Here is a 56,475-nt window from a genome sequence, read left to right on the forward strand (position 1 = left end):
AGCCGCGCAGGCGAAATGGAATGAGTACAAATCGTACGTCAGCTACGAGGGCGCACTGGCGCTGATCTCCGGCTGGACAGGGATCGACTTCGGCCAGTTTAAACCGGACCAAATCTTCACTTACTCGCAGACCAACGCCATTCAGTCGGTGGTCGAAGCGTTCTCAACGGCCGATCCCAACCGTCAGTGGACGGTAGAAGCGATGGCGGAGTGGGTCGGTATTGGTGGCTTCGGCCCGTTAATGGTGGGCAGTGCGCAAACCGTCGCCGATGAACTGCAATCGTGGGTGGAAGAGACTGACGTGGACGGCTTCAACCTGGCGTATGCCGTGACGCACGAAACCTTTACCGATGTGGTGGAACTGTTGATCCCGGAACTGCAAAAGCGCGGCGTCTTCAAGAAAGAGTACCGCCCCGGCACTCTGCGCGAAAAACTGTTCGCCGGGGATGCTCGTTTGCAGGCGCCACACCCTGGCGCGAGCTATCGCATTCATGCGGGGCAGTCCGTTGAGGCGGGAGAAAAAGTCGCATGATTGAAATCGAAAATCTTTCAAAGGGTTACCGTAGCGCAAGCGGCAACGTGACGCCGGTTTTGAAAGGGATTTCGTTGCAGGTGCAGGCGGGTTCGATCACGGCAGTGGTCGGCCCGAGCGGAGCAGGAAAATCGACGCTGGCGAAGTGCATCAGCCTGCTGGAGCGACCCGATAGCGGCAGCATCCGGGTTAACGGTAACGATCTTTCGCTGCTTTCAGGCGATGCCCTGCGCCGTGAACGTCGCGCGATTGGCACCGTTTTCCAGTCCTCGGCGTTGCTCGGGCGTAAAACGGCCTGGCAGAACATTGCCCTGCCGCTGGAATACCTCGGCGTGGTGGAGCGGGATATTCACGCTCGCGTGGGTGAACTGCTCGAAAGCGTCGGGCTGAGCCATAAAGCGCAGGCTTATCCGACGCAGCTTTCCGGCGGCCAGCGTCAGCGTATTGGCATCGCCCGCGCGCTGGCGTTACGTCCGTCAGTTTTGCTGGCGGACGAAGCCACTTCCGGGCTGGATCCGCAGGCGACAGATTCGGTGCTGAAACTGCTGCGCCAGTTACGTGATGACTATCGGCTGGCCTTTGTGTTGATCACCCACGAAATGGACGTTGTGCGAACCACGGCGGATGCGGTCGCGGAGATTCGCGAGGGCGAGATTGTGCAGGCAGGGGCGCTGAAGACGCTGCTGGCACAGCCGGATTCCGGCCTCGGGCAACAACTGATGCCGCTGGCGCCGGCCTCCACGCTTTCCGATGTGTTACTGCGTGTGAGCTATCGCACCGACGGTAGCGTACGCACGGACTGGATCAGCCAGTTAAGCCAGCAGCACGGTCTGCGTGTCGATGTGCTGGGCGGTCATGTTGAGCAAATTAATGGCTTGCTCAGCGGCAGAATGCAGATAGGTATCAGCTTTACCTATGAACGGATGTCAGTTCCTCGGCTGATCGCGCAGTTAGCGCATCTCGGCGTGGTCGCGCAGGTTCTGGACGCGCCGCGAGCGTTGAAGGAGGCCGTATGAAACCCACCACTGTCAGCCAGGATACGCCGTGGAGTGAGATTCATACGCTGCTGCTGCCCGCACTGGGGGAAACGGCACTGATGGTCTCTATCGTGATGCTGTTTGTCGTCACGCTGGGGGGCGTGGGCGGCGTTGTCCTGTTCAATACCTCTGCGCGCGGGTTGTTCCCTCGTCCGGCCCTGCATCGTGTACTCAACAGTATTGCCAACGTCGGGCGATCGTTGCCGTTCCTGGTACTTATGGCCGCCATCATTCCGTTCACCTGGTGGCTAACGGGAACCACCATCGGCATTCCTGCGGCGGTGGTGCCGATGATTGTCGCCGGGATCCCGTTCTTCGCGCGGCTGGTGGAGAACGCATTGCGCGAACTGCCTGCAGACGTGACGGCGGTCGGGTTGGTTTGCGGCGGCTCCGCCTGGCAAATCATTACCAAAGCGCAACTGAGCGAAGCCCTACCAGCGCTGGTAGCGGCGGTGACCCTCAACATCATCTCGATGATTGAGTATTCAGCAATAGCGGGCACCATCGGGGCGGGGGGAATCGGTTATCTCGCGGTGGTGTACGGCTATCAGCGTTTCGACAACCACATCATGATTGCCACCATTGTGGTGCTGATTGTGGCTATTCAGCTTATCCAGTTTTTGGGCGACCGCCTGGTTACCCGACTTCGACACACACAGGGGAGCGTCTGATGACGACAGAACCGTTTGAACTGCGTAAAGCCCGGCGCTGGCCGTGGCTGGTGGCGCTGGCCATCTTACTCATTGCGATTGCCGCGTTCGCCTGGTGGCGTACACAAGGTCCCGCTCAGGTGGTGTTTGGCACCACGCTGAAAATTCATTATGAACCGGCGATGGCGGGTGAACAGCGCATTATTGAATATATCGGTGAGCATATCGCGCCAGACTATGGATTGACGCTGGAAGCCGTGGGCGTGCAGGACCCGGTGCAGGCGGATCGCGCGGTGGCAGATGGCACCTATGCGGGCACCATTTATCAACATCAGTGGTGGCTCAAGCAGGTTGTCGATGCCAACGGTTTTGCGCTGAGCACTACCGTGCCGGTCTTCCAGTGGGCGTTTGGTATTTACTCCGACCGCTATCCCTCTATCGATAAGCTGCCGAAAGGCGCAACCATTGTGGTGCCGGACGACGGTGCAAATCAGGGGCAGGCCCTGTGGCTGTTAGCGCGTATCGGGCTAATTAAACTCGACCCGGTGGTTGAACCACGGACTGCGAAACTGAAAAACATCGTCGAAAACCCGCATCAGTATCAGTTTAAGGAACTGGACTTGCTCACCATGCCGCGCGCGCTGAACTCGGTGGATGCGGCGATTGGCTATGTCTCGCAGTTTGATGCCGGGAAAATTCCGCGCGAGAAGGGCATTCTTTTCCCGCCCGCACCGCGTACCTTCGCTTCACAACTGGTGATAGGTACGCCGTATCTGAACCAGGAGAATATCGAAAAACTGAAACAGGCATTTGCGGACCCCCGGATCCAAACCTGGCTTAAGACCACGGACGATCCGTTAGTCAAAGGTGTGCTGGTGCCCGTTTCCGCAGAATAACGATTCTTAGCCGGTCAGCCGACCGGCCTTTTCAGGCAAGGTAAAATTATGAGTTCAATCCCGGTAGAAAATGCGGGCGGGGTTTCTGCGCCCGTCGGTTCGGTGAGTGATGTCGCGAAGCTGATTAATCACCACGGCGAACAGGCAAAATATGCGCGCATGATTGTCTTTTTAGCGCTTGGTGGCGTCTTTCTGGATGCTTACGATCTCACCACGCTTTCTTACGGTATCGATGATGTGGTGAAGGAGTTTCAGCTGACGCCACTGCTCACCGGCCTGGTGACGTCGTCAATTATGGTTGGCACCATTTTCGGCAATCTTATTGGCGGCTGGCTGACCGACAAATATGGCCGCTATTCGGTCTTTATGGCGGATATGCTGTTCTTTGTGGTGTCGGCGATTGCCGCCGGACTGGCACCTAATGTGTGGGTGTTGATTGGCGCGCGTTTCCTGATGGGGATTGGCGTTGGCATCGACCTGCCGGTGGCAATGTCCTATCTCGCTGAATTTTCGAAGTTTGCCGGAAAAGGTAACAAAGCCGCGCGCCTCGCCGCCTGGTGCCCGATGTGGTATGCGGCCTCCACCGTCTGCTTTTTAATTATCTTCGCGCTGTACTTCCTGCTACCCACCCAGCATCTCGACTGGCTGTGGCGAGCCTCGCTGCTGTTTGGTGCGGTGCCTGCGCTGTTGATTATTGCCGTGCGCAGCAAGTTTATGAACGAGTCGCCGCTGTGGGCGGCTAATCAGGGCGATTTACAGGGCGCGGCGCGTATTCTGCGCGAATCCTATGGTATCGCCGCCCATGAAGCGCCGGGCATAAACGTCGCGCCGCCGCCGAAAGTGAGCTACCGCGTACTGTTCGAGAAACCGTATCGCGAGCGCACGATTGTTTCCGGGGTGATGAATATCTGTATCGCGTTTGAATACACCGCGATTGCTTTCTTCCTGCCGACCATTCTGGCGCAGTTCCTCGGCGCGGGCGTGTTTGAAACCATCGCTGCCTCGCTTGGGCTGAATGCGCTGTTCGCGTTTACCGGCGGCCTGCTCGGAATGCATCTGGCGTGGAAATATCCCTCCCGACACGTGGCGATTGCCGGGTTTGCTCTGCAATTTGTCGCGCTGATCGTGCTGGCGCTGGTGGGGCAACCGCAGGCGGCGCTGGGCGTGGCGATTGCGGTGGGGATGCTCGGCCTGTGGCTGTTTGCCGAAGGCTTTGGCCCCGGTGCGCAACTGATGATTTACCCGGCGCTCTCTTACCCGACGCATATTCGTGCGACGGGCGTCGGTTTCAGCCGCGCGCTTTCCGGTGTGGGCAGCGCGCTGGCCCTGTTTATTTTGCCGCTGCTACAGGCCTCACTCGGTACCAACATGTTCTGGGTGGTGTCGCTTGCTGCGCTGATCCCGATTTTCTTCCTGCTGGCGGTGCGCCATGAGCCTACCCGCCACGATATTGACGACCAATAAGGAGTCTTTGATGACCTTACTTTCAACCGGAACCGATTATGACGTGCTGGCGGCGCGCTTCCGCCCGATATTTGAACGCATCGCCACCGAGACGGTCGCGCGGGAACTTAACCGTACGCTGCCGTACGAACCGATTCGCTGGCTGAAGGAAGCCGGTTTCGGCACGGTACGCATCCCGCAGGAAAAGGGCGGCTTTGGCGCCTCGCTGCCGCAGCTTTTCGCGCTGTTCAGCGAACTGGCGCAGGCGGATTCTAACCTCCCGCAGGCGCTGCGCGGGCACTTTGCTTTTGTCGAAGACCAGCTCAACCGCCCCGAAAGCGAACTGCGCGATCGCTGGTTCCGCCGCTTTCTTGATGGCGATATTGTCGGCAATGGCTGGACGGAAACAGGCGAGGTTAAACTGGGTGATGTCATCACCAAAGTGACGCCGACAGAGAACGGCTGGCGGCTGACAGGCGAGAAATTTTACAGCACTGGCACGCTGTTCGCCGACTGGATAGATGTCTTCGGGCGGCGCAGCGATACCGGCGGCGATATCATTGCCCTGGTCAGCACGCATCAGCCGGAGGTTGAGCGTGACGATGACTGGGATGGTTTTGGTCAGCGCCTGACGGGCAGCGGCACCACCCGTTTTCGCGATGCGTTTGTCGAACAGGAACACGTAACGGATTTTGCTGAGCGATTCCGCTATCAAACGGCGTTTTATCAGCACGTGCTGCTCGCCACACTTGCCGGAGTTGGCAGGGCCATTGAACGCGATGCCGCTGAGGGCGTGAAAAATCGCCGTCGCGTTTATAGCCACGGCAACGCGCCCGCCGCCCGCGATGACGCGCAGGTGTTGCAGGTGGTCGGGCAAATCAGCAGTTGGGTCTACGCGGTAGAGGCCACAGTCGAACGCGCCGCGCAGGCGATGCAGGCAGCGTATGAAGTGCACGCCGATACTGACCCGTCGGTAGTCACGCGCGCCAACGAACTGGCAGAAGTGGCTTCCGCCAAGGCGCAGGTGGTAGCGAGCGAACTGATCCCGCGTGCAGCAACAGAGTTATTTAACGCCCTCGGTGCATCGGACACGCGCACTGCAAAAGCGCTGGATCGCCACTGGCGCAATGCGCGAACGCTGGCATCACATAATCCGGTTATCTACAAGAGCCGCAGCGTTGGAAACTGGCGGGTGAACGGCGTGCCGCCGGTATTTTTGTGGCAGATTGGTAACGGAAGTTAAAGACGTAGGCCCGGTGAGCGCAGCGCCACCGGGCGATTGTGCGCGCTTTTTGCCGGATGGCGGCTATGCCTTATCCGGCCTACGAATGATGTAGGCCCGGTAAGCGCAGCGCCACCGGGCAGTTGTGTGCGCTTTTTGCCGGATGGCGACTGTGCCTTATCCGGCCTACAAATGACTGTAGGCCCGGTAAGCGCAGCGCCACCGGGCATTACTGCGCACTGACATCCTCTACCAACCAGTCATGAAAAACCTTTACTTCAGCACGCATCCTGGCACTTTCCGGTGTGACAATATAATAAGCCCACGCCAGGGGCCAACGGCGGTGCGGGTGAAGCTGAACCAACTGGCCCGTGGCAATTAGCTGTTCGACCAGCGCGTGGCGCACAATGGCCACGCCGCGCCCACTCAGTGCGGCAAGAATGACCGCAGATGTTGAATTGATATGCAGCCCATTTTCGGCGGTATCTGGCGCGCCCACAGCCGAAAGCACGGTATACCAAGCGGGGAAGTTGGCGCCGGGATGCGGCGTGTCATCATGAATCAGTCTTTGTGACGCGAGCCACTTTTCACAGGCGATCTTCTCCGGTGATACCAGGCCCGGGCTGCACACCAGCACGGCTTCTTCATCCATCAGCCAGGTTTTATGGACGCCTTTCCAGTCGCCGAGCCCGCAGCGAATGCCGACATCCGCCTCGCCATGCGCAACATCCATGACTCGCTCGGTAACGTCGAGACGCAGATCGATGGTGTTATGCAGTTCTGAAAAACGATTCAATCGTTCCATCAGCCAGTTCATCACCAGCACCTGCGAGGCGGTGATCACCACAACCGAACGCGCGCGTCGACCACGAAGTTTATTGAGGCCCGACTCCAGTTTATCCAGCCCAAGGGTAATGTCAGCCAGCGCGTCGCGGGCCTCATCAACCAGCGTCAGTCGCTCTTTACCCGTGCGAGTGCGATGCAGCAGGGGATGCCCAACCCACTCCTCAAGCGCACGAACCAGTTGCCCTACGGCGGCTGGCGTGACGCCCAGCTCGCGAGCCGCACCGGTAAAACTGCCATGCCGCGCGGTGGCTTCAAACGCGTGCAGCCATTTCAATCGATTGAGCGAGCGCATTTCTATCTCCTGAATACAAATTGCAACTCAGTATACACCAGGAGAAAGATTTTCTTTCTTGTAATGAAATTTCTTCTGATTCGTCAAGCCATGAATAGAGTGGCAATCTGGCTTCACTCGATGAGAACACAGCATCTCGTCACCGAAAAAAATCTTTCTCAGAGGTAAGTCATGAACGCATCTTTTGCAGGTAAAAAACTGTTAGTGGTCGGCGGTACCAGCGGTATGGGCTTTGAAACGGCAAAACGTATTCTGCGACAGGGTGGCAGCGTGGTGCTGGTGGGAAACCGTCAGGACAAAGCCGAGCAGGCACATCAGGCGCTCTCAGCGCTGGGGCCGGTTTCGGTTATCGTCGCGAATCTGATGACGGATACGGGTATGAAGCAGGTACTGGACTCTATCAACGCAGAGCATAAAGATATCAGCCTGCTGGTCAATGCGGCGGGTGTGTTCTTCCCGAAAGCGTTTACCGAGCATGATGAATCTGATTACGACATGTACATGAACCTGAATCGCGCGACGTTCTTTATCACCCGCGACGTGGTGCGCAACATGGTTGCGGCAGGTATCAAAGGCGCAATCGTCAATATTGGTTCGATGTGGGCACAGCAGGCTATTGGTGCAACACCGTCTTCGGCTTACTCGATGGCGAAGGCTGGGCTGCATGCGCTGACGAAAAACCTGGCAATTGAGCTGGGTGGTCACGGTATCCGCGTGAACGCCGTCTCTCCGGCTGTGGTCCATACACCGATTTATGAAGGATTCATCGCGAAAGAAGAGGTGGATGGCGTGATGTCCAGCTTTGACAGTTTCCATCCGATTGGCCGCGTCGGCACGCCGGGTGGCGTGGCTGAAACAGTGGCCTTCCTGCTGTCGGACAAAACCTACTGGGTGACTGGCGCTATCTGGGATGTGGATGGCGGGGTGATGGCGGGACGTAACTAGTTAATCATTCATGTAATCGTGAGGCTGAGGACAAACGCAACATTGTCTGATGCGCTACGCGTATCAGTCCTACAAGATTTCTGCAATCTATTGAATGTGCGGTATTTTGTAGGCCGGATAAGGCGTTGACGCCGCATCCGCCAGGAACAAAACACACGTTGAAAGTAATCTGAAATGCTCGCCTTGTGCGAGCATTTTCTTTTTGGTGTGTCGCCTTTACGAATTCCGAATTATGCGGCTACCGTCTTTGATAGCGTACAGCGCGACAGGTTGGCTCGCTAGAATGAGACGGTGCAGAATTCGTGAATCACGCTTCAAGGTATGACGGTAGTGTGGCTCGAGGTTTTTTGCAGAGAGGAATGTTAGCCAGGATAAAATAACAATAAACGATGATTTGTTGGGGCAGTTGTGCTTTGCTAAATATGTCGAAATAAAAAGGACTCCACTATCATATTTTATGTCCGAGAATACAGTGGAACTGTATAGTCAATTATTAAAACATGAAAATCGATCTTTTCCTGAAGAGTTTTCTGTAATAACTACTATTTACTCTGGTGAGGGGTGTCAGGCACCCTATCGAGAAATTCTTAAAATCAATGACGAGTTAATAGTTATCGAAAAAGGATACATGTTATTCTTCACTGAGGTAACGTCGGAATCTGATGCTAATAATACAACGTCGAAATCAGATGTTTTTGCGACTTATTGTGATGATCTCAACCCTGGAAAAGAATTTGATGGCTCTTCTGAGTACATGTGCAAATTTGAAAGTATGGGGCTTGAACAGGCATACAAAAAAATCACATCGATTTCTTATGTCGGTCGGAATTTCTTTAAGCATGAACTACCTGTTGCTGATGTAAAATATAGCATCAAAGAAAAAACGGTCACTTACCATCGAACGGAAAATACGCTCAATATTTTGGTAGACTCCGAGAATGAATCGTTCAACTATGTATTTACTGTGCACCATTCAGGTACGACTGTAAAAATCACTGATGAAACACAATACTAGCGTGTGAGTAATGTTGTGAACCTTGTTATTTTAGGCAGCATATTATCAACATCAGTAGTTTCTGAAACATCCTATGAATACTCCTTCACTAGAATAGGGAAAGAATTTTTTAAATTGACTCGTATGTGTTTTACAGACTAACTAATGCTGAGGTATGGAATGCGAAGCAAAATAAAATACGGTGCATTTATTACTGGGTGCTGTTTGTATTGTTTCGGTGTACACGGTCAACCGATCAATATTACGACAGATGAAGTAAAAAATATGAGCCTAAAAGAATGCCTGGATATCAACTATCGCAAGCTCGGCTTGTATGATGGAAACGGTCCTGGGGTAAAGGATAAGTCCTACTTACTGAAATGGTATGCTATCGATAATGATTCGACTAAAAAATCGAAAGAGTTGAAAAATTTTATCAGACGTGAGGCCGGTGGTTATTACCGGGCTAAGCCACCTTTGAAGGAGATTAATAATGTTAACATGGTTTTTGAACTATGTATGCACTTCTATAAATCTGATAAGCTTAATCGTTTCATTGTGGGTAATATTATGAAGTAAGTGCCTTTGGTTGACGAAGTGAAACACTGGATTAATATCAATAGACGCAAAAAAATGAATAAAAATATACAATGGTTACTGGGCGTGAGTCTTATCTCCTATACAGGTTTATGTGTTGCAGATATACAAATTATCAAAATCAATAGATCACAATATATTGATGCTGTTCAAAATTCTCCAGGTGACGCTGAGCTCTGTAGCAAGTGGACGTTAAGCGATGCACAAGTTAAAGAAATATTTTCAATGAGTGACCGTTATGAAAATCAAAGTGATATTATGGGAGGCTACTGGCTTTGGTTTCCATGCACTATATCAGGCGAATTAATTCACAATAAGAAGAAATGGCATTTTTCCATTAATGCAGCAGCAACCTCGGAATGGTCACGTGGAAAAGAAACAAGATACTTTGGCTGTGCGAAAGAAGAATGTGATGATATGTTTATCATCCCATATATGAAACGAGACTATATAGGTGGCGGCGGGAAACTCATTTGGTAATGCGATAAGGATGCTCTCTTTACGTTTCCCAAAGATAGCATTTTTATTGAAATTAATCCGAAAACTCTCAACTATGATAATCGAAAAAGTCCACGCTACCCCTTTAATGAGAACAGTGATATTGGACTACTGTCATTATAAATGCTAATGCATAACTTATTGATGTTCGAGTGTTTTATTCAATAAAAACCACTGCAAAACCAAGTAAGGAATGCAGCAAACTTATCTCAGCGATTTCGCTATAAATATTTTTAAGAGTACTTATGAAATGCAAAAAAAGAGGGCAAGCACATGGTATCACTCAGGCTTTATCAAGGTATTTCCCTGGTCTAGAAATATGCGATAATCTTCAGTCAGTTTCTGCGGGGATGGGGGTTTTCACCAAACTGGCTTAACTTGCTTGATAATAATTGCGTGGATGAATCAGGTGGTTACGAAAACCTCTTTAAAAATATTCAGGGGGCACAGATTCATAAATATAACGGAGGAGTGATAATCTCTGCGTCTGAATATCCATAATTATGTGAGAGTGGTGAGTTGTTAACTATTTAAAAAGATTATCGCGTTTCCTCACAAATATTGAGGCCGATTCGCAGTAGACATTTGTTTGATTTCTAAGGTGTTAATACTGAACACTCATTGGAATGGCGTAGCCGCATGGACTGATCAAATGCATTTTTTTTGTGATCCTCGTTATAAAGCATTTGTCAATTAGAATAATTAATATAGGATTTCATTATATGTGGAAAATTATAGTTCTGACATTATTCTTGTATGTAATAAATCCGGGATTTAGTAACGCTGAAAGTATTGTATGGAAAGATGAATGTATTGGATATTATCAATTACATCTGCCTGATGATATTGAAGTGGGCCTTTACCCGGTTGAAAGGATCTATACTGAAAATACTATTGGGATAGATGCCATATTTGGTTATTATTATAGACTGCGAAATATGGGTAAGAATGTTTCAGGAAGATATTCTGGGTTTTATTATGAAAACTACAGATTAATGGTATCAAAAGATGATCTTATAAGCTTGAATGAATATAAAATAAAATTAGAAGAAAAACTTTTAAGACACTCACATAATTATATAGTAAAAAACTATCCACCTAATTCTTTTTTTGTCTCATATGAAAAAACGCATTCTTTAATCTTTAGAACCAGGTAATTATTCACCGATATGGACTGACTGATTAAGATACCTATGAGCGGTACAGACCTTTATTACTTAAGTCAGAGAAAAAATGAAAATAAAAAGCGTTATATTTCCCATTTTATTTTTATGTTCACGGCATGTATTATCGACTCCATTACCCGAATCTTCTGGTTTCGGAATTTTCAGAGATAAACCTGTATCATATTTTCATGTAACCACAAAGGAACCATACAGCAGTCAGTACGGAGAATCTTTAAATTATTTGTTGTTGTTATATGAAAAGAATTATCTAAAAAATAACTTCTGTATGCTCGGCCTTGATTGGGCAAACGGAGAGCATAATACGATAGTATTTTGGGATGAGGGACAGTTACTTTTCACATGGACTTTGGAATATACCGATAAGAGTTATTATCATAAGTCACTGGCTTTGGGCGAGTCAATTTCATTGAAAGAGGATGTCATTCCATTATCTGAAATATTAGAAAAACCATATGATGTTATGCAGGTATATTCACAGGAAGATATTGATATGCTTAGAAATGAATGCGACTCACATGGTGAAATGGTGACAATACATGCTTTTTCACAGCCTAAAAAATGTGATGATGGCAGTGAGATTGAATACGTCTATGATGCAAAAAATGAACATCTTTGTGATGCTATACAACTGAGAGATTATCATGATTAAGTTACGCTTTACTTTTGCGGGCTTACTGTCTTTACTTATTAAAAGATAAAGAGAGAAACGCTCTTTATGCGATTATTAATAATGGTCATTTTATTGGCGCTTATGCCCATTAATTACCTGTCCGCAACAATCAAAAACCTCCAAACCTGCGCCATCTCAGAAGAAAAAGAAATAACCCTGTTGTCACTACAAACCAGCGATGGTGATACGCCTTACCTCGCTTTTGATAACATCATTACTTCTGCATTTTTGGATGGCAGTGTCAGAACCGGGGAGCTGGTACTGGCGCAATGCGTTAATCACACGCTTATTTTTGCACTGAGTAATGGCCCACCGTATCTCAGCGGTTGTCTGGTGACTGGGGTAAAAGAATCTGACGCTCAAAAAAACGTACCGCAAGGTTTTTGCTTCGCGGAAAGGAATGCGCCAGAAGCTGTCTGGTTTGGCAAAAATCATACGTTGTTGATCATCAGGAACGTCGAGGGAAAGGGAGAATGGCAGGGCAAATATATTCTCTACGATAGCCGAAAGGATGAAGCGTGGGCCACGGATTCGCTGCCCAATAATGCCGGTTATGAGATCTTTCCATTAAATGCCCGATAACAAGTTGTACCGGGCATTCAGTCAAAAAGGATTACCCCTGCGTCTCTTCCCAGTCTGCCAGCGTATACAGCGTTGCGCCCGCCGCCGCCATCTCCATAAACGCCTGGTTGCTGTCCTGCGGCTGAATATTCACGCCGCGGCAGCCGTCGGTTATCACATTCACGCGATACCCGAGTTCCAGCGCATCCAGCACAGTGAACTTCACGCAGTAGTCGGTTGCCAGACCGAGCACAATCAGCTCGTTGATTTCATGATGACGCAACCACGCATCCAGCGCCGTTTTCTGGCGATGACCGTTATCGAAGAATGCGCTGTAGCTGTCGATATTGACGCTTTCGCCTTTATGAAACACTGCATCAATCGATTTTTGCGCCAGCAGCGGGTGCAGTTCGGCACCTTCGCTGTGTTGCACGCAGTGATCGGGCCAGAAGGTCTGTGGCAGGCCGTCGAGTTGACCTTGCGTGTAGGGCTCTACGCCGTGCTGGCTGGCAAAGCTACCGTGATTGGCCGGATGCCAGTCCTGGCTCGCCACCACGGCTTCGCCGCGCGATTTGCACCAGGTAATCAGCGTATTGGCGACATCAATCGTGCTATCGCCTTCGGCAACAGCCAGCGCGCCGCCGGCGCAGAAATCATTTTGCAGATCAACCAGTAACAGTGCTCGTGCTTTCATGAAGGCTCCTTAGTCGTCTGGCGTCAGCTCACCGCGCAGGTTTTGCTGCATGGCGCTACGGATGGCGTCGGCGTCAAGGTTCTGGCTTAACAGATAGTGCAGTTTGGTCAGCGTGGCTTCGACGGTCATATCCGCACCGCCAATCACACCTGCGTGGGCGAGGGCATTGCCGGTAGCGTAGCCGCCCATGTTGACCTTGCCGGACATGCACTGCGTGAGGTTAATCACCACGATGCCGCGTTGGCTAGCTTCGGTCAGCTCTTTTAAAAACTCGCTGTTTTGTGGCGCATTGCCGACGCCGTAAGAGCGCAGAATCAGCGCTTTCACCGGCTGGCGCAGGAAGTTACGCACCACGTCAGCGGAAATACCCGGGTAGATGGTCACCACGCCAATCGGCTGAGGCGTAATCGGATGGACGATCAATTCGCCCGAGGTGCTCGGCGCGGGCGGTGTACCCAGGCGGCGGATATGAATTCCCGCCTCCAGCAGCGGCGCCAGGTTCGGTGATGCGAAGGCATCAAAACCGTCGGCGTGCGCTTTGGTGGTGCGGTTGCCGCGATAGAGGCGGTTATTGAAGAACAGTGAGACTTCGTTGATCGGGTAGTTCGCCGCCACGTATAAGGCATTCAGCAGATTAATCTGTCCATCCGAACGCAGCTCGGCGAGCGGGATTTGTGACCCTGTCACAATTACAGGTTTACCCAGATTCTCCAGCATGAACGACAGCGCCGAGGCGGTGAAGGCCATGGTGTCCGTACCGTGAAGGATCACAAAACCATCATAATCGTCGTAGTGCGCTTTGATATCATCGGCAATGTGCTGCCAGTCTTCTGGCGTCATATCCGAAGAATCCATCAGCGGCTGATATTCATGGATAGTGAAATCCGGCATCTCCTGACGATGGAATTCTGGCATCAGCGCCAGCTGACGTTGCAGATGACCAGAGACAGGAATATAACCGTGTTCGGAACGCTGCATCCCGATGGTACCGCCGGTATAGGCGACGTAAATGGATTTTTTTTGCATGGTGTCGTTTGAGTAAGCGAAAGAAAATCCCCTCCGAAGAGGGGATTGCGATTAACGTATATTGGCGCAGGTCAGGCAAAACGCATAGCGATTTTGCGGGTCATTGAAGGCAGCCAGCTTGTCCGTTTCGGCTTTCACCTCTTTGGCGGCTGAGGCCAGCGGCGCAGGCAGATACGCCTGCAATGCCTGCGGCAGCGAGGCGCGCACCGAGCCGGAAACGCTATCCATCACCATATCGAAGAACGTGGGTTCAGACTGATAGTAGTCGATGTGCCACGCTTTGAGTTTCGCCAGTTCTGCGGCTTTGGCGACCGCGTCATCGAAATCGCCGAGGCTGTCGACCAGACCATTGGCTTTCGCATCCTGGCCGGTCCACACGTGGCCCTGGGCGATTTTATCAATCTGCTCCGGCGTGCTGTGGCGCGACTGCGCAACCAGGGTGATAAAGCGTTTATAGCCGTTCTCAATGGTCAGTTGCATCATCTGCTGCACTTCAGGCGGCAGCGTTTTGGTCATTGACACATCTGCCAGCGGAGACGTGGCGACGCCATCCGTGTGCACGCCGATGGAATCCAGCGAGTTTTCCACGGTATTGATCACGCCAAAGATACCGATAGAACCGGTCAGCGTGCTCGGGTTTGCCACGATGTAGCTTGCCGGGGTGGAGATCCAGTAACCGCCTGAAGCCGCCATACCGCCCATCGACACTACAACCGGTTTACCCGCGTCTTTCGCCGCTGCAAGTTCCGCGCGGATCACTTCCGAGGCGCTGACGCTGCCGCCAGGGCTGTTGACGCGCAGCACAATCGCTTTCACTTTCGGATCAAGACGCGCATCGCGGATTTGCGCGGCAGTGGTATCACCACCGACGTTCCCCGGCGTTTCTTCACCGTCCATAATCGCGCCATTGGCAAAGATGACGGCGATGCTGGAACCCGTATCTGCCGGGGTTTTCAGCGCATAGTCGTAAATGCTGACTGCACGGTAGTTTTTGTCCGCTTTGCTCCAGCCAAACTCTTTGCTGAGCGCTTTCTCGATTTCTGCGCTGCTGCCCAGTGAATCGACCAGTTTGCTATCAAGCGCATATTTCGCCGTATCGCCGTCCACTTTGGTCAGGCCATCAAGCATCGCCTGCGCGCCAGGGAAGACCTGCTGCGCGGTGATTTTGCGGTTTGCCGCCACCGTATTCAGGTAGTTCTGCCACAGCTCGCCAATCCAGCGGCTGTCAGCATCACGCGCGGCGGGGGACATATCATCGCGAATAAACGGCTCCACGGCGGATTTATAGGTGCCGACGCGGAATACATGCGTAGAAACTTTCAGCTTCTCAAGCAGGGATTTGTAATAGAGGCCGTTGGTGGCAAAGCCGTGCAGGTCAACAACGCCCTGCGGCGAGAGCCAGATTTTATTGGCAAAGCTTGCGAGGTAATACTGACCCTGGCTGTAGCTGTCGCCCACGGCATAAACCGGTTTGCCGCTGTCGCGGAACTCACGTAGCGCTTTGCCGATATACTGCATCGAGGGCTGATCGCCCCCGGCGAAGTTCTTGAGATCCAGCACGATACCGGTGATATTGCGGTCATCTTTCGCCTGGCGGATAGCCTGAACGATATCGAACAGCGAGTTTTCCTGTAAACGATCGGAGCTTGAGCCAAACAATTGACGACCAATCACCCCCAGCTTACTGCTGGCTGAAGGCTTATCGACAATTACGCCGCTGATGTCCATCAACAGCGCGCCACGCGTGTTGTTGCTTTCAGGCGTGCTGCTAAGCTGCATCCAGATCCCCACGCCAACCAGCACAAGGAAAATAAAGAACAGGTTCAGCACCAGTTCGCGGGCAAAATTGAGTAATCGCCACGTCCATTTAAAGAATCCGGCGATAAAACGCCATAGGGTTCGCATGTTTTCTCCCTGATAAAGACAGTAAACGGTCCACCGAAAGCGGTGAAACATCTGGCTATCCTAATTACAGCGTCGCCTGTTGTCAGCAGGAATCGCCATCGGCGCTGTAACAAATTCTCTGCGCATGTTAATTTTGTGAAAAATAACATGACAGGAGCGAATCAATGGACGCACTTGAATTACTGGTAAATCGCCGTAGCGCTTCCCGCCTGGCTGACCCTGCGCCAGCCGGTGAGCAACTGGAAAATATCCTGCGAGCCGGGATGCGCGCCCCGGATCACGGCACCCTACAGCCGTGGCAGTTTTTTATCATCGAGGGAGAAGGCCGCGAACGTTTCGGTCAGTTGCTGGAAAAAGGCGCAATTGACGCGGGCAGCGATGAGAAAGCGATTGATAAAGCACGTAATGCGCCATTCCGTGCGCCGCTGATTATTGCGGTGGTCGCGAAATGTCAGCCACATCATAAAGTGCCCAAATGGGAACAGGAGATGTCAGCGGGTTGCGCGGTGATGGCGATGCAGATGGCGGCGGTTGCGCAGGGGTTTAACGGTATCTGGCGCAGCGGCGCATTAACCGATAGCCCGGTCGTGCGTGAAGGGCTTCAGTGTGGGGAACACGATAAAATCGTCGGTTTTCTCTATTTAGGCACGCCACAACTCAAGGCGTCGACAACGGTCTCGGTGCCGGATACGACACCGTTTGTAGTACGTTTCTGAAAAAGCTTATCGCCCGGCGGTAAGCGCCACCGGGCTTTTTCATTAAGATTTATGTTGTTTGGCGAATTCGTCTTTCGCTTTTTGCAGCTGCTGCTGGAACGCCGGGTTGGTGTGCAGCGTGGCAACAACGGCGGAACCGACAATACGCGCCGCATCAACATCGCTCTGCCAGTGGTAACCACAAATCACACGGCTTTCACCCAGCTCATACCCACGTTTTAAAATTTCATTTTGACGATCCGGGTTAATCTCTGCCAGCACCAGCGCGGTGGCCCAGCCGATAGAAGTATGGCCAGACGGATAAGAACCGTTTTTCGACAGCTTATCCTGCTCGGTGGTGTTACAGGTTGGGACGCCATAGAAGGCGAACGGACGAATGCGCATGTATTTATCTTTCGCGCCACGGGTTGCCAGGTCGCCCGCATCTTCAATCATGTTGGTCAGCAGTTTGTGCAACTGCGGCGCATCTTTTTCGGTGATAGGCGATCCGAACGCGCCGGAGAAGGCATTCGCCACGCCGCCGCCGCTCAGGTTTGCATCTTCCACCGCCAACTTACCGCGTTCAGTATTGCGCAGCAGGCGGCCTTGTTCATACATCGCCTGATCGTTGAGGAATGCGATGCTCCCTACGGCTGGCGGAGGCGGCAGCAGAGCGAGGCTATCAATGGCTTGCGCATTTTTCAGATAATAGAGGTCTGGTTTGGTAGTCGCGTCGTTCCCGGCCGGAGCAAGAGCAAAAGCGCTGGACGTAAAAAGCGTAGCCAGGCAAAGGGCGATAATGCGTTTTTTCATTGATATTTCCTTTTGATTTTTATCCTGATATGCAGGTTTTGACACTCATATATTCATGCCACTAATTAGTAGAAAGAAAAACGCAGTAAGAAAAATTGCCCTGTGTCGCAAAACGGACAATTGCTTGCGAAGTGAGCAGTAGTGAGCGATTTCGGAGTGTCGGACTTACCTCGCCGCCATTTGGGCGCTACCATAGTGGGATTGGCAAAATCAGGAGATGTCCATGAGCGAGCAAGCCATTCGTTTAACACAGTACAGCCACGGAGCCGGTTGCGGTTGTAAAATTTCCCCAAAAGTGCTGGAAACCATCCTGCACAGTGAGCAGGCGAAGTTTGTCGACCCGAACCTGCTTGTCGGCAATGAAACCCGTGATGACGCGGCCGTATACGACCTCGGCAATGGCACATCGATAATCAGTACCACCGATTTCTTTATGCCGATCGTTGATAATCCATTTGATTTTGGCCGTATCGCGGCCACCAACGCCATCAGTGATATCTTCGCGATGGGCGGCAAACCGATTATGGCGATTGCTATCCTCGGCTGGCCCATCAACACGCTGGCCCCGGAAATCGCGCGCGACGTGATTGACGGTGGGCGCTTTGCCTGCCAGCAAGCCGGAATCGCCCTGGCAGGCGGTCACTCCATTGATGCGCCAGAGCCTATCTTTGGGCTGGCGGTCACGGGCGTCGTGCCGACCGAGCGCGTGAAGAAAAACAGCACCGCGCAGGCGGGCTGCAAACTGTTCCTCACCAAACCGCTGGGGATTGGCGTACTCACTACCGCGGAGAAAAAATCGCTGCTGAAACCAGAACATCAGGGGCTGGCGACGGAAGTCATGTGCCAGATGAACCTGGCTGGCGCGGCTTTCGCTAATATTGACGGCGTCAAAGCGATGACGGATGTCACCGGCTTTGGTCTGCTGGGACACCTCAGTGAAATGTGTCAGGGCGCCGGTGTGCAGGCGCAGGTGAACTTTGCCGACGTGCCGAAATTGCCGGGCGTGGAAGAGTACATCGCGCAGGGTGCTGTGCCTGGCGGTACCGGGCGTAACTTTGCCAGCTATGGTCATTTGATGGGGGCAATGCCGGAAGAATGGCGTTCGCTGCTGTGCGACCCGCAAACCTCTGGTGGCCTGCTGTTGGCGGTCACGCCGGATGCCGAGCAAGAGGTACAGGCTGCGGCGGCAGAGTATGGCATTACCTTAACGTCGATTGGTGGTCTGGTCGAGGCCCGCGCGGGTCGCCCGATGATTGAGATCCGCTAAACTGATGCGCCTGTTTATTGCGGAAAAACCGAGCCTGGCGCGGGCCATTGCCGATGTATTGCCGAAACCCCATCGAAAGGGCGACGGGTATATCGAATGTGGCAACGGTCAGGTGGTGACCTGGTGTATTGGCCATCTACTCGAACAGGCGCAGCCGGACGCGTATGACAGCCGTTATGCGCGCTGGAATTTGCAGGATTTACCGATAGTCCCGGAGAAGTGGCAACTTCAGCCGCGTCCGTCGGTGACAAAGCAACTCAATGTCATTAAGCGTTTTTTGCACGAAGCCAGTGAAGTCATTCACGCAGGAGACCCCGACCGAGAAGGGCAACTGCTGGTGGATGAAGTGCTGGACTATCTTTCGCTGGCGCCCGAAAAGCGCCAGCAGGTGCAACGCTGTTTAATCAACGACCTGAACCCGCAGGCGGTGGAGCGGGCAATTACGCGCCTGCGCGCCAATAGCGACTTCATTCCACTCTGCGTTTCCGCGCTGGCTCGCGCCCGTGCCGACTGGCTTTACGGCATCAATATGACTCGCGCCTACACCATTTTAGGGCGTAACGCCGGGTATAACGGTGTGCTCTCCGTTGGCCGCGTACAAACGCCCGTGCTGGGGCTGGTAGTGCGTCGTGATGAAGAGATTGAAAACTTTGTCGCCAAAGATTTCTTCGAAGTGAAAGCGCATATTGTCACGCCGAAAGACGAACGCTTCACCGCCGTCTGGCAGCCGAGCGAAGCCTGCGAGCCGTATCAGGACGAAGAGGGGCGATTGCTGCACCGCGCGCTGGCCGATCATGTGGTCAAACGCATTGAAGGCCAGCCGGCGATTGTCACCGCCTATAACGATAAACGGGAATCAGAATCGGCGCCGCTGCCGTTTTCGCTTTCTGCCTTGCAAATTGAAGCCGCAAAACGTTATGGCCTGAGCGCGCAGAACGTGCTCGATATTTGTCAGAAACTTTACGAAACCCACAAACTGATTACCTATCCGCGTTCTGATAGCCGCTATTTGCCGGAAGAGCATTTCGCCGGGCGGCATGCGGTGCTGAATGCGATTGGCGTTCACGCGCCCGATCTCTTGCCGCAATCGGTGGTGAATCCGGACACGCGCAACCGCTGCTGGGATGATAAAAAGGTTGATGCGCACCACGCCATTATCCCTACTGCGCGGTCGAGCAACGTCAACCTCACCGAAAACGAATCGAAGATCTACACCCTGGTGGCGCGTCAATATCTGATGCAGTTCTGCCCGGACGCGGTTTTCCGTAAGTGTCAGATAGATCTTGATATTGCTAATGGCAAATTTATCGCTAAAGCGCGTTTTCTTGCTGAAGCAGGCTGGCGCACACTGCTTGGCAGCAAAGAACGCGATGAAGAAAACGACGGTACGCCGTTGCCGGTAGTCGCCAAAAGCGATGAACTGCTGTGCGAAAAAGGTGAAGTGGTGGAACGGCAAACCCAGCCGCCGCGCCACTTCACCGACGCAACGCTGCTTTCTGCTATGACCGGTATCGCGCGTTTTGTGCAGGACAAAGATCTGAAAAAGATCCTCCGCGCAACGGATGGGCTCGGCACCGAAGCGACGCGCGCAGGAATTATCGAACTGCTGTTTAAACGCGGCTTCCTGACTAAAAAAGGGCGCTATATTCACTCGACTGACGCGGGTAAAGCGCTGTTCCACTCGCTGCCAGAAATGGCGACACGGCCGGATATGACCGCGCACTGGGAGTCAATTCTGACGCAAATCAGCGAAAAACAGTGTCGCTATCAGGACTTTATGCAGCCGCTGGTGGGCACGCTATATCAACTGATTGATCAGGCACGCAGCACGCCGGTCAGACGTTTCCGTGGCATTGTCGCACCGGGCAGTGGAAGTGGCGATAAGAAAAAGAGTGCCCCGCGTAAACGTAGCGCGAAAAAAAGCCCGCCATCGGATGAAGCGGGCAGTGGGGCGATAGCGTAAGTTCAGGCAGCATACAGGTTCACAAGTCAAATTCTGAAATATCCAGCGGGTTTAGAGAATCCGTTGGATATTTTTTTTGCCGGGATAAAATTGTCTCCTTCAGTGCGTACGTTTACAGGGAATGTTATGAAAAAAGAGTTATTACAAAATCATCCTGGCAGTGAGAAGTTTTACTTTAACGGCTGGGAAATATTTAATATTAATCTTGATCAGGTGATTAAAGAAAACAAAGCTATGCTGCTTTGTAAGTGGGGGTTTTATATAACCTGTGTTCTGGCTGCAATGATAGCCTTTGCTGGTGTCACTGCAAATGCTTTAACGAGTAAGGGGCAAATTTCCACGGGATGCGCTTTTCTTTATCTTCTGTTAATGACAGGGCTGATTATTCGTGCTGGCTTCAGAGCAAAAAAAGAACAGTTACACTATTATCAGGCTAAAGGGATTGAGCCGCTTAGCGAAGAGAAATTGCAAGCGTTGCAATTGATTGCACCTTATCGTTTTTATCATAAGCAGTGGTCCGAAACGCTGGAGTGCTGGCCGCGAAAGCCTGAATCAGGAAAAGATAACTTTCATTATCAGGTAGTTCGCTTTGACTCCATCGATATTATTGGTGCAAGACGTCAGTCTTTAGAGGAAGACTGGGGAATCGAAGACAGTGAGAGTTACATTGCTTTAATGGAGCATTTTCTGTCTGGCGACCATGGGGCTAATACGTTTAAAGCTCATATGGAGGAGGATCCCGAACAGGTTATCACTCTGTTGAATAAATTTGCTGTTTTCCCACGAGACTATATTTCCGATTGTGCTATTCGCCGTTTTGATAAATCCTCTGCCCGGCTTATATGGGCGGCTGAATTCTCGTGGATGATCTCGTTATCCTGCACCGCTTATCAAAATGGTACTATTGAAGAAGAACTGGCATGGCATTACATCATGATTGCTTCGCGAAAGGCGCACGAGTTGTTCGAAAGTGAAGAGGATTACCACAAAAATAGCGTGATGGGATTTCTTTACTGGCATGCTTGCTGCTATCGCAGAAAGTTAACGGATGCTGAGCTTGAAGCATGTTATCGCTATGATAAGCAGTTTTGGGAGCATTACAGTAAAAAGTGTCGTTGGCCGATAAGAAATGTCCCCTGGGGCACATCCTCAACCTGACCTCTTTGGCGGGGGCGCTGCACTTGCCCGGCCTACAAAGAGTGCAGTTTCAATGAATTGCACCCGTCCGTAGGCCTGATAAGCGCAGCGCCATCAGGCATTTTCACCGGATTCTTGCCGGGGGCGCTGCGCTTGCACGCCTCTGCTTAAATCACACCCTGTGACAGCATCGCGTCGGCAACTTTAACGAAGCCTGCAATGTTGGCGCCGCGCACATAGTTGGTTTGCTTGCTTTCGCCGCCGTGCTCAACGCAGGCATGGTGAATATCCAGCATGATGTGATGCAGACGCGCATCGACTTTCTCGGCTTTCCAGCCCATACGCGCGGCGTTTTGCGCCATCTCCAGGCCGGAGGTGGCGACACCGCCCGCGTTCGCCGCTTTACCCGGTGCGAATAGTACGCCCGCGTCGAGGAACAGTTCGGTGGCTTCGATGGTGGTTGGCATATTCGCACCTTCGGCTACGGCTTTGACGCCGTTAGCAACCAGCACGCGAGCGGCATCGGTATCCAGCTCATTCTGCGTGGCGCACGGCAGGGCAATATCAACCGGCACAGACCACGGCTGCTGGCCTTCCAGATAGACCAGACCAAATTCACGCGCGTAATCGGCCACGCGACCGTCACGGCTGGCTTTGATTTCAATCAGACGCGCCAGTTTTTCTTTGGTAAAGCCGCTTTCGTCCACCACGGTACCGCTGGAGTCAGATGCGGTGACCACGCGAGCACCAAATTCCATTGCTTTTTCAATCGCGTATTGCGCCACGTTACCGGAGCCGGAAACGGAAACGCGCATGCCTTCAAAGCTCAGGCCGTGACGCTTGAGCATCGCTTCGGTGAAGTAAACCAGACCGTAACCGGTAGCTTCCGGACGAATCAGGCTGCCGCCGAACGAAAGACCTTTCCCGGTAAACACGCAGGCGGTGTTGTTGGAGAGTTTTTTCATCATGCCAGCCATGAAGCCGACTTCTCGCCCACCCACGCCGATATCGCCCGCCGGGACGTCGGTGTCTGCGCCAAGATGACGATAGAGTTCAGTCATCAGCGCCTGACAGAAGCGCATGACTTCGCCTTCGCTTTTGCCTTTCGGGTCAAAATCGCTGCCGCCTTTGCCGCCACCCATCGGTAGCGTAGTCAGGGCGTTTTTAAAGGTTTGCTCGAAGCCGAGGAATTTCAGAATCGACAGGTTCACGGAAGGGTGGAAACGCATCCCGCCCTTGAACGGCCCAATCGCCGAACTGAACTGTACGCGCCATGCGCGGTTCACCTGTACCTGATTGCGATCGTCCACCCATACTACGCGGAACTGGATCACGCGCTCAGGTTCAACCAGCCTTTCGAGCAGCGAGAGGCGACGATATTGCGGGTTCTGTTCCAGAAATGGCCATAGGGTGGTCATGACTTCGCGTACGGCCTGAGAGAATTCTGTCTGGTGTGGGTCGCGTTGCTGAACGTGGGCAAGGAAGTTTTCCAGAGAGCCAACCTGATCCATAAGTATAAGTTCCTCTTATAGTTAATGATGTATGTGCTTGTTGTGATTTATGTTTTAACGTCGTGATGTTTTTTGACTATATCATTACGTTGCTAACTTTTGACAAGCAAAATTGAGCCCGAAAGGAAAATTAATACGCAGCGGTGGGTCATAATAAAAACCGATAGACGTTTACCCTTAAGGAAGTGAGCAAATGGGTCGATATAAAGAGATACGAAAGCAGATAACAGGAGCTCGAGGATGAAAACGCAATGGCTGGCAGGAGTATTGATTGTAATGGTGGGGGCGGCGTTCGCGCGCCCGCAGGTCGAGGTCAACGTGCCGCCGGAAGTTTTCAGTACCCGGGGGCAGCAGGTAGAAAACTGTAGCCAGTGCTGTGTCTATCAAAATGAATATTATTCTGAAGGCGCGGTGATTAATACGGACGGCGGTTTGCTACAGTGTCAGCGCGATGAGAAAACCCTCAGCACCAACCCGCTTATCTGGCATCGCGTAAAGCCATAAATGCTTCGAGCAGAGGAATATCGGCAGGCGCAAGCGCATAATCGAATGCCTCTTCCGGGAGGCACCACGCCAGCGCAGTATGCTCCAGGGCCACAATCTCACCCTCGTAAACCGGAACGTGCCAGGCATGCAGATGAATGATACGCCCGGAGACTTCTCGTTGATGGCTGGCGATATAACGGGTTGGTTGCGCGTGAATACCGAACTCTTCACGTAACTCGCGGGTCAGCGCTTCCGGCTGACTCTCGCCTTGCTCGACTTTTCCCCCGGCAAACTCCCACATGCCTGCCTGGTCGGCGTGAGGCGGACGTTGGGCAAGTAAAATTTGCCCGTTTTGTTCAATAATGGCAGCAACGACATCGATGGTTTTCAGCATAGCGGTCAAAGATTCTGTAAATGTATTACCATAATATCCTTGCCCTGAAGTTTGCTAAAGCGTTGTTACAGGAAAAAACATGCTCGACCGTTATCTCCACCCGCGTCTCAAGCCCTTGCTCAATCGCGTTGCTGAAATCGTCGATCGTCCTCAGATTACCCCAGATGGCATCACGCTGGTGGGGTTTGCTGTTGGCGTGCTGGCCTTGCCGTTTCTGGCGCTGGGATGGTATGGCGCGGCATTAATGGCGATTGTGGTTAATCGCCTGTGTGATGGGCTGGATGGTGCGCTTGCAAGGCGGCGGGGTCTAACGGATGCCGGCGGGTTCCTTGATATTGCCCTCGACTTTCTCTTTTACGCGCTGGTGCCGTTTGGCTTTGTCCTTGCGGACCCGTTGAACAATGCTATTGCCGGCGCGTGGCTACTGTTTGCGTTTATCGGTACTGGCAGTAGCTTTCTTGCGTTTGCCGCACTGGCAGCGAAACACAATATCGATAACCCCGGCTACGCGCACAAATCGTTTTACTATATCGGTGGCCTGACGGAAGGCAGTGAAACTATCGCGTTATTTGTGCTTTGTTGCCTCTTCCCGGCGTACTTTTCCTGGCTGGCGTGGATATTTGGCGCGCTGTGCTGGCTGACGACGTTTAATCGGGTGTGGGGAGGGTATGTGACGCTGAGGGCATGTCAGCGTCACGAAGAGAAACCTTAAAGCGAGCTATCGGGTTTGCGATCGCCTGTTGCGACCGGGTTTTTCGGGTTAGCGCTCCATTCGTACCAGCCGCCGTCATAGACCGCGACGTTTTGCCAGCCCATGGCGCGGGCGTACATAAAGGTCTCAGACGCGCGCCATCCGGTGCCGCAGTAAAATGCAACGTGCTGTTCAGGCCGGATATTCCAGCGTTTCCACATTTCCGTAATATCATCCGCGCTGCGCATGGTGCCGTCCGGGTTATGGAAATCTTCCATATGCGTGGAGTCGCTGCCCGCATGGCCCCAGCGTGCGCCGGCAATATCGCCTTTTGGCTTAATGTAGCTATAACCGCTGGTGGTGCCGATAAATTCTGGCCAGGAGCGAATGCTGACCAGCGAGGCGTCCTGGCGATTCAGCAGGCCACGCGCTTGTTCCATATCCAGCATTAACTGTGGCTGAGCGGGAATGGCGACGCCGAAATCTGGCGCGGATTTTTCTTTAGGCGCGGTACCGCGTTCAACAGGCAGCCCTGAATCAGACCAGGTTTTCCAGCCGCCATCGAGCAGCCGGACATCTTTTACCCCGGCGTAAAGCATAATCTGTGCAACACGTGCGGCGGCATAGACGTCACGTCCGTAGAGGATCACCGTGGTGTCGTGGCGGATGCCGTGTTTCGCCAGCATCGCTTTCAGCTGTTCGTCAGAGACTTTATTCCACAGCGGCTCGCTTTCGACTTCGTTGGTGTCGATATAGCCTGCGCCAGGAATGTGACTAAGTAAGTAAAGTTTCGGCGCGCCCCAACCGGCTTCAAAGACTTTCCAGTCACCCGTCGGTGTCGCCTCGACAGATTTGTTTTTCTGGAGGTCGTGAAGCCACTGTGGGTACACCAGTTGTTCAAAGTGGGGGAGTTTCTGCAGACGATTTTGCTGTTGCAGGGCGTCGCTTAAACGGACAATTTGCGTGTAGCCGATTTTTTCTAAACGTGCCGCGACGGCCTCGTTATCTTTATCGTTGCCGTACAGAGCAATGGCGGTCTCTTTTTGCAGTTTATGCTGCTGCGCCCATGCCGCAAGCTGCTCATCGGTCATTGATGATAGCCATCTGGCCGATAGGTTGAGCGCCAGGGGTTCATGCCCCTGAGGGCCATTGACTGTCTGAGGCCAGCCGTTATAGAACGCGCTCAGGCGCGTATCGATAGCGACGCCGTTCTGTTGTAACAGATGAGAGAAACTCAATGTTCTCGCCATATCAGTGGCAAAAACCGAGGTGGAGAGTCCAAGCGCGAGGGCCAGCAAAGACAGTTGAGAAACACGTTTCATCGAATCGTCCGACAAAGAAAAAAAGGTACGCCATTCTGAACGCCAGGCCTCATAAATACTTTGCGTTAACGCAGTATTGTAGCGCATCAACAGTTTGTAGAGTGAAATATCACGTCGTTAAACTGTTTCATGCCAGCGCATCATATCCATGCATGAAGCATTTTCCGGCACATCCGCCTGGTCATGGGTAACCAGAATTGTCGGTATGTTTTGTTCGATAAGCGTGTCAAATACCCACTGGCGGAAAGCAACACGCAAGGTGCTGTCGAGCCGGCTGAAGGGCTCATCGAGCAGGAGTGCATTGGGCTGCGCCAGCAAGGCACGCAGTAAGGCGACGCGTGCGCGCTGGCCTCCGGAAAGGGTTGCCGGATCACGCGTATAGAAATCGTGCAGCCCGGCCTGCGCCAGCGCGTGGTGAACGGCATCTTTACGCTGGCCTCCACGCACCGCGGCAGGAAGCGCAAGTTGCAGATTGTGGCCCACGCTCAAGTGATCAAACAGCAGCGCATCCTGAAACAAGATACCGATGCGACGTTGCTCAGTTGGAAACTTGTCAATGCGCGAGTTATTGAGCCATAGCTCACCGCGGGCCTGAAATGTGCAAGGCAGCGCACCGATCATCCACGAGAACAGGGTCGATTTTCCGCAGCCAGATGGGCCCATTAGCGTGACAATTTCGCCCGGACGAACGGTAAAGGAGACATCGCGCAGCAGCGGTTGTTGACCCTGCATCAGCGTGACATTGTTTAACTGCAACATTAGCGTAGACCTCGTCGATAATGGCCAATGAGTTGGGCCATGAGAGCCATTAGCGAGAAAAAACACACGGGCAATATCAACTGCCAGAGACCCTGAGCGGCAAGTTGCGCCGACGCGCCGCCGCTGGAAAGTGCCACCGCTTCTGTCGTAAGCGTCGGCACTCGACCCGCGCCCAACCACTGGGTGGGTAAATATTGCGCGATACTGACTGAAAAACCGATCGCCAGCGCAGAGAGCAAGGGTTTGATTATCAACGGGCATTTGATTTGCGCAAAAATGCGTACCTGGTGCCAGCCGAGGGTGCGGGCAATCAACACCAGCCGCGGGTCGATGCGCTGCCACGCCGGGCGCAGCACAAACAGCATCCACGGGATAACCCACAAAAGATGCCCCCACAACACGGTGATGAACTCGCCATCCATCCAGCCATATAATGCCATCTCATACTGGCCCGCTGCTAATGGCAGGGCGGGCAGTATCAGCGGCAACCACAGACAGCGTGTCAGCGCTGAGGGCCCCCATTCCAGCCACAGCAGGCAGAGTATTGCGCCCAATAATGCCGCCAGCAGGGCCAGCCAGAAACTGTTGCTGAATGTCAGTGCATCTGGCAGTGCGGCGTGGGCCAGTAGCAATAATGTCAACGCGCACGCCACGCCGCTCAGGGGGATAAGCAGGCTGGCAACCTTCCCGAATAGCGGCGAAGCGTGCGGGCGACGACGCCCATGCAGGCCAGGACAAAAGCGTCGTGCGGTAACCCATAACAGGCAGGCGGTGAGCGCCAGTACTGCCAAAATCGCCAGCAGCATCACACAGGCCAGTTGGCCTTTGATTTGCGTGCTTTCGTCACCCTGATTTAACCATTGCCAGGCCAGCACGGCTAGCGTCGGTGGGTTTCCCGGCCCAAGAATAATCGCCACATCGACAACAGAGAGGGTCCATGCGGTGGTCGCCAGAAGGGCGATACCCAGCGCCGGCAGCAGAACCGGGAGTATCAGATAACGCAGGCACTGCCCGCGACCATAGCCAAGACTGCGCAGTACAAGAAGTTGTTCACTCAGCCGCTTTTCACCCAATACCGCCCAGCTTACCCACAGCAGAAACGCGCTCTCTTTCACTGCCAGAACGAGCCCCAGCCCAATACCATAACGGTCCGGGATGGCGTGCAAATGGGGGAGAATACGGTAAATAACGCCCCCCTCAGCAAACAGCAACAGTGCGCCAGTGGCGAAGGCGACGTGCGGCAGCGCCAGCAGTAACGGTAAACGGGCAGTCAGTCGCTGCCAGCCAGCAGAAGGCCAGAGCGCGGCAATAATGAGCAGCGTCAAAGCGAGCGCGCCGCCCACCGCAATGAGCGATGAAATAAGCGTGGCGCTGAGCGCCTGACTGAATTGCGGGTCCTCAAACAGCAGACGCCAGTTCTCAGGTATCAATGCCGGACGCAGAAAGCCTGCCGCAGAAAACAGCGGCAGATAGACAAGTAGCATTGCGGTACAGCATAACGCGCTTAATGTGTACCGTAGCGGCGTAGCCATTCCTGCTCCAGCGCGTTTACCCAGGCGGCATGAGGTTCTGCCAGAACGGGCGGCAGATCGGTGGGCTCACGGGCGGAGAGTTCATCTCGCTGCGCGGCGGGTAGCTTTTTCGGGTCCAGAACGCTGGGATCGCCCCATATCGCCGGGTCAGCTTTCCGACGCTGTGCCTCCGGCGACAGCAGGAAGTTAGCGACCACCTGCGCCGCCGCACTGGCGCGTGAATTAGCTGGAATGGTTACAAAATGAACGTTTCCAAGCATGCCATCCTGAAATCCAAAACTGTAACTGTCGTCAGGCAGCACATGTGTAGCGACTTTTTGCTGAGCATGCAGGGGATTAAACGTCAGCGACAACCGTAAAGTACCGTTTGCCAGCATGCTATCCATGCGCGCAGGAGACGGCGGGAAGTCGCGCCCCTCACGCCACAGTAGGGGATGAAGCGCATCAAGATAGCGCCAGAGAGGAGCGGTAACCTGCGCGAAGGTCTTTTCGTGCGGCGGGCGCTTCAGCGCTTCGGGATGCGGTGTAAGGTTTATCAGAAACTGCTCAAGCAGCGCTGTGCCGGTAAAATCAGGTGGGCGAGGGTAGGTGATTGTCCCGGGATGCTGTCGGGCATAATCCAGCAACGCCTGCGGGGTTTGCGGCGGCTGTGGTGTCTGCGTGCGACGTGCGATAAACGTCAGTTGCGCGCTGCCCCACGGCGACTCCGCCCCTTCAACGGGCACAGAAAAATCCTCGCGCACTGGTTTTTGTGTATCGACATACTGCCAGTTAGGCAACTGTTCAGCCCAGCCGGTGCGCAGCAGGCCATCTTCTTTTAGGGTGCGAAAGTTTTCCCCGTTGACCCATAGCAGATCCACTGAACCGCCAGAGGTGCGCCCAGCTTTGGCTTCGGTCTGAATGCGTTTGACCGTATCCGCCGCATCGGCAATGTGCACGATGCGCAGGTTTATCGCGTAATTGCGTTTAACCTCGTCACGCACCCAGTCCAGGTAATTGTTGACCGCGCTATCTCCGCCCCAGGCATTGAACCAGACAGTTTGCCCTTTAGCGTGTTGCTCAATTTCCTGCCAACGTGCGTCCTGGGCTATCGCCAGTTGTGAACAGAACAGCAACGCACTCAGGCACGCTATCCCTTTACGCATAACGCGCATAATGACCTCTCAGAATCGCGAATCATGATTTTGACGTTGTGTTATTTTCATCCGGCAAGCGGCAAAGCCCTTGCGCAGGAATGTCCATTGACGAATTAAACCGTGCAGAGAGGTTTTGCAAACCAATCAGCGCGGTGAGCTCTGTCAGAGCTTGTGCATCAAAATGTGCAGATAATTTTGCTCTCAGATCGTCATCGACCTGCGGCGGCGTCAGGCTGGCCGCTTCTGCATAGGCCAGCGCCAGCTTTTCTGTCTCGCTGAATAGCGTACTGTTCCGCCATTCGGACACGGCCAGCAATTTCTCCATACTGCCCGTATGCTGCGCAATTTTCATATTGGTAATATCCACACAAAACGCGCAGTGACACAGTTGTGCAATACGGGCACTTACCAGCGCGCGCAGAAGCGGATCCACAGGCGATCGCTTACGCTCGAGATAACCGACAAACAGGGATACCAAATAAAAAATAAAGGGAATGCGTCCCCACCAGTAAATAGGGTTGAGCACCTGGCCATAATGGCGTCGGTGCAACCAGGCCTGAGGACGTAAAATAAGCGGGATCGCGCGCAGAGGCGGTAAAGCCATCAGGAATTCCTCTTCTGACGTTCACGGTAAAGGCTTTTAGCAACAAAAACGACGACAGATAAAGCAAACAGCGTAAACAGCCCGGTAATAAACCAAAAAGTGCCGCCGGTCAGCATGCTTCCGGCCCATGAGTATACCAGGGTTGCAGGCAGTTGGCCGATGGCCGTCGCCATGAAGAAATGGCGAAAGCGAATTGATGTTAAACCTGCAGCATAGCTAATCGGATCGAAAGGAACAAAGGGCAACAGGCGGCAAATGAGGATGGTATGTTTTCCATAGCGCGCGAAAAACGTATCCATGCTCTGTAAAACCGTTTTTCCGGTCAGTTTTTCCACGACGTCGCGTCCCAGGATCCTTGCAATGTAAAAACAGAGCGTCGCCCCTGCCATGGCGCTGCTCCAGGACAATACTGCGCCCCAGAAGGCGCCAAACAATGAGGCGTTAGCGAAGGTGATGAGAAAGGCGGGTAGAGGGGCAATAATGGCCTGGAGTATCATCAGGAAAAAGGAGACCGTTGCCGCCTGCGCGCCATATGAATCGATAAAACGTTCAATCGCGTGCTGATCTAACGACGTAAATGCGCTGATACTTTGCTGAATAAAAGTATTGACCGTCGGTACCCCCAACCACAGGGCGACACACAAAAGTGCCAACAGGACGAGGATAATACGGCGATAATTAATTCCCGGGGTTTTGCTGCGCATTTTATATCCGTGGTAGCGAAGAACAGAGGGACAGCGTTTCAGATGGCGTAATTACCTTCTTAACCCCCCAGGATAAACCGTGATCCAGATTTTGTTTCCCTGATATCTTAATCATTAGCATTATTATGCTCACCTTGCACGCTGACTGTTCGATCCGGCAGAACAATCTTTTTATATCGACCATACCGTTTAGCAATGTGTATTAAAGCCCACAATAAAACGCCAGCCAGACTGAGCTTGATTATAAAGGCACCATTTATACCCTGTGTGGCAAGCTCATTGGCCATGACGGAATAAATGACGATGCCGGGCAGAGTTGTGATGGCTGAAATAAGGGTGAATGACCAAAAAGGGAGTGCCGTCAGCCCGTAGGCGTAATTCTGAATATTATAAGGAAAAAGGGGAATCAGCCGTGTCAGGATTAAAAAATCCGTTCCACTGCGGGCAATCCCGTTTTCGATAGCCTGAAAGACAGAGGTGTGGCCGATATATTTGAGTAAGAGTTCCCGCCCAAGCCAGCGGGCAATCAGGAATGAGAGCGCTGATGCGAATGTTGCGGCAATCAACGAGAGTAACGACCCCCAGAATGCGCCAAAAACAACCCCTCCGGCGATCACCAGCAGGCTGCCGGGCATGAGGCACAGCGTGGAAATAATAAACAGGCCGATAAATATTCCATATCCCCACACTCCGCTTTGACGAAGAGTTTCTTGCAAATGCTGGAAATCGCGCAAGAGACTAACCCGTTCAAATGTATGTTCAAGAAGAACGACAAGCGCCAAAAAAATAGCGATAAGGAGAAATTTATATCCTGATGTTAGAGTGACTTCTTTGGCATTCTTTCTCTTTCCTGCTGTCGTGGGTAAAAGATGAGGCAAGTACAAAATCGAGCAGACGGTATAGTAAATCCGACGTAACAACAAATTTAAACTGTAATTTTATTGATTTGTTTCAAAGTCGAGAGTCCTCCTGACCGCAGTCGGCCAGGAGTAAAGGAGGCTATTATTCTTTAAACGTTGCCCAGATTGGCGCGTGGTCAGAAGGTTTTTCCATGCTGCGAATTTCGTAATCAATCCCTGTTTCAATGCAGCGCTCCGCCAACGGCGGGCTCGCCAACAGCAGGTCAATGCGCAGACCACGATTATCATCAAAGCCTTTAGAACGATAATCGAACCACGAGAAGCGATCGTGGGTTTCCGGGTTGGCATGGCGGAACGTATCGACCAGGCCCCAGTTCAGCAGACGTCCCATCCACTCGCGTTCTTCCGGCAGGAAGGAGCATTTGCCGGTACGCAGCCAGCGCTTACGATTTTCTTCGCCGATACCAATGTCCAGGTCCGTCGGGCTGATATTCATGTCGCCCATAATCAGCACCGGATTGGTACTTTTCAGCTCGTTCTCCAGGTAATCCTGAAGGTCCTGATAAAACTTCGCTTTCGCCGGGAATTTGGTTTCGTGATCGCGGCTTTCGCCCTGCGGGAAGTAACCGTTGATGACGGTGACATTCCCCAGCGGCGACGGGATTTCGGCGATGATCAGACGACGCTGCGCTTCTTCGTTATCGTTGGGAAAACCACGGCGCACGGCAACAGGCGTCGCTTTGGTCAGCAGGGCAACGCCGTAGTGGCCTTTCTGCCCATGATAGAAAATGTTGTAACCGAGCTTTGCCACCTCTTCGAGAGGGAACATATCGTCGTGAACTTTTGTCTCCTGCAAGCCGATGACATCAGGTTGATGTTTTTCAACGATGGCTTCCAGTTGATGGGGGCGTGCGCGCAGGCCGTTGATATTAAAAGAGACAAATTTCATAGTCGCTGCCACTTTGCAAGGTGAATTGTAACGGAATGGTATCAGAAATGGTGGCTTACGTGAACGATTCGTCAGAATTTGCGAGGCGCTACGAGGAACCTGCAATTGCCGTCAAAAACCCGGAAAACGGGTCGATTTTATCGGGGGATGAGCAGAGAATTCGCGTGGGTGCTTGAGGCTTTCTGGCTTCAGGTAATCGATGAGGTTCAGAAGGACGAAAGCCCCAGGAAGATGTTTAAAATCAACCTGAGGCTAGCTTCCGAACCCAACAATTCGGATGTTAGTCTCTTCTTTGCATGGAGGCAAGACATGCTGACGAAATACGCCCTTGTGGCAATCATAGTGCTATGCATAACGGCACTGGGATTCACGCTGATGGTACGAGACTCATTGTGCGAGTTGAGCATCCGGGAGCGTGGTATGGAGTTTAAGGCCATTCTCGCTTACGAACCGAAGAAGTAGCCTGACGCGCGGGGAACTATCCCCGCGTTTCGGATGGCTGGGTTTAGCATTAAATGCACCCAATTTTTTCTTTTGCTGGCATATCACCCCATAGTCCGCAGCGTAATAGAGCAAAATCTGCACCACATTGACGCGCCTGGCTCCCAAATGGCGCATAAAACTACGATAAATTTCGTATCGGATCACAATTCCAGAATTATATTTTATTAATGCATAATCGTGCGAATGATATCTCTGGAATCATCGATTGAATGCACTTTATTCACTATTTATGCAAGTTTAGTGAATAGTGGATATTCGTAACTCATTGATATTACATACCCATCTTCTGGCTATGCATTTTTAGCGCTGGCTGGCACGAACCGTGCAACCTACATTTACAGCGCAAACACCTATATTATTTAACATAAATGAAACCTTTCATTTACCAAAAGAGGTCGCTATGTCTCAGTCAATTACCCGTCAGGATTTCGATCAGTGGATGATGCCGGTTTACGCGCCGGCACCGTTTATTCCGGTACGAGGCGAGGGTTCTCGCCTGTGGGATCAACAGGGAAAAGAGTATATCGACTTTGCGGGTGGCATTGCGGTCAATGCATTAGGGCATGCGCATCCGGCGATGATTCAGGCGCTCACTGAACAAGCAAATAAGTTCTGGCATACGGGCAACGGCTACACCAATGAACCTGCGCTGCGTCTGGCAAAACAGCTGATTGATGCCACGTTTGCCGACCGGGTATTTTTCTGCAACTCCGGGGCCGAGGCTAACGAAGCCGCGCTTAAGCTGGCGCGAAAATACGCGCACGATACGTTTGGCAGCCATAAAAGTGGCATTGTCGCGTTCAAAAATGCCTTCCATGGCCGCACGCTGTTCACCGTTTCGGCGGGCGGACAACCAGCCTATTCACAGGATTTTGCGCCGTTGCCCCCGGATATTCGTCACGCGGTCTATAACGATCTGGCTTCCGCCAGCGCGCTGATTGATGACGGCACTTGCGCCGTGATCGTCGAACCGATGCAGGGAGAAGGCGGCGTGGTGCCTGCCGATCCGGCATTTTTACGCGGCCTGCGCGAACTGTGCGATCGCCACGATGCATTGCTGATTTTTGATGAGGTGCAAACCGGCGTAGGACGCACGGGCGAGCTGTACGCTTATATGCACTACGGCGTGACGCCCGATCTCCTGACTACCGCAAAAGCACTGGGTGGCGGCTTCCCGGTGGGCGCATTGTTGGCAAAAGAAACGTACGCCAGCGTGATGACGGTGGGTACCCACGGAACGACCTACGGCGGGAACCCTTTAGCCAGCGCGGTGGCGGGCGCGGTCTTTTCCATCATTAATACGCCGCAGATACTCAACGGCGTCAAGCAGCGTCAGCAGTGGTTTACCGAGCGCTTGTTGTCGATAAATGCGCGCTACAGCCTCTTTAATGAGATACGTGGCCTGGGGCTGTTAATCGGCTGTGAGCTGAAAGCGGCTTACGCGGGTAAAGCGAAACAGATCAGTCAACTGGCTGCGGAAGAGGGGCTGATGGTGCTGATCGCGGGGGCTAACGTCGTGCGCTTTGCGCCGGCGCTGATTATCACAGAAGAAGAGGTTACTCATGGCCTCGACCGTTTTGAACGCGCCTGTGAACGTTTCCTGGCAGGAGTCTCGCCATGATGATTATCCGTCCAATCGAACGCGAGGACCTGCCTGGCCTGCTACGATTAGCAGCAGAGACGGGCGGCGGGCTGACTTCGCTCCCAGCCGATGAGTCTACGTTGTCAGCGCGCATTAATCGGTCCCTGGCGACCTGGCGGGGAGAACTTCCGCGCAGTGAACAGGGCTACGTATTCGTGCTCGAAGAGAGTGAAAGCGGCAACGTGGTGGGCATTTGCGCCATCGAGGTGGCGGTGGGGTTGAACGATCCCTGGTACAACTATCGGGTCGGCACGCTGGTACACGCCTCGAAAGAGCTGAACGTTTACAACGCGCTGCCAACCCTCTTTTTAAGTAATGACCACACCGGCAGTAGCGAACTTTGCTCGCTGTTCCTGGAACCTGAATGGCGTAAAGAGAACAACGGTTATCTGTTATCGAAAGCGCGTTTTCTGTTTATGGCGGCGTTCCGCGATCGCTTCAGCGAAAAAGTGGTGGCGGAGATGCGTGGTGTGATTGATGAACGCGGCTACTCACCCTTCTGGGATGCGCTGGGAAAACGCTTTTTCTCTATGGATTTTTCTCGCGCGGATTATTTGTGCGGCACGGGACAGAAGGCGTTTATTGCTGAACTGATGCCGAAGCATCCTATTTATACCGATTTTTTGTCCGACGAGGCGCGGGCAGTCATTGGCCAGGTACACCCGCAAACTGCGCCCGCACGTAAGGTGCTGGAAAAAGAAGGATTTCGCTACCGCGATTACGTCGATATTTTCGATGGCGGCCCGACGCTGGAGTGCGATCTCGACCGCATTCGCGCGATTCGCAAAAGCCGGCTGGTGACGGTAGCGGAAGGCCAGCCCGCACCGGGCGAGCTGCCCGTCTGCCTGGTGGCTAACGAACAATACCAACATTTCCGCGCCATGCTGGTGGCGGCGGATCCCCATTGCGACAAGCTGTTACTCAACGCACAACAGCTGGATGCCCTGAAATGCCGCGCCGGTGATAGCGTTCGCCTGGTGCGCCTTTGCCCGGAGGAGAAAAAAGTATGAGTTTATGGATTGGTGGTGAATGGCTCGACGGGCTCGGGCAGGCGCGGGAGAAAACCAACCCGGTTAGCGGGCAAATGCTCTGGCAGGGGCAAGATGCCGGTCCCGGTCAGGTTGCCCAGGCGGTTGCCGCCGCCCGTGCCGCCTTTCCCAACTGGGCCCGTGAACCTTTTGAGTTACGTCAACGTATTGCTGAAACGTTCGCCCAGTTACTGGAAAGTCGTAAAGCGTCGCTGACCGAGATTATCGCCAGTGAAACGGGGAAGCCGCGTTGGGAAGCCGCTACGGAAGTGGCGGCGATGATCAATAAAATCGCTATTTCCGTTCGGGCCTATCACGCCCGCACCGGCGAGCAACATACCGATATGCCGGACGGCGCGGCTACGCTGCGTCATCGCCCACACGGCGTGCTGGCGGTGTTCGGCCCCTATAACTTCCCCGGCCATCTACCGAATGGACATATTGTCCCGGCGCTGCTGGCGGGGAATACGGTGGTGTTTAAGCCCAGCGAGCAGACACCGCTGAGTGGTGAAGTGGTGATGAAACTATGGCAGGAAGCCGGGCTACCAGCAGGCGTGCTGAATCTTATCCAGGGTGGACGGGAAACCGGAGAAGCCTTAAGCAGCGATCCGGGTATTGATGGGCTGCTTTTCACCGGCAGCTCCCACACCGGTTTTCAGCTGCATCGCCAGCTGGCGGGGCAGCCGCAGAAAATTCTTGCCCTTGAAATGGGCGGCAATAACCCGCTGATTGTTGATGAGCCGGAGGATATTGATGCGGCGGTGCATCTGACGATTCAGTCAGCCTTTATTACCGCCGGGCAGCGTTGTACCTGCGCACGACGTCTGTTGGTGAGTCGCGGCGATCGTGGCGATGCTTTTTTGCGCCGTCTGGTAACGGTTGCACAACGTATTATTCCCGGTGCATGGGATGCTGAGCCGCAGCCCTTTATGGGCGGCTTAATTTCACCGCAGGCCGCGCAGCTGGTGCATCAGGCGTGGTTGCAGCATGTCGCTAACGGCGGAGTCACGTTGCTCGAACCGCGTGTATTGCAAAGCGGCACCTCGCTGCTTACGCCCGGGATTGTCGACCTCACGGAAGTGAGTGAAGTGCCCGATGAAGAGGTCTTTGGCCCGTTGCTATGCGTGTGGCGCTATGATGATTTCGATGAAGCGATTGCCCTTGCCAACTATACCCGCTACGGCCTGGCAAGCGGGTTAATTTCTCCTGACCGGGAGAAATTCGACCGCCTGCTGCTGGAAGCGCGCGCCGGGATAGTGAACTGGAATAAACCCCTCACCGGTGCTGCAAGCACTGCCCCATTTGGCGGCGCGGGGGCTTCGGGGAATCATCGTCCCGGCGCATGGTACGCCGCAGATTACTGCGCCTGGCCAATGGCAAGCCTGGAATCACCAACGATTTCACTGCCGCAGAGCCTGAGCCCTGGGCTTGATTTTAGCCAGGAGAGTGGATCATGAATGCCTGGGAGGTCAATTTTGATGGCCTGCCAGGCCTGACGCACCATTACGCCGGATTATCTTTTGGTAATGAAGCCTCGACGCGCAATCAGTTTCAGGTATCGAACCCACAGCGCGCGGCGAAGCAGGGGCTGCTGAAAATGAAAGCGCTGGCGGATGCGGGATTTAAGCAGGGGATCATTCCTCCGCAGGCGCGCCCCAACGTCAGCGTGTTGCGCCAACTGGGGTTTGATGGCAGCGATGAGCAGGTGGTGGCGAAAGTCGCCGCGCAGGCCCCCCAATTGCTGAGCGCGGCAAGTTCCGCCTCGTCAATGTGGGTGGCAAATGCGGCAACGGTAGCGCCCTCGGCAGATACGCTGGATGGACGTGTGCACCTTACCGTGGCCAACCTGAACAATAAATTCCATCGCGCGACGGAAGCGCCCACCACAGAAGCGCTACTGCGGGCTATTTTCCCGGATGAAAGCCGTTTTGCGGTGCATCGTGCGCTTCCTCAGGTGGCGATGTTTGGCGATGAGGGCGCGGCAAACCATAACCGGCTGGGCGGCGACTACGGCCAACCGGGTTTGCAGCTGTTTGTCTATGGTCGCGACGAGCGACAGGAGACACAACCCCAGCGGTATCCGGCGCGTCAGACCCTCGCGGCCAGCGAAGCGGTGGCGCGTCTCAATCAGGTCAATCCCAGCCAGTTGTTGTTCGCCCGGCAAAACCCGGCGGTTATCGATCAGGGCGTTTTCCATAATGATGTTATCGCCGTGAGCAACCGACAGGTACTGTTTTGCCATCAGCAGGCGTTTGTTAATCAACCTGCGCTGATGACGGAACTGGCTCGCCGGATCCCCGGCTTTATGCCCATTGAAGTCCCGACGGCGCGCGTGACGGTTGCGGACGCGGTCGCCACTTACCTGTTTAACAGTCAGTTATTGTCGACACCGGATGGCAGTATGCTGTTGGTGCTACCGGCGGAATGCGAAACGAATCCGCGCGTCTGGCGTTATCTGAACGAATTGCTGGAGCGGGATAACCCGATTAACGAGCTGAAGGTTTTTGATTTGCGAGAAAGTATGGCCAACGGCGGCGGCCCGGCCTGCTTGCGCCTGCGCGTGGTGCTGACTGACGCGGAGTATCGCGCGGTGAATCCGTCGGTGTTGATGAATGACACGCTGTTTGCCACGCTCAATGACTGGGTTGACCGTTACTACCGCGATCGTCTGACGCAGTCTGACCTCGCTGACCCGCAACTTTTACGGGAAGGGCGCGAAGCGCTCGACCGTTTGACACAAATTCTGCAACTGGGATCGGTCTATGACTTCCAGCATTAAGGAGCCGCCATGCACCATTTTTTACCGCTAACGCTTGCGGGGACGAAGCCAGAGACAGTACAGGGCGAGGGGCCATCATTTTACTGGCGCTGGCATGGGGCGGGAATTCTTGAACTGACGCCTTATCAGCCGTGTCGCCGCGCGCTGGTGCTTTCAGCAGGGATTCACGGTAACGAAACCGCGCCGGTAGAAATGGTTGATGCGCTGCTTGCCGGGTTGTTGGCTGGAAGTATTGTTTTGCGCTGGCGGCTGCTGCTGATTCTGGGCAATCCGCCCGCGCTGCGAAATAACCGGCGTTATATTCACAGCGATATGAACCGCATGTTTGGTGAGCGCTGGCAGCAGTTCTCGCCTTCCGATGAGACGGCCAGAGTCGCGGAGCTTGAACAGGCGATGACGGCGTTTTACCACGCCCAGCCTGCCGACAGCGTGCGCTGGCATCTCGATCTGCATACGGCGATTCGCGGCTCGCATCATTTGCGTTTTGGCGTGCTGCCTGCGCGTGATGCGCCGTGGGATGACAATTTCCTGAACTGGCTTGGACGCGCAGGCTTGCAGGCGCTGGTGTTTCATCAAACGCCAGGCGGTACCTTCACGCACTACAGCTGTGAACGCTTTGCGGCGCTTGCCTGTACGCTGGAACTGGGGAAGGCGCTACCGTTTGGTCACAACGATCTCTCCCGTTTTGCACTCACGCAGCAGCAACTGAGCTATTTACTGGCAGGCGAATGGGGCGGCGGTTCGTCAGATACGCCGCTTCGCTATCGGGTTGTGCAGCAAATTACCCGGCGCAGTGAGGCGTTTCACCTCTATATGTCGACGCAGACGCTGAACTTTACCCCGTTTGCGCGGGGTACACTGCTTGCGGAAGATGGTGACACGCGTTACGTGGTGGAGAGACCCTGTGAATACGTGCTGTTTCCAAACCCTGATGTGGCGTTAGGGTTGCGCGCCGGGCTCATGCTGGAACGCTGCGGTTAATTATTACTGAGCCGCTACAATAACGTAGTGGCATTATTTCTTCGTTTTTATTTCTGATGCAGATTATTCCGATCAAATTGCTTTATTAATCGGCAGTGCTGTTTTATACTTCTCCACATTCCCTTCTTAATCAGTGCCTTATTTATTTTTGTTGCAATTCTCCACTGTTTTTCCTTAATTCCTCCATAATTGGCGTAAAATTGTTTTTTACACTTTCATTGTTTTACGCATGCTCTGATTAATTGACGATAAACCCCGTAAAGTTAATCTCGTCAACACGGCAACGCGCCGTAACAGAATAACCTGAAGAAAGGAATTAATGATGAAAAAGATGACTGCACTGTTTGTTGCCTCTACTCTGGCTCTGGGCGCGGCTAACCTGGCACACGCCGCCGATACCTCAACCACGCCAGCCGCACAGCCGGATGGCAAAACCATGATGCATCACCACAAAGGCAAACCGGGTCCGCGTCATCATGAAATGATGATGTTCCAGGGGCTGAATCTGACCGATGCACAGAAACAACAGATCCGCGACATCAAGAAAGCGGAACACGACAAAATGCAGGACAACCGCCGTGCGATGCACGACCTGATCGCCAGCGACAGCTTCGACAAAGCGAAAGCACAGGCGCAGATCGACAAAATGGATACCCAGCGTAAAGAGATGATGCTGTCTCACATGGAAACCCAGAACAAGATCTACAACATTTTAACGCCGGAACAGAAAAAACAGTTTAATGCTAATTTTGAGAAGCGTCTGACAGAACGTCACGCGCCAGAAGGTAAAATGCCCGTACCTGCTGAATAACTCAGCGCACTGACTTAAGACCGCCGGACCTGCTCATACGCTCTCAGAAGCTGTGGGCAAGTCCGGCGGTTTTTCTTTTATTGTTTCCAGAAATCGTCAAACACTGTAATCGGTGGGCGACGTTTATGTTCCGTCTTCACGTACCAGCCTTCGATAATCTTCGCCAGTTCAGGCGCGACAGTTTTGCCTTCAAGGTAATCGTCGATATTTTCATAGGTTACTCCCAGCGCTACTTCGTCAGGCAGGGAAGGGCGATCGTCTTCCAGGTCCGCCGTTGGCGCTTTCAGATACAGATGCTCCGGGCAGCCCAGCGCGGCCAGTAACTGTTTTCCCTGACGTTTATTCAGACGAAAAATTGGGTTAATGTCGGTGCCGCCATCGCCGTATTTGGTGAAGAAGCCCGTCACGGCTTCCGCCGCATGGTCGGTGCCGACTACCACGCCTTTGGTCATCCCGGCGATGCTGTACTGGGCCTTCATGCGTTCACGTGCTTTTTCGTTGCCGCGAACGAAGTCGCTCAGTTCAATTCCCGCTTCGCGCAGGGCTACTTCGCTGGCGAGGACTGCGCCTTTAATATTAACGGTCAGTACGCGATCCGGCTGAATAAAGGCGATAGCGTCCTGGCAATCCTGCTCATCGGCCTGCACGCCAAACGGCAGACGCACGGCGATAAACTGAAGTTCATTATCTCCGCTCTCTTTACGCAGTTCACTGATGGCCTGCTGGCACAATTTGCCCGCAAGGGTGGAATCCTGGCCGCCGCTGATACCCAATACCAGTGATTTAATAAACGGGTAGGTTTGCAGATACGATTTCAGGAAATCGACGCTGCGGCGGATCTCCTGTTGCACGTCAATCTGTGGTTTCACGCCAAGCGCCTGGATGATTTCCTGCTGTAAACTCATTTACCCCTCCAAAAGATGTTGCCGATACCCATCAGAACAAGACCTTAAAGCTACCTCTTTGAAGCTGAAACGACAAGGCGTGGCGCGTTGAGTGACGTAAATTAGCGCAATTCAGCGACTTACTTTTTTGTCAGCAGAATGTTCTTAAAACCGACCGATTTTCAGCGTAGGGTTGAAAAATAAGATCCTTTATTCCAGGCTTAAACTACACAAAACAACAAAGAGGATGTTTTATGAACAAGTACGTTACAGGTTTTCTGGGTGCAGCAGCAGCATTAACCATGTTGGCCGGGTGTACGACATATGACCGTACAAAAGATCAGTTCACCCAGCCGGTGGTTAAAGATGTGAAGAAAGGCATGTCGCGCAGCCAGGTTGCGCAAATTGCAGGTAAGCCGTCTTCTGAAGTGAGCATGATTCATGCTCGCGGTACCTGCCAGACCTACATTTTGGGTCAACGTGATGGTAAAACTGAGACTTACTTCGTAGCCCTCGACGATACGGGCCACGTGATGAACTCTGGTTATCAGACCTGTGCCGAGTACGACACCGATCCGCAGGCCGCTAAACAGTAATCGTTCATTTTCCTGAGCACTACGTAAGCCCGACGACATCGTCGGGCTTTTTTGTGGTTTCTGATGCTTATTTAATTGCGCGAATTATTTTGACCAAAGTGTGAAGGGAATCATAAGGCAAGGTCAATGAGAGACAATTTTGGGGGAGAAGGAATTATCCTGGTCTGAAGAGATACCGTATACTCAACTCATAAACAAAAGTGAAACATCTGATGTTGAAATGGGTTCATGGGCGGAAGGAACGAAGCCCGATGATGGCAGATTCGATAAGTTGAGGAAGCGTGAATGGAAAAGAAACACATCTATCTTTTTTGCTCTGCAGGGATGTCGACTTCATTACTGGTCTCCAAAATGCGTGCACAGGCGGAGAAATATGAAGTACCAGTAATTATTGAAGCATTCTCAGAAAGCTTTGCCGCAGAAAAAGGCCCACAGGCCGATGTCGTATTACTGGGGCCACAAATTGCGTACATGAAGGCAGATATTCAAAAGTTGCTGCCTAATAAACCGGTAGAGGTTATTGACTCAGCGCTCTACGGTAAAGTCGATGGTTTAGGTGTTCTTAAAGCAGCCGTTGCTGCAATTAAAAAAGCTGCTGCGCAGTAATTTTTTATTTTTCCCGTCAAAGAGTTATTTCACATTTAACGCCGCGGTATTCGCTGCGGCCTTTAAGGGTATTTTTCTATGAGTAAAGTGATCAGTTCGCTTGAAAAGGTACTCCTTCCTTTTGCTATTAAAATAGGAAAACAGCCTCACGTTAATGCGATTAAAAACGGTTTTATTAAGTTAATGCCATTGACCCTCGCGGGTGCGATGTTTGTCTTAATCAACAACGTTTTTCTCAGCTTTGGTGAGGGATCTTTTTTCTATTCAATGGGTATTCGCCTCGACGCGTCAACTATTGAGAACTTAAATAGCTTTAAAGCCATCGGCGGTAATGTTTACAACGGCACGTTGGGCATTATGTCACTGATGGCACCTTTCTTTATCGGTATGGCGCTGGCAGAAGAGCGTAAAGTTGATTCGCTGGCGGCAGGTCTGTTATCCGTTGCGGCCTTTATGACAGTAACGCCGTACAGCGTGGGTGAAGCTTATGCTGTGGGGGCAAACTGGCTGGGCGGGGCGAACATTATTTCCGGTATTATTATTGGCCTGGTGGTCGCGGAAATGTTCACCTTTATTGTGCACAAAAACTGGGTTATTCGCCTGCCGGATAGCGTTCCTGCATCCGTATCCCGTTCTTTCTCGGCAGTTATTCCTGGCTTTATCATCCTCTCTATTATGGGAATCATCTCCTGGGCGCTGACTCACTGGAGCACCAACTTCCACCAGATCATCATGGACGGTATCTCCACACCGCTGGCGTCGATGGGTGCGATTGTTGGTTGGGCGTACGTTATCTTTGTTCCGCTGCTGTGGTTCTTCGGTATCCACGGTTCCCTGGCGCTGACTGCACTGGACAGCGGCATCATGACCCCGTGGGCGCTGGAAAACATCGCGACTTATCAGCAGTATGGTTCCGTTGCGGCGGCGCTGGAAGCCGGTAAATCGTTCCATGTCTGGGCGAAACCTATGCTCGACTCCTACGTCTTCCTCGGCGGCAGTGGCGCGACTCTGGGTCTGATTATCGCTATCTTTATCGCTTCACGTCGCGCAGATTACCGTTCAGTTGCCAAGCTGGCGCTGCCATCAGGCATCTTCCAGATTAACGAACCGATTCTGTTTGGTCTGCCGATTATCATGAACCCGGTCATGCTGATTCCATTCGTACTGGTTCAGCCTATCCTCGCCGCCATCATGATTATCGCGTACTCACTGGGCATCATTCCGCCAATTACCAACATGGCACCATGGACGATGCCGACCGGCTTAGGGGCTTTCTTCAGTACCAACGGAAGTATTGCCGCGCTGTTGCTGGCGCTCTTCAACCTGGTTATCGCCACGCTTATCTACATGCCATTTGTCATCGTAGCCAACAAAGCGCAGACGGCCATTGAAGAAGAAGAGTCTGAAGAAGACATCGCGAATGCACTGAAATTCTGATGACGTGCGGTAGGGGGAACCCTACCGCCATCACTAAAAGGAAAATGTATGTTTGATCTGGACAATATCACAGCAGAACCTGTGCAGGAAAATGACCTCGAAGAAGTGGTGATGGGCCTGATTATTAACTCCGGCCAGGCGCGAAGCCTCGCTTATATGGCGCTGAAACAGGCCAAGCAAGGCGACTTTGAAACCGCTAAAACGACGATGGAACAATCGCGCATTGCACTGAGCGAAGCGCACCGTGTGCAGACGCAACTCATCGAAAGCGATGAGGGCGAGGGAAAAATGAAGGTGAGTCTGGTATTAGTTCATGCTCAGGATCATCTTATGACCTCAATGTTGGCCCGCGAGTTGGTTGCCGAATTGATTGAGCTTCACGAGAAGGTACAATAGGTTATCCGTATTATGAGGCAGCCTAAGATGATGACCATGGAAATTAACACCGCACGAGAACAGCAACTGTTTGATGGCCGGAATTTTCATGTCTTTATCTACAATAAAACGGAGAGCGTAAGCGGCCTGCATCAGCATGATTATTATGAATTCACGCTGGTGCTAACGGGCCGCTACTACCAGGAGATTAACGGCAAGCGCGTCCTGCTGGAACGTGGCGACTTTGTCTTCATCCCGTTGGGTTCGCATCATCAGAGCTTCTACGAGTTTGGTGCGACGCGTATCCTCAACGTCGGGATCAGCAAAGACTTCTTCGCTACGCACTATCAGCCGCTACTGCCATTTTGCCTGGTGGCGTCGCAGGTTTACTCTGTTAAAAGTACTTTTCTCAGCTATATCGAGTCGGTTATTGCTTCGCTACATTTCCGCGAAACTGAATTCGATGAATTTATTGAAGTGGTGGCTTTTTATGTGATTAACCGCCTGCGTCATCATCGTGAAGATCAAGCTCAGGATGTTACACCGCAGTGGTTAAAAACAACCGTCGAAGCCATGCACGATAAAATGAAGTTCGGTGAAGGTGCGCTGGAAAATATGGTTGCGCTCTCCGGGAAGTCTCAGGAGTATTTAACGCGTGCGACCCAGCGCTATTATGGCAAAACACCCATGCAGATTATTAATGATATCCGCATCAACTTTGCCATGAAACAACTGGAAATTACGAACTATTCTGTCACTGATATTGCATATGAGTCCGGGTACAGCAGCCCAAGTTTGTTTATTAAAACATTCAAGAAGCTGACTTCGTTTACCCCGAGCAATTATCGCAAACGACTGACGGTCATTAAGTAAAATAATTCACGCACTACGGTATTATCCGTAGTAATGCGACAGCAAATTTAATATCCGCGCTGAATGTGGAGGGTTGACTGCATTTAGCGGGTGGATCACGAGGGAGAAAGTATGAGCCAGAAATTAAAAGTTGTAACCATCGGCGGCGGCAGCAGCTATACACCAGAATTACTGGAGGGTTTTCTCAAACGTTACCATGAATTGCCGGTAAGCGAATTGTGGCTGGTTGATGTTGAAGGCGGTAAAGAGAAGCTGGATATCATTCATGCGCTGTGTGAGCGTATGGTGGAGAAAGCAGGCGTACCAATGAAAGTCTTCAAAACTCTCGACCGCCGTGACGCGCTGCGTGATGCCGACTTCGTGACCACCCAGCTGCGCGTTGGCCAGCTGAAAGCGCGTGAAAAAGATGAGCGTATTCCGCTGAGCCACGGCTACCTCGGTCAGGAAACTAACGGCGCAGGCGGCTTGTTCAAAGGTCTGCGTACCATTCCGGTTATTTTTGACATCATTAAAGATGTGCAGGAACTGTGCCCGAATGCGTGGGTGATTAACTTTACCAACCCGGCCGGGATGGTCACCGAAGCGGTGTATCGTCACACCAATTTCAAGCGCTTTATCGGCGTGTGCAACATCCCGATCGGCATGAAAATGTTTATCACCGATGTGCTGAAGCTTTCCGAAAAAGACGATCTTTCTATCGATCTCTTTGGCCTGAACCACATGGTGTTTATCCGCGATGTGCTGGTGAATGGCAAATCGCGTTTCGCTGAGCTGATTGACGGTGTCGCTTCCGGTACCCTGACGGCCAACTCGGTCAAAAATATCTTCGACCTGCCGTTTAGCGAAGGATTGATTCGCTCCCTGAATCTGATTCCTTGCTCGTATCTGCTTTACTATTTCAAAACCAAAGAGATGCTGGCGATTGAAATGGGCGAGTACTACAAAGGTGGTGCACGCGCACAGGTGGTACAGAAAGTTGAGAAACAATTGTTCGAGCTGTACAAGAACCCGGATCTCAACGTTAAGCCGAAAGAGCTGGAGCAACGTGGCGGTGCGTATTACTCCGATGCGGCCTGCGAAGTGATCAACGCTATCTACAATGATAAGCAGGCTGAACACTACGTTAACTTCCCGCACAATGGCCACGTGGATAACATCCCGGCGGACTGGGCGGTAGAAATGACGGCGATTCTGGGCCGCGACGGTGCGAAACCACACCCGCGCCTGACGCACTTTGATGACAAAGTGATGGGGCTTATCCATACCATTAAAGCTTTTGAAATTCAGGCAAGCCATGCGGCGCTGAGTGGCGACATTAACGACGTCGAACTGGCGATGAACTTAAGCCCGCTGATTGGCTCTGACAAAGACGCGGAGATCCTCGCGCGTGAAATGATCCTCGCTCACGAAGAGTGGTTGCCGAACTTCGCCGCCACGGTGGAGAAGCTGAAAAAGTGACAGGAGGTACGATGGAACGACTGCTGATCGTCAACGCTGATGACTTCGGCCTGAGCAAAGGGCAGAACTACGGCATTATTGATGCCTGTAAAAATGGACTGGTGACCTCAACCACCGCGCTGGTGAACGGCGCGGAAATCGAACATGCGGCTCAACTGAGTCGCCGTACGCCGGAGCTCGCGGTCGGGATGCACTTTGTCCTGACGCTGGGCGAACCGCTCTCAGAGATGCCGGGGCTGACCCGGGAAGGCAAACTGGGTAAATGGATCTGGCAGATGGCTGAAAACGATACGCTGCCGCTGGACGAAATTGCCCATGAACTGGCGTGCCAGTTCGATCGCTTCGTCGCTATTTTCGATACTGCACCAACGCATATTGATAGCCATCATCATGTGCATATGATCCCGCAGATCTACCCGCTGGTGGCGAAATTTGCCTTAGAAAAAGGCGTCGCGTTACGTATTGACCGTACCATTCCTGAGGTGGATGGCGCACCGGATGATGTGCGCAGCAGCGCGGGATTCAGCAGTGAGTTCTATGGCGATGCGATTTCGGAAGCATTATTTTTGCAGGTACTGGATAAATCTGTGCAACGCGATGAACCCTCACTTGAGGTGATGTGCCATCCGGCGTTTGTTGATAAGACCATCATGGGCAGCGCTTACTGCTACCCACGACTGGCCGAGCTGGATGTCCTCACTTCGCCATCGCTGAAAGATGCCATTGCAGAACGTGGTTACCGTCTCGGCACCTATCGCGACGTCTGATTCTGCGAGTTGAGAGAATGTTGTGCTTTTCGCCCGGTCATCCGTCACCGGGCTTTTTTTTATGCTGGTATCGCCGCCGTTTTACCGGCACGAGACCAGACGCGGTGCGCCGCGACAAGGCCTAGCAAATCGTCCACGGTTGATTTGGTGATTGCATCACCTTCAACCATGCCTTCTTCGCCCTGGCTATCGACATTAAGCAGCCCTTTAAACTGACGCGCATCGCCCGCCAGCAGTATCGGCTTGAGATGCTTGTAGGCTTCCAGCAGGTAGTATTGTGCATCGCCACTTTTTAGCAGATCGCTGAGATCGCCGCCAGGCACCACCACTGCATCTACCGTCAGTGAAGGAGAACCGGCAAAGGTGCCTGCGATAGGCAGTTTCGAACCATCGTCGGCGGTCACTTCCCCCATGCGCGAGTAGAGCAGTTTGGCATGCACGCCTTGTGCTTTCAGGCCTTTAAGAAGCGTTAGCACGTCAGCAGAGGCCGTTTTCTGATTGAGCAGAACCGCCACGACGCGCCCTTTTACATCCCCACTTGGGATGGCATACAAGCTGAGAGTAGGGTCTTTATCCAGACCGTTCACATCAGCAGGCGGGCGTCGATTCTGCTGCTCATCGCTGAGTGTCATACCTAAGTTGTCAGCAACGCTCTGCGCCAGGCGAATATCAACGCACGCAAGTTGATCTACGACGCGTTCACGGATCCACTCACGCGCGACTTTACTGAGTTCAAAGCTGAAGGCATCGATAATATGCTGTTGCTCAATCGGCGTCTGACTGTTCCAGAAGAGGCGAGGCTGCGCGTAATACTCGCCAAAGGAGGGGCTACGCTCGCGCACTTTGTGTCCGTCAACGCGTTCCTGATACGATTCGAAACCGCCGCGCTTCGGCCCTGGCGGTGTTTCGCGCGGCCAGTTATCGTTGATAGAGTTTGGCTCGTAGTTTGCCGGGTTGGTGTCGATGTCCTGACGATGCATGCCATCACGCTGGAAATTGTGATACGGGCAGGTTGGTCGGTTAATCGGGATCTCGTGGAAGTTTGGCCCGCCAAGGCGGCTGATCTGGGTATCGGTGTAAGAGAACAGGCGCCCCTGGAGCAGGGGATCGTTACTGAAATCCAGACCGGGAACGATATGCCCAGGGTGGAACGCGGCCTGTTCATTCTCAGCGAAGAAGTTATCCGGGTTGCGGTTAAGCACCATTTTCCCGACGAGCTGCACCGGGACCAGCTCTTCGGGAATAAGCTTGGTGGGGTCGAGCAGGTCGAAGTCAAATTTGAATTCATCCTCTTCCGGGATCAATTGCAGCCCCAGTTCATATTCCGGGTAATCGCCCGCTTCGATGGCTTCCCACAGATCGCGGCGGTGGAAGTCAGGATCGCGTCCGGTGAGTTTTTGCGACTCATCCCACAGCAGAGACGCCTTTCCGGCAACGGGCTTCCAGTGGAAGCGGACAAACGTCGCTTTACCCTCGGCATTGATTAAACGGAAGGTATGAATACCAAAGCCTTCCATGGTGCGATAGCTTCGAGGAATACCGCGGTCCGACATCGCCCAGAACACGTTGTGCAACGTCTCTGGTTGCAGCGAGACATAGTCCCAGAAGGTATCATGCGCGCTTTGTCCCTGCGGCATTGCCGAATGTGGCTCGGGTTTCACGGCGTGCACGAAATCGGGAAATTTCAATGCATCCTGAATAAAGAAGATAGGGGTGTTGTTACCGACCAAGTCAAAAATGCCTTCATCGGTGTAAAACTTGGTGGCAAAACCTCGGATATCGCGCACGGTGTCAGCAGAACCCGCGCCACCCTGTACGGTTGAGAAACGCACGAAAACGGGCGTGATTTTCTCCTTTGAGGAAAGGAAGTCCGCTTTCGTGACATCACTCAGGCTTTTATAGGGCTGAAAATAACCGTGCGCCGCAGAGCCACGGGCGTGGACGATGCGCTCTGGAATGCGTTCATGGTCGAAGTGGGTGATTTTCTCGCGCAGAATAAAATCTTCCAGCAGCGTAGGGCCACGGCTTCCGGCACGCAGAGAATTCTGGTCATCAGCAATACGAACGCCCTGATTAGTGGTCAGCGGGAAGTTTTCACCGCCTTTACGCTGCTTATCGAGCGCTTTAAGTTTCTCATTGCTGGTTTTTGGCGCTTTCAGACTCCCCGGTGCGGTAGGCTCTTCACCCGGCGCGGTAGGTTTTGGCGTCGGTCGCCAGGAACCGTCCGCAGGCGCCAGAGAATCCAGGCCAGGTTTTGATTCACTGGCGTCGTGAACCGGGGATTGATGGGTTTTGGATTTTTTATGTTGATCCGACATGCTCGTCTCCTTTTTCACTACTGAAAGTTGGCCGATAGTGCGGCAAAACCCTTCTAACTATAGAGCAATCTCAGGGTTTATCTGGGGAAGAGGGCGGATCGCGGCGGGTATACGCGCGATTGCGCAAGATGAAATCGACGCAAGGCGCGACGCCACAGGGTTAAATCGGCTATTATAGAATTTTCCTGTTTTTGCCCCGAGTGATTTGAAATAACCGTTATGAAACCGCTTCGCCAACAAAATCGACAGGTCATTAGCTATATTCCCCGAACCGAACCCGCGCCGCCCGACCATGCAAACAAGGTGGAGGGCTATCGCGATGTGTGGCTACTGCGCGGCAAATATGTCGCATTTGTATTGATGGGAAGCGCTTTCCGACGTTCACAGGCGTTTAGCGTCCCTGAGTCAGCCCAGCGTTGGGCTGCGCAAATGAGGCAGGAAGAGGATGTTAGCGATGAGTGATTGTTAATCGCGGATATAAAAAAACCGCTGATAATCAGCGGTTTTTTTGTGCCTGAAAGGTCATTAACGATGCGCCAGTTCCGCATCATCCTCACTGTTCAGAATGTCTTTATCCGTCTGGCGCAGCCACTGGCTGGTCAGGGTACCGGCCGTCATGGAGCCACTGACGTTCAGCGCGGTACGGCCCATGTCGATCAGCGGCTCAACGGAAATCAGCAGCGCGACCAGCGTGACCGGCAAGCCCATTGCCGGCAGCACAATCAGCGCAGCAAAGGTTGCACCGCCGCCGACGCCCGCCACACCCGCAGAACTCACGGTGACGATACCGACTAGGGTGGCAATCCAGAGGGGATCGAGCGGGTTGATGCCAACGGTTGGCGCAACCATCACGGCGAGCATTGCCGGGTAGAGACCCGCACAGCCATTCTGACCAATCGTCGCGCCGAATGAGGCGGAGAAGCTGGCGATAGATTCAGGTACACCCAGACGGCGCGTTTGTGCTTCCACGTTCAGCGGAATGGACGCGGCGCTGGAACGGCTGGTGAAGGCGAAAGTGATAACCGGCCACACTTTACGGAAGTATTTCAATGGGCTGACACCGTTCACGCCCAGCAACAGGCCGTGTACGGCGAACATGATTGCCAGGCCGATGTAAGAGGCTACCACGAAGCTGCCGAGTTTGATGATGTCCTGCAGGTTAGAACCGGCCACGACTTTGGTCATCAGCGCCAGCACGCCGTAAGGGGTCAGTTGCATGACCAGGCGAACCAGTTTCATCACCCAGCTTTGCAGTGTGTCGATTGCCGCGATGACGCGCAGGCCTTTTGGTTCGTCATCTTTCAGCAGTTTCAGCGCCGCAACACCCAGGAACGCGGCGAAAATGACGATGCTGATGATAGAGGTTGGGTTCGCGCCGGTCAGATCGGCAAACGGATTTTTAGGCACGAAGGAGAGCAACAGCTGCGGCACGTTCAGGTCAGCAACCTTGCCAGCATAGTTGCTGTGAATGGCGTCGAGGCGCGCGGTTTCAGCAGTGCCCTGGACCAGACCTTCCGCCGTCAGACCAAACAAATTGGTGACCAGCACGCCGACCAGTGCCGCAATCAGCGTAGTGAACAGCAGCGTACCGATGGTCAGGAAGCTGATTTTACCCAATTGTGACGCGTTGTGCAGACGGGCTACGGCGCTCAGAATCGAGGCGAAAACCAGCGGCATTACGATCATTTGGAGCAGTTGCACGTAGCCGTTACCGACGACGTTGAACCACTGAATAGAATCTTTAAGAATCTGGCTGTCGGAACCATAGATAAACTGAAGCGCGAGGCCAAACACGACCCCCATCACCAGACCGACCAGTACTTTTTTTGCCAGACTCCACTGTTTGTGACGCGTTTGCGCCAGCAGCAACAGCAGTGCCGCGAACACGATAACGTTCGCGATTAATGGAAAGTTCATCCCCGTTCTCCTGATTTCATTATATAGCCAGCCTCACCGGGCTGGTCAGATGTGAAAAGGGTAACAGAACTGGGAATCGTCGCTTATATCCAAATGGAATGGATTATGACAAAAGTGATAGTTTTGTGCGGTTATTGTTCGATCTGGTGATTTATAAAGCGATTGAAGGTCATTTGCAGAGAATTAATCATCCCTGAAGACCAGCGTACGGCGCTGTTTTCCGGCAACGACTGCGGCATCCAGACGGCATAAGCGAACAGCGCCATGCACAGGAAACGTTCCAGTTGATTACCCTTTTGTGGCGCGAGTATCGGCAAACGAAAACGCCAGCGGCATGGCCATAACAGCGGCACACCCGCAGGGGTGAGCATGTCGGCCAGGATATGGCTGAGGTAGCCCAGGACCATTCCCTGAAGCGCGTCGGCAGGAATAAACCACGTGTCGGGCACTTTAAGATAGAAAACTGTGAGCAGGGCGAAAACGGCCAGCAAGCTGTGGGTAAATCCGCGATGGCCAAATGCACGGGCCACCGGTTTCGACAGCCAACTGAGGCGCTGACCCAGAAACGATTTCGGGTGATCGATATCCGGTAGCAGACAGGTCAGTACTGCTGACGGCACAATATGCCACCAGTCGCCTTGCGCCAGCACAGGCGTAAGCTCGGCATTTTTTGCAAATACCGCACAGGCGATGGAAAAGAGCAGGTGGCCTTCCGCCGTCATGATAAAACCCGATAAAACTGTCAATTCATACAGTATAGGGTTTTTATACAGTAGGCGGAAGAGGTTACGGTGTAACTCTTTGTTAAAAAATTAACGCGCCAGCCAGCCGCCATCCACTGCCAGTGTATAGCCGTTGATATAGTCAGACGCGGAAGACGCAAGGAATACCGCCGGGCCTTTTAAATCCTCCGGTGATCCCCAGCGCCCGGCGGGGATACGATCGAGAATTTCTTTGCTGCGTTCGGCATCGTCACGCAGTTGCTGCGTATTATTGGTTGCCATGTAACCCGGCGCAATGGCGTTAACGTTGATGTTATGCTGCGCCCATTCGTTAGCTAACAGGCGCGTAATGCCCAGCACGCCGCTTTTAGACGCGGTATAAGACGGTACGCGAATCCCGCCCTGGAAAGAGAGCATTGAGGCAATGTTAATGATTTTCCCGCCTCCGCCCTGGTGTAAAAATTGTTTCGCCACCGCCTGAGAGAGGAAAAACACCGACTTCAGGTTCAGGTTAATCACGTCATCCCAGTTCTTTTCGCTAAAAGAGAGCGCATCTTCCCGACGGATGGTTCCGGCGTTGTTTACCAGAATATCAATGTGGCCCATCGCCGCGACTGCCTTCTTCACGATATCCGTAATCGCATCCTGACGACTGAGGTCCGCCTGAATAGCGGTGAATCGGCGCCCGAGAGCCTGTACTTTGGCGGATGTCTCTTCCGGTATTTTGCGGCTGACGCTGATGATATCGCAGCCCGCTTCCGCAAGCCCTAAAGCCATCCCTTGTCCCAAACCCGTATCGCACCCGGTGACAAGCGCAACTTTACCGTTCAGGTTGAAGGCGTTCAGTATCATAGTGACCTCTGTATGCTGTTATTGTCGTTATGGCTGATCCACACGCCAAGCATAGAAGGGCAAGATGAAAAACTCAAACTAAAATGAAACGATGTTTCAATTATTTGACGGGCGTTGGATTTGCGGACAACCTGGCGTTGCCCGCGAAGGGGTTAACCGCGAAGATCGTTAAGCGTTAAATCGGCAAGGGAGTGCAGTTTCACGTTGGCCAGCACGAAGCGAGGATCGTTTTGTCCTTCTTCTGCGGGCACTACTACCGAGCGCATACGCGCGGCTTTGCTGGCAATCATGCCATTGACTGAATCTTCCAGCGCTACGCAGGTGAGTGGGTCGACGCCCAGTTTGGCGGCGCAATCGAGGTAAACCTGGGGATGCGGCTTGCTGTAGGGCAATTTTTCCGCGGATGCCAGCGCATCGAACTGGTCGCGCAGGTCAAACATGGTCAGCACTTTTTCCAGCATATGCAGCGGCGAGGCTGACGCGAGGCCAACCTTCAGGCCGTTTGCTTTGCACAGGGCGACGGCTTCGCGCACCCCAGGCAACAGCGGGCGGGTTTCTTCCACCAGGCTGATGGCGCGTTCGATAATGCGCGCAGTGACATCTTCACGGCTCGGCCCGTTCCAGGGCTGCTGGGCAAACCACAGGTCTACCACCATATCGATGCGCAGACCCAGGGTATCCGGCAGTTCGTTGCGACGAGTAATATCCACGCCAAGGCTCGCAATGACCTCCAGTTCGGCACGATCCCACAGTGGTTCGGAATCGATCAGTAATCCATCCATATCAAAAATAGCGGCGAGTATCTGGCGCTCTGCGGACATAACAACCTCTCTATTGAGTAACTTAGGCGATGAATGCCGTTTAATATGGTATATCATATCGCGCGTAAAGTCGGGAAAAATGGCTGCCAGCAGGTAGACTGATAACATAAATTCTGACAAAAAGACGTCTGAACAAGGGGAACCCATGACGTATCAACAAGCGGGACGCATCGCGATTCTCAAACGTATTTTAGGCTGGGTAATTTTCATTCCTGCGCTCATTTCAACGCTGATCTCGGTACTGAAATTTATGTACGATCACAGCGAAAAGCAGCCGGGCATCGATGCGGTGATGATGGATTTCGCGCACGTGATGATCGAGATGATGCGTTTCAACACACCTTTCCTGAATTTCTTCTGGTATAACTCGCCGACGCCAAATTTCCAGCAGGGGCTGAACGTGATGTTCTGGGTGATTTTCGCGCTGGTCTTCATTGCGTTGGCCTTGCAGGACTCTGGCGCACGCATGAGCCGTCAGGCGAAATTTCTGCGTGAAGGCGTTAACGATCAGATGATCCTGGAAAAAGCGAAGGGTGAAGAAGGCATGACGCGCGAGGCGCTGGAAGCGAAAATTAAGGTGCCGCATAACACCATCTTCCTGCAAATTTTTCCGCTTTATATCCTGCCGATTGTGGTTATTGTGATTGGTTACTTCTTCTTTAAGGTACTTGGTTTTATCTAACTGTTTTGAGGCCCGGTGAATCGCCGGGCGTCATATTAGTTAGCGGGGATCGCACGGGGTTTGCCGGAAGGATCAACCGCCACATAGATAAACAGTGCTTCAGTTGCTTTGTAGCGCTGGCCAATCGGCTCAGACGACACCTTCTTCACCCACACTTCAATATTCACCGTAATTGACGTATTGCCTTTTTTAACACAGCGCGCATAGCAGCAGACAACATCACCTACGGCAACCGGGCGCAGGAAGGTCATACCGTCAACGCGTACGGTGACGACCCGACCGTGTGCAATCTCTTTTGCCAGAATCGCGCCGCCAATATCCATTTGTGACATTAACCAGCCGCCAAAGATGTCTCCATTAGCGTTGGTGTCCGCGGGCATGGCGAGTGTGCGTAGAACCAGTTCACCCTGCGGGGCATCATTTTTCAGTGTCATTATAATCCCTGTGCTTATTCAAAAGACGACGGGCGGGATGCTACTACGAAATGGGCAAGGAGAATAGAGAAACGCGCGTATGACGGGGCCGCTGGAAGAAAAAACAGACAAACAAAGGCTGCCCTCGTAACCTGAATATCACAATAAATTGAATATTTTTATATCTAAAGATGGCTAAGCTTTCCCTGACTTATTAATAACAGGATGAAGACAATGAAAAAAATATCAGGGCTGGTCTTACTGAGCACGCTTATCGCAATGCCGGTTGCCTTTGCGGCACCCCAGGGGACACTGAGTGTGCATATTTTGAATCAGCAAACCGGTATACCTTCAAAAGATGTCGAGGTGACGCTTGAAAAGCAGCAGTCGTCGGGATGGATCATGTTAGCGAGCATGAAGACGGATAACGATGGGCGCATTAAGTCGCTTTATCCTGAAACTGAGGACATGCAACCTGGTGTTTATCGTGTGGTATTCAAAACAGGGGAGTATTTCAAACGTGATCATTTAACCTCCTTCTTCCCTGAAATTCCGGTGCTGTTTACCGTGACGAAAACTAACGAAAAGCTTCATGTTCCCCTTCTACTGAGCCAGTACGGTTACTCAACCTATAAAGGAAGTTAGTGAAGGGCAGAAAGAATAGGAACCTGATTTACGTTGCGTTAAACCAGCCAATAGTGCTCTATAATTATGAGAGCGACCAGCACAGGAGAGACAAAATGTATACTCCACTTGTCGTTATCATGTTTATTCTGCTCACCGCGCAGGCGCTCATTGAAATAGGGGTTCTGCATCACTGACCTGACCGTCCCATTTCTCAGCAGCAGAAGCACACAGTTTACCTGTGTGCTTCATGACTCACTCACCCTGCATCTCATTTAGGCCGACTGTAACGCAACCTTTTATTGCGCCATAGATGAAAGACAACGCTCTTCATGTGGATTGAATTTTCTTAAAAGCTTGTTTGATATGTGAAATCTGTCACATACTTCTTCCGTTGCCATTACAATGCCGGCCAGGAGATTACTCTTCTTAACGAATTTCGGGCAAGGCTTAGCCTGCGGTGATTCTTCAACGCTTTCGTCCAGGCCAGCTACCGATGCTGGCCTTTTTTTTATCCGTCATTAGCTCAACCGGATAGAGCTCAGAGTGTCTGTCTACTTCTGGAGA

Annotated in this window: 59 protein-coding genes and 1 tRNA gene (2 of these 60 only partly in view); 38 read left to right on the forward strand and 22 right to left on the reverse strand. The window is 52.7% G+C overall.

Translation table 11 applies throughout. The features are described 5' to 3' along the window. The 6 genes in view from NMC31_RS03730 to NMC31_RS03755 are tightly spaced (at most 48 nt apart) and all read left to right on the forward strand, a layout consistent with a single transcriptional unit that may run on beyond the window. Positions 1–532 carry the end of an LLM class flavin-dependent oxidoreductase gene (locus NMC31_RS03730; protein WP_253897006.1) on the forward strand. The gene continues 875 nt to the left of window position 1, outside the view, so only the last 532 of its 1,407 coding nucleotides appear in the window; its start codon lies beyond the left edge, outside the window; it ends in the stop codon at positions 530–532. Beyond that, positions 529–1,548, forward strand: a complete 1,020-nt coding sequence (locus tag NMC31_RS03735) for a methionine ABC transporter ATP-binding protein (protein WP_253897007.1) — start codon at positions 529–531, stop codon at positions 1,546–1,548. The genes NMC31_RS03730 and NMC31_RS03735 overlap by 4 nt, the downstream gene beginning before the upstream one ends. Next, complete coding sequence (locus NMC31_RS03740) at positions 1,545–2,240, forward strand: methionine ABC transporter permease (protein ID WP_231827620.1); 696 nt, start codon at positions 1,545–1,547, stop codon at positions 2,238–2,240. The genes NMC31_RS03735 and NMC31_RS03740 overlap by 4 nt, the downstream gene beginning before the upstream one ends. Continuing rightward, positions 2,240–3,115 carry a MetQ/NlpA family ABC transporter substrate-binding protein gene (locus NMC31_RS03745; protein ID WP_253897008.1) on the forward strand — a complete coding sequence of 292 codons (876 nt, stop codon included), beginning with the start codon at positions 2,240–2,242 and terminating at the stop codon, positions 3,113–3,115. Before NMC31_RS03740 ends, NMC31_RS03745 begins: the two co-directional genes overlap by 1 nt. A gap of 48 nt (positions 3,116–3,163) precedes the next feature. Beyond that, positions 3,164–4,579, forward strand: coding sequence for an MFS transporter (locus tag NMC31_RS03750; protein WP_253897009.1), 1,416 nt, complete (start codon positions 3,164–3,166; stop codon positions 4,577–4,579). Positions 4,580–4,589: 10 nt separating this feature from the next. After that, entirely contained in the window at positions 4,590–5,801 is a 1,212-nt protein-coding gene (locus tag NMC31_RS03755; protein WP_149464760.1) for an acyl-CoA dehydrogenase family protein, read from the forward strand. Between the two features lie 208 nt (positions 5,802–6,009). On the opposite strand, the gene NMC31_RS03760 is transcribed toward NMC31_RS03755, so the two are convergent. Next, entirely contained in the window at positions 6,010–6,918 is a 909-nt protein-coding gene (locus NMC31_RS03760; RefSeq protein ID WP_253897010.1) for a LysR substrate-binding domain-containing protein, read from the reverse strand. Between the two features lie 171 nt (positions 6,919–7,089). Between NMC31_RS03760 and NMC31_RS03765 the strand changes: the two genes are divergently transcribed. From NMC31_RS03765 to NMC31_RS03800, 8 genes are all read left to right on the forward strand, one after another. After that, positions 7,090–7,863 (forward strand): SDR family NAD(P)-dependent oxidoreductase, encoded by a 774-nt coding sequence (locus NMC31_RS03765; RefSeq protein ID WP_253897011.1) that lies wholly within the window; start codon positions 7,090–7,092, stop codon positions 7,861–7,863. Between the two features lie 472 nt (positions 7,864–8,335). Beyond that, complete coding sequence (locus NMC31_RS03770; protein WP_253897012.1) at positions 8,336–8,878, forward strand: hypothetical protein; 543 nt, start codon at positions 8,336–8,338, stop codon at positions 8,876–8,878. A 159-nt stretch (positions 8,879–9,037) separates the two neighbouring features. Continuing rightward, a complete protein-coding gene (locus NMC31_RS03775; RefSeq protein ID WP_253897013.1) occupies positions 9,038–9,436 on the forward strand; it encodes a hypothetical protein in 399 nt (132 codons plus the stop codon). Between the two features lie 6 nt (positions 9,437–9,442). Continuing rightward, a complete protein-coding gene (locus NMC31_RS03780; protein ID WP_253897014.1) occupies positions 9,443–9,934 on the forward strand; it encodes a hypothetical protein in 492 nt (163 codons plus the stop codon). A 414-nt stretch (positions 9,935–10,348) separates the two neighbouring features. Further along, positions 10,349–10,453: a hypothetical protein gene (locus NMC31_RS03785; protein ID WP_253897118.1), complete on the forward strand. Its 105-nt coding sequence runs from the start codon at positions 10,349–10,351 to the stop codon at positions 10,451–10,453. Between the two features lie 221 nt (positions 10,454–10,674). Continuing rightward, positions 10,675–11,109, forward strand: a complete 435-nt coding sequence (locus NMC31_RS03790; protein ID WP_253897015.1) for a hypothetical protein — start codon at positions 10,675–10,677, stop codon at positions 11,107–11,109. A 76-nt stretch (positions 11,110–11,185) separates the two neighbouring features. After that, entirely contained in the window at positions 11,186–11,788 is a 603-nt protein-coding gene (locus NMC31_RS03795; RefSeq protein ID WP_253897016.1) for a hypothetical protein, read from the forward strand. Positions 11,789–11,854: 66 nt separating this feature from the next. After that, entirely contained in the window at positions 11,855–12,391 is a 537-nt protein-coding gene (locus tag NMC31_RS03800) for a hypothetical protein (protein ID WP_436649494.1), read from the forward strand. A gap of 31 nt (positions 12,392–12,422) precedes the next feature. Here NMC31_RS03800 and pncA read toward each other — a convergent pair whose 3' ends face one another. Genes pncA through sppA form a run of 3 tightly spaced genes read right to left on the reverse strand, consistent with a single transcriptional unit; the run spans position 12,423 to position 15,995 of the window. Beyond that, on the reverse strand, positions 12,423–13,064 hold the full coding sequence (gene pncA / locus NMC31_RS03805; protein ID WP_253897017.1) for a bifunctional nicotinamidase/pyrazinamidase: 642 nt from the start codon (positions 13,062–13,064) through the stop codon (positions 12,423–12,425). 9 nt (positions 13,065–13,073) lie between these two features. Continuing rightward, a complete protein-coding gene (gene ansA / locus NMC31_RS03810) occupies positions 13,074–14,090 on the reverse strand; it encodes an asparaginase (RefSeq protein ID WP_149464762.1) in 1,017 nt (338 codons plus the stop codon). A gap of 51 nt (positions 14,091–14,141) precedes the next feature. Further along, entirely contained in the window at positions 14,142–15,995 is a 1,854-nt protein-coding gene (gene sppA / locus NMC31_RS03815) for a signal peptide peptidase SppA (protein WP_253897018.1), read from the reverse strand. A gap of 164 nt (positions 15,996–16,159) precedes the next feature. Here sppA and NMC31_RS03820 point away from each other — a divergent pair, with 164 nt between their 5' ends. Beyond that, positions 16,160–16,711, forward strand: a complete 552-nt coding sequence (locus NMC31_RS03820; RefSeq protein ID WP_253897019.1) for an NAD(P)H nitroreductase — start codon at positions 16,160–16,162, stop codon at positions 16,709–16,711. Between the two features lie 42 nt (positions 16,712–16,753). Here NMC31_RS03820 and phoC read toward each other — a convergent pair whose 3' ends face one another. Further along, entirely contained in the window at positions 16,754–17,503 is a 750-nt protein-coding gene (gene phoC, locus NMC31_RS03825) for an acid phosphatase PhoC (protein WP_253897020.1), read from the reverse strand. Between the two features lie 223 nt (positions 17,504–17,726). Between phoC and selD the strand changes: the two genes are divergently transcribed. From selD to NMC31_RS03840, 3 genes are all read left to right on the forward strand, one after another. After that, positions 17,727–18,770, forward strand: a complete 1,044-nt coding sequence (gene selD / locus NMC31_RS03830) for a selenide, water dikinase SelD (protein WP_149464766.1) — start codon at positions 17,727–17,729, stop codon at positions 18,768–18,770. Positions 18,771–18,774: 4 nt separating this feature from the next. Then, on the forward strand, positions 18,775–20,733 hold the full coding sequence (locus NMC31_RS03835; RefSeq protein WP_253897120.1) for a DNA topoisomerase III: 1,959 nt from the start codon (positions 18,775–18,777) through the stop codon (positions 20,731–20,733). A 126-nt stretch (positions 20,734–20,859) separates the two neighbouring features. Continuing rightward, entirely contained in the window at positions 20,860–21,891 is a 1,032-nt protein-coding gene (locus NMC31_RS03840; RefSeq protein ID WP_253897021.1) for a DUF1266 domain-containing protein, read from the forward strand. Positions 21,892–22,037: 146 nt separating this feature from the next. On the opposite strand, the gene gdhA is transcribed toward NMC31_RS03840, so the two are convergent. Then, positions 22,038–23,381, reverse strand: a complete 1,344-nt coding sequence (gene gdhA / locus NMC31_RS03845) for an NADP-specific glutamate dehydrogenase (RefSeq protein WP_149464768.1) — start codon at positions 23,379–23,381, stop codon at positions 22,038–22,040. A 240-nt stretch (positions 23,382–23,621) separates the two neighbouring features. Between gdhA and NMC31_RS03850 the strand changes: the two genes are divergently transcribed. After that, a complete protein-coding gene (locus tag NMC31_RS03850; protein ID WP_253897022.1) occupies positions 23,622–23,885 on the forward strand; it encodes a DUF1496 domain-containing protein in 264 nt (87 codons plus the stop codon). On the opposite strand, the gene NMC31_RS03855 is transcribed toward NMC31_RS03850, so the two are convergent. After that, on the reverse strand, positions 23,860–24,261 hold the full coding sequence (locus NMC31_RS03855) for a pyrimidine (deoxy)nucleoside triphosphate diphosphatase (protein ID WP_149464770.1): 402 nt from the start codon (positions 24,259–24,261) through the stop codon (positions 23,860–23,862). The genes NMC31_RS03850 and NMC31_RS03855 overlap by 26 nt on opposite strands. 79 nt (positions 24,262–24,340) lie before the next feature. Here NMC31_RS03855 and NMC31_RS03860 point away from each other — a divergent pair, with 79 nt between their 5' ends. Next, entirely contained in the window at positions 24,341–24,973 is a 633-nt protein-coding gene (locus NMC31_RS03860; RefSeq protein ID WP_253897023.1) for a CDP-alcohol phosphatidyltransferase family protein, read from the forward strand. On the opposite strand, the gene NMC31_RS03865 is transcribed toward NMC31_RS03860, so the two are convergent. The 8 genes from NMC31_RS03865 to xthA form a co-directional block, all read right to left on the reverse strand. Further along, positions 24,970–26,274 (reverse strand): sulfurtransferase, encoded by a 1,305-nt coding sequence (locus NMC31_RS03865; RefSeq protein WP_253897024.1) that lies wholly within the window; start codon positions 26,272–26,274, stop codon positions 24,970–24,972. The genes NMC31_RS03860 and NMC31_RS03865 overlap by 4 nt on opposite strands. 117 nt (positions 26,275–26,391) lie before the next feature. Continuing rightward, a complete protein-coding gene (locus NMC31_RS03870) occupies positions 26,392–27,033 on the reverse strand; it encodes an ATP-binding cassette domain-containing protein (RefSeq protein ID WP_253897025.1) in 642 nt (213 codons plus the stop codon). Then, on the reverse strand, positions 27,033–28,565 hold the full coding sequence (locus tag NMC31_RS03875) for an ABC transporter permease family protein (protein ID WP_253897026.1): 1,533 nt from the start codon (positions 28,563–28,565) through the stop codon (positions 27,033–27,035). The genes NMC31_RS03870 and NMC31_RS03875 overlap by 1 nt, the downstream gene beginning before the upstream one ends. Continuing rightward, complete coding sequence (locus tag NMC31_RS03880) at positions 28,538–29,719, reverse strand: ABC transporter substrate-binding protein (RefSeq protein ID WP_253897027.1); 1,182 nt, start codon at positions 29,717–29,719, stop codon at positions 28,538–28,540. The genes NMC31_RS03875 and NMC31_RS03880 overlap by 28 nt, the downstream gene beginning before the upstream one ends. 22 nt (positions 29,720–29,741) lie before the next feature. Continuing rightward, on the reverse strand, positions 29,742–30,305 hold the full coding sequence (locus NMC31_RS03885) for a carboxymuconolactone decarboxylase family protein (RefSeq protein WP_149464567.1): 564 nt from the start codon (positions 30,303–30,305) through the stop codon (positions 29,742–29,744). Then, positions 30,305–31,009, reverse strand: coding sequence for a TVP38/TMEM64 family protein (locus NMC31_RS03890; RefSeq protein WP_253897028.1), 705 nt, complete (start codon positions 31,007–31,009; stop codon positions 30,305–30,307). The genes NMC31_RS03885 and NMC31_RS03890 overlap by 1 nt, the downstream gene beginning before the upstream one ends. A gap of 107 nt (positions 31,010–31,116) precedes the next feature. Next, positions 31,117–31,797 (reverse strand): TVP38/TMEM64 family protein, encoded by a 681-nt coding sequence (locus NMC31_RS03895; RefSeq protein WP_436649568.1) that lies wholly within the window; start codon positions 31,795–31,797, stop codon positions 31,117–31,119. A 214-nt stretch (positions 31,798–32,011) separates the two neighbouring features. Next, the gene (gene xthA, locus NMC31_RS03900; RefSeq protein WP_149464569.1) at positions 32,012–32,818 is read right to left on the reverse strand and encodes an exodeoxyribonuclease III; all 807 of its coding nucleotides are present in this window, start codon (positions 32,816–32,818) and stop codon (positions 32,012–32,014) included. 309 nt (positions 32,819–33,127) lie between these two features. Between xthA and NMC31_RS03905 the strand changes: the two genes are divergently transcribed. From NMC31_RS03905 to spy, 7 genes are all read left to right on the forward strand, one after another. Next, positions 33,128–33,280 (forward strand): Hok/Gef family protein, encoded by a 153-nt coding sequence (locus NMC31_RS03905; RefSeq protein ID WP_015964762.1) that lies wholly within the window; start codon positions 33,128–33,130, stop codon positions 33,278–33,280. Positions 33,281–33,722: 442 nt separating this feature from the next. Continuing rightward, positions 33,723–34,943 carry a succinylornithine/acetylornithine transaminase gene (astC, locus tag NMC31_RS03910; protein WP_253897029.1) on the forward strand — a complete coding sequence of 407 codons (1,221 nt, stop codon included), beginning with the start codon at positions 33,723–33,725 and terminating at the stop codon, positions 34,941–34,943. Continuing rightward, a complete protein-coding gene (astA, locus tag NMC31_RS03915; protein WP_253897030.1) occupies positions 34,940–35,974 on the forward strand; it encodes an arginine N-succinyltransferase in 1,035 nt (344 codons plus the stop codon). Before astC ends, astA begins: the two co-directional genes overlap by 4 nt. Beyond that, positions 35,971–37,449: a succinylglutamate-semialdehyde dehydrogenase gene (astD, locus tag NMC31_RS03920; protein WP_253897031.1), complete on the forward strand. Its 1,479-nt coding sequence runs from the start codon at positions 35,971–35,973 to the stop codon at positions 37,447–37,449. Before astA ends, astD begins: the two co-directional genes overlap by 4 nt. Continuing rightward, positions 37,446–38,771, forward strand: coding sequence for an N-succinylarginine dihydrolase (astB, locus tag NMC31_RS03925; protein ID WP_253897032.1), 1,326 nt, complete (start codon positions 37,446–37,448; stop codon positions 38,769–38,771). The genes astD and astB overlap by 4 nt, the downstream gene beginning before the upstream one ends. Before the next feature lie 9 nt (positions 38,772–38,780). Further along, complete coding sequence (gene astE, locus NMC31_RS03930; protein WP_253897033.1) at positions 38,781–39,752, forward strand: succinylglutamate desuccinylase; 972 nt, start codon at positions 38,781–38,783, stop codon at positions 39,750–39,752. Positions 39,753–40,071: 319 nt separating this feature from the next. After that, positions 40,072–40,563: an ATP-independent periplasmic protein-refolding chaperone Spy gene (gene spy / locus NMC31_RS03935; RefSeq protein WP_188016895.1), complete on the forward strand. Its 492-nt coding sequence runs from the start codon at positions 40,072–40,074 to the stop codon at positions 40,561–40,563. Between the two features lie 77 nt (positions 40,564–40,640). Here spy and nadE read toward each other — a convergent pair whose 3' ends face one another. Next, positions 40,641–41,468 (reverse strand): NAD(+) synthase, encoded by an 828-nt coding sequence (gene nadE / locus NMC31_RS03940; protein WP_253897034.1) that lies wholly within the window; start codon positions 41,466–41,468, stop codon positions 40,641–40,643. 233 nt (positions 41,469–41,701) lie between these two features. Here nadE and osmE point away from each other — a divergent pair, with 233 nt between their 5' ends. The 7 genes from osmE to chbG all read left to right on the forward strand — a co-directional run bounded on the left by osmE (position 41,702) and on the right by chbG (position 47,559). Further along, positions 41,702–42,043 (forward strand): osmotically-inducible lipoprotein OsmE, encoded by a 342-nt coding sequence (gene osmE / locus NMC31_RS03945; protein WP_015964753.1) that lies wholly within the window; start codon positions 41,702–41,704, stop codon positions 42,041–42,043. Positions 42,044–42,328: 285 nt separating this feature from the next. Further along, positions 42,329–42,649, forward strand: a complete 321-nt coding sequence (locus tag NMC31_RS03950) for a PTS sugar transporter subunit IIB (protein ID WP_108475646.1) — start codon at positions 42,329–42,331, stop codon at positions 42,647–42,649. 78 nt (positions 42,650–42,727) lie between these two features. Continuing rightward, on the forward strand, positions 42,728–44,086 hold the full coding sequence (chbC, locus tag NMC31_RS03955) for a PTS N,N'-diacetylchitobiose transporter subunit IIC (RefSeq protein WP_149464577.1): 1,359 nt from the start codon (positions 42,728–42,730) through the stop codon (positions 44,084–44,086). A 48-nt stretch (positions 44,087–44,134) separates the two neighbouring features. Further along, positions 44,135–44,482, forward strand: a complete 348-nt coding sequence (gene chbA, locus NMC31_RS03960; RefSeq protein ID WP_149464578.1) for a PTS N,N'-diacetylchitobiose transporter subunit IIA — start codon at positions 44,135–44,137, stop codon at positions 44,480–44,482. Between the two features lie 12 nt (positions 44,483–44,494). Beyond that, positions 44,495–45,334: a transcriptional regulator ChbR gene (gene chbR / locus NMC31_RS03965; RefSeq protein WP_255475680.1), complete on the forward strand. Its 840-nt coding sequence runs from the start codon at positions 44,495–44,497 to the stop codon at positions 45,332–45,334. Between the two features lie 111 nt (positions 45,335–45,445). Next, positions 45,446–46,792: a 6-phospho-beta-glucosidase gene (locus NMC31_RS03970; RefSeq protein WP_253897035.1), complete on the forward strand. Its 1,347-nt coding sequence runs from the start codon at positions 45,446–45,448 to the stop codon at positions 46,790–46,792. A gap of 11 nt (positions 46,793–46,803) precedes the next feature. Further along, positions 46,804–47,559: a chitin disaccharide deacetylase gene (gene chbG, locus NMC31_RS03975; RefSeq protein ID WP_253897036.1), complete on the forward strand. Its 756-nt coding sequence runs from the start codon at positions 46,804–46,806 to the stop codon at positions 47,557–47,559. 59 nt (positions 47,560–47,618) lie between these two features. Here the strand turns inward: chbG and katE are convergent, their stop codons facing one another. Next, positions 47,619–49,877, reverse strand: coding sequence for a catalase HPII (gene katE, locus NMC31_RS03980; protein ID WP_253897037.1), 2,259 nt, complete (start codon positions 49,875–49,877; stop codon positions 47,619–47,621). Between the two features lie 219 nt (positions 49,878–50,096). Between katE and cedA the strand changes: the two genes are divergently transcribed. Then, positions 50,097–50,339 carry a cell division activator CedA gene (gene cedA, locus NMC31_RS03985; protein ID WP_253897038.1) on the forward strand — a complete coding sequence of 81 codons (243 nt, stop codon included), beginning with the start codon at positions 50,097–50,099 and terminating at the stop codon, positions 50,337–50,339. 63 nt (positions 50,340–50,402) lie between these two features. Here cedA and NMC31_RS03990 read toward each other — a convergent pair whose 3' ends face one another. The 4 genes from NMC31_RS03990 to hxpB form a co-directional block, all read right to left on the reverse strand. Further along, a complete protein-coding gene (locus tag NMC31_RS03990) occupies positions 50,403–51,794 on the reverse strand; it encodes an L-cystine transporter (RefSeq protein WP_253897039.1) in 1,392 nt (463 codons plus the stop codon). Positions 51,795–51,925: 131 nt separating this feature from the next. Continuing rightward, the gene (locus tag NMC31_RS03995; protein WP_149464585.1) at positions 51,926–52,516 is read right to left on the reverse strand and encodes a metal-dependent hydrolase; all 591 of its coding nucleotides are present in this window, start codon (positions 52,514–52,516) and stop codon (positions 51,926–51,928) included. 90 nt (positions 52,517–52,606) lie between these two features. Further along, positions 52,607–53,368 (reverse strand): 2-dehydro-3-deoxy-D-gluconate 5-dehydrogenase KduD, encoded by a 762-nt coding sequence (gene kduD, locus NMC31_RS04000; protein WP_253897040.1) that lies wholly within the window; start codon positions 53,366–53,368, stop codon positions 52,607–52,609. Positions 53,369–53,520: 152 nt separating this feature from the next. Next, complete coding sequence (gene hxpB, locus NMC31_RS04005; RefSeq protein WP_253897041.1) at positions 53,521–54,189, reverse strand: hexitol phosphatase HxpB; 669 nt, start codon at positions 54,187–54,189, stop codon at positions 53,521–53,523. Positions 54,190–54,334: 145 nt separating this feature from the next. Between hxpB and NMC31_RS04010 the strand changes: the two genes are divergently transcribed. Further along, positions 54,335–54,871: a YniB family protein gene (locus NMC31_RS04010; protein ID WP_149464588.1), complete on the forward strand. Its 537-nt coding sequence runs from the start codon at positions 54,335–54,337 to the stop codon at positions 54,869–54,871. A gap of 35 nt (positions 54,872–54,906) precedes the next feature. On the opposite strand, the gene yciA is transcribed toward NMC31_RS04010, so the two are convergent. After that, complete coding sequence (gene yciA / locus NMC31_RS04015; protein WP_108475635.1) at positions 54,907–55,305, reverse strand: acyl-CoA thioester hydrolase YciA; 399 nt, start codon at positions 55,303–55,305, stop codon at positions 54,907–54,909. A gap of 213 nt (positions 55,306–55,518) precedes the next feature. Here yciA and uraH point away from each other — a divergent pair, with 213 nt between their 5' ends. Together uraH and NMC31_RS04025 are read left to right on the forward strand one after the other, a co-directional pair. Beyond that, positions 55,519–55,929, forward strand: a complete 411-nt coding sequence (gene uraH / locus NMC31_RS04020; protein WP_149464590.1) for a hydroxyisourate hydrolase — start codon at positions 55,519–55,521, stop codon at positions 55,927–55,929. Positions 55,930–56,423: 494 nt separating this feature from the next. Continuing rightward, positions 56,424–56,475: transfer RNA gene (locus NMC31_RS04025), tRNA-OTHER, on the forward strand; it runs 26 nt beyond the window's last position.

It is taken from the genome of Pseudocitrobacter vendiensis (assembly GCF_943590815.1).
Taxonomy (GTDB): domain Bacteria; phylum Pseudomonadota; class Gammaproteobacteria; order Enterobacterales; family Enterobacteriaceae; genus Pseudocitrobacter; species Pseudocitrobacter vendiensis.

Coding starts and splice junctions, on each gene's coding strand:
- NMC31_RS03765 (WP_253897011.1), top strand. CDS start 7,090: ATGAACGCATCTTTTGCAGGTAAAAAACTGTTAGTGGTCGGCGGTACC.
- gdhA (WP_149464768.1), bottom strand. CDS start 23,381: ATGGATCAGGTTGGCTCTCTGGAAAACTTCCTTGCCCACGTTCAGCAA.
- kduD (WP_253897040.1), bottom strand. CDS start 53,368: ATGATACTGAACGCCTTCAACCTGAACGGTAAAGTTGCGCTTGTCACC.
- osmE (WP_015964753.1), top strand. CDS start 41,702: ATGAACAAGTACGTTACAGGTTTTCTGGGTGCAGCAGCAGCATTAACC.
- pncA (WP_253897017.1), bottom strand. CDS start 13,064: ATGAAAGCACGAGCACTGTTACTGGTTGATCTGCAAAATGATTTCTGC.
- NMC31_RS03740 (WP_231827620.1), top strand. CDS start 1,545: ATGAAACCCACCACTGTCAGCCAGGATACGCCGTGGAGTGAGATTCAT.
- ansA (WP_149464762.1), bottom strand. CDS start 14,090: ATGCAAAAAAAATCCATTTACGTCGCCTATACCGGCGGTACCATCGGG.
- NMC31_RS03905 (WP_015964762.1), top strand. CDS start 33,128: ATGCTGACGAAATACGCCCTTGTGGCAATCATAGTGCTATGCATAACG.
- NMC31_RS03865 (WP_253897024.1), bottom strand. CDS start 26,274: ATGAAACGTGTTTCTCAACTGTCTTTGCTGGCCCTCGCGCTTGGACTC.
- NMC31_RS03890 (WP_253897028.1), bottom strand. CDS start 31,009: ATGCGCAGCAAAACCCCGGGAATTAATTATCGCCGTATTATCCTCGTC.
- astC (WP_253897029.1), top strand. CDS start 33,723: ATGTCTCAGTCAATTACCCGTCAGGATTTCGATCAGTGGATGATGCCG.
- NMC31_RS03880 (WP_253897027.1), bottom strand. CDS start 29,719: ATGCGCGTTATGCGTAAAGGGATAGCGTGCCTGAGTGCGTTGCTGTTC.
- astB (WP_253897032.1), top strand. CDS start 37,446: ATGAATGCCTGGGAGGTCAATTTTGATGGCCTGCCAGGCCTGACGCAC.
- NMC31_RS03840 (WP_253897021.1), top strand. CDS start 20,860: ATGAAAAAAGAGTTATTACAAAATCATCCTGGCAGTGAGAAGTTTTAC.
- NMC31_RS03790 (WP_253897015.1), top strand. CDS start 10,675: ATGTGGAAAATTATAGTTCTGACATTATTCTTGTATGTAATAAATCCG.
- chbR (WP_255475680.1), top strand. CDS start 44,495: ATGAGGCAGCCTAAGATGATGACCATGGAAATTAACACCGCACGAGAA.
- cedA (WP_253897038.1), top strand. CDS start 50,097: ATGAAACCGCTTCGCCAACAAAATCGACAGGTCATTAGCTATATTCCC.
- NMC31_RS03800 (WP_436649494.1), top strand. CDS start 11,855: ATGCGATTATTAATAATGGTCATTTTATTGGCGCTTATGCCCATTAAT.
- katE (WP_253897037.1), bottom strand. CDS start 49,877: ATGTCGGATCAACATAAAAAATCCAAAACCCATCAATCCCCGGTTCAC.
- NMC31_RS03820 (WP_253897019.1), top strand. CDS start 16,160: ATGGACGCACTTGAATTACTGGTAAATCGCCGTAGCGCTTCCCGCCTG.
- NMC31_RS03950 (WP_108475646.1), top strand. CDS start 42,329: ATGGAAAAGAAACACATCTATCTTTTTTGCTCTGCAGGGATGTCGACT.
- NMC31_RS03755 (WP_149464760.1), top strand. CDS start 4,590: ATGACCTTACTTTCAACCGGAACCGATTATGACGTGCTGGCGGCGCGC.
- astD (WP_253897031.1), top strand. CDS start 35,971: ATGAGTTTATGGATTGGTGGTGAATGGCTCGACGGGCTCGGGCAGGCG.
- NMC31_RS03835 (WP_253897120.1), top strand. CDS start 18,775: ATGCGCCTGTTTATTGCGGAAAAACCGAGCCTGGCGCGGGCCATTGCC.
- hxpB (WP_253897041.1), bottom strand. CDS start 54,189: ATGTCCGCAGAGCGCCAGATACTCGCCGCTATTTTTGATATGGATGGA.
- NMC31_RS03750 (WP_253897009.1), top strand. CDS start 3,164: ATGAGTTCAATCCCGGTAGAAAATGCGGGCGGGGTTTCTGCGCCCGTC.
- NMC31_RS03735 (WP_253897007.1), top strand. CDS start 529: ATGATTGAAATCGAAAATCTTTCAAAGGGTTACCGTAGCGCAAGCGGC.
- spy (WP_188016895.1), top strand. CDS start 40,072: ATGATGAAAAAGATGACTGCACTGTTTGTTGCCTCTACTCTGGCTCTG.
- NMC31_RS03775 (WP_253897013.1), top strand. CDS start 9,038: ATGCGAAGCAAAATAAAATACGGTGCATTTATTACTGGGTGCTGTTTG.
- sppA (WP_253897018.1), bottom strand. CDS start 15,995: ATGCGAACCCTATGGCGTTTTATCGCCGGATTCTTTAAATGGACGTGG.
- xthA (WP_149464569.1), bottom strand. CDS start 32,818: ATGAAATTTGTCTCTTTTAATATCAACGGCCTGCGCGCACGCCCCCAT.
- NMC31_RS03990 (WP_253897039.1), bottom strand. CDS start 51,794: ATGAACTTTCCATTAATCGCGAACGTTATCGTGTTCGCGGCACTGCTG.
- NMC31_RS03850 (WP_253897022.1), top strand. CDS start 23,622: ATGAAAACGCAATGGCTGGCAGGAGTATTGATTGTAATGGTGGGGGCG.
- NMC31_RS03870 (WP_253897025.1), bottom strand. CDS start 27,033: ATGTTGCAGTTAAACAATGTCACGCTGATGCAGGGTCAACAACCGCTG.
- NMC31_RS03795 (WP_253897016.1), top strand. CDS start 11,186: ATGAAAATAAAAAGCGTTATATTTCCCATTTTATTTTTATGTTCACGG.
- chbC (WP_149464577.1), top strand. CDS start 42,728: ATGAGTAAAGTGATCAGTTCGCTTGAAAAGGTACTCCTTCCTTTTGCT.
- NMC31_RS03745 (WP_253897008.1), top strand. CDS start 2,240: ATGACGACAGAACCGTTTGAACTGCGTAAAGCCCGGCGCTGGCCGTGG.
- selD (WP_149464766.1), top strand. CDS start 17,727: ATGAGCGAGCAAGCCATTCGTTTAACACAGTACAGCCACGGAGCCGGT.
- NMC31_RS03995 (WP_149464585.1), bottom strand. CDS start 52,516: ATGACGGCGGAAGGCCACCTGCTCTTTTCCATCGCCTGTGCGGTATTT.
- NMC31_RS04010 (WP_149464588.1), top strand. CDS start 54,335: ATGACGTATCAACAAGCGGGACGCATCGCGATTCTCAAACGTATTTTA.
- NMC31_RS03760 (WP_253897010.1), bottom strand. CDS start 6,918: ATGCGCTCGCTCAATCGATTGAAATGGCTGCACGCGTTTGAAGCCACC.
- chbG (WP_253897036.1), top strand. CDS start 46,804: ATGGAACGACTGCTGATCGTCAACGCTGATGACTTCGGCCTGAGCAAA.
- NMC31_RS03860 (WP_253897023.1), top strand. CDS start 24,341: ATGCTCGACCGTTATCTCCACCCGCGTCTCAAGCCCTTGCTCAATCGC.
- NMC31_RS03875 (WP_253897026.1), bottom strand. CDS start 28,565: ATGGCTACGCCGCTACGGTACACATTAAGCGCGTTATGCTGTACCGCA.
- uraH (WP_149464590.1), top strand. CDS start 55,519: ATGAAAAAAATATCAGGGCTGGTCTTACTGAGCACGCTTATCGCAATG.
- yciA (WP_108475635.1), bottom strand. CDS start 55,305: ATGACACTGAAAAATGATGCCCCGCAGGGTGAACTGGTTCTACGCACA.
- astE (WP_253897033.1), top strand. CDS start 38,781: ATGCACCATTTTTTACCGCTAACGCTTGCGGGGACGAAGCCAGAGACA.
- NMC31_RS03885 (WP_149464567.1), bottom strand. CDS start 30,305: ATGGCTTTACCGCCTCTGCGCGCGATCCCGCTTATTTTACGTCCTCAG.
- phoC (WP_253897020.1), bottom strand. CDS start 17,503: ATGAAAAAACGCATTATCGCCCTTTGCCTGGCTACGCTTTTTACGTCC.
- nadE (WP_253897034.1), bottom strand. CDS start 41,468: ATGAGTTTACAGCAGGAAATCATCCAGGCGCTTGGCGTGAAACCACAG.
- NMC31_RS03970 (WP_253897035.1), top strand. CDS start 45,446: ATGAGCCAGAAATTAAAAGTTGTAACCATCGGCGGCGGCAGCAGCTAT.
- NMC31_RS03855 (WP_149464770.1), bottom strand. CDS start 24,261: ATGCTGAAAACCATCGATGTCGTTGCTGCCATTATTGAACAAAACGGG.
- chbA (WP_149464578.1), top strand. CDS start 44,135: ATGTTTGATCTGGACAATATCACAGCAGAACCTGTGCAGGAAAATGAC.
- astA (WP_253897030.1), top strand. CDS start 34,940: ATGATGATTATCCGTCCAATCGAACGCGAGGACCTGCCTGGCCTGCTA.